This window comes from Kitasatospora sp. NPDC048545 (genome assembly GCF_040651155.1).
In the GTDB taxonomy this organism is placed as follows: domain Bacteria; phylum Actinomycetota; class Actinomycetes; order Streptomycetales; family Streptomycetaceae; genus Kitasatospora.
Genome location: NZ_JBEZIQ010000046.1, coordinates 19,506 through 74,709, shown reverse-complemented (window position 1 = coordinate 74,709; position 55,204 = coordinate 19,506). Strand labels below are relative to the sequence as shown.

Genomic DNA, 55,204 nt, shown 5'->3' with positions numbered 1-55,204 from the left:
ATGGACTGCCAGGTCTGCTCGATGTTGAGCTCCCGCAGGTTCTTCTTCGTCAGCGGCTGGCGCTTGGCCCGTTCCAGGTTGTACGCGTTGGAAGGCATTCCCCGTCCTCGGCTGATCTGGTCGAACCGCGCTCGGTGAAATGAAAACAGGCATCTGCGCGCGTTCCGACAATCGAAGTTATGACGGGCTCCATTGCCCGGGAAGGCGTTTCCGTGGACCCCTCGTGCGTCACACGGGGAGCAGCTGCCACTGCCGACCTTGGCGGTCGCCCTCCGCCCCGTCCTGCTTGATCGCCGCACAGGCGTTGGTGTCGACTCGCAGGAGCAGACCGCTGTTCCGGTTCGCGATCTCGTACACCCGCGGGGTGTCGGTCACGGAGCCCACCGGGATCAGCCGCCACTGCTGGTGGCGTGCGTCACCGCCCTCGTAGGTGCGCTGCGCGACCACCGCCCCGGCCGCCTCCTGTGCTCCGACGACCTCCAGGGCTTTGCCGCTGCGCACGTTCTCGATCCTGTACAGGACGTCGCCGTTGTCCTGGCCCGCCGCGACCAGCCGCCACCGCTGGTGATCCCTGGGGACGGCGAGGGACTGGTGAACCTCGGCCCCGTCCTTGGTGGACTCACGCACGACCCCCATCCGCAACCTGCTGCGGACGTTGGCCCAGGAGACCACCGTGCCCGACTCGGGCCTCCCGGCCATCCTCACCGACGCGATCTTACGAACCCGGTTGTTGGCGTGGTCGGCGATGTAGAGGGTGTCGACGCAGTCCACAGCGAGCCCGATCGGGTAGTTCAGCTGGGCCGAAGCGGCCGGGCCGCCGTCGCCGCCGAAGCCCGCGGCGCCCGTGCCGGCGACCGTGCCGATCTTCCCGTCGGCCGTGACCTTCCGGACCCGGTGGTTGCCGTAATCGGCGATGTAGAGGGTGCCGGTGCTGTCCACCACCATTCCCACGGGGAGGTTCAGCTTTGCCGAGGACGCCGGGCCGCCGTCGCCGCCGAAGCCCGCGGTGCCCGTGCCGGCGACCGTGCCGATCTTCCCGTCGGCCGTGATCTTCCGGATCCGGTGGTTGTCGGCATCGGCAATGTAGAGGACGCCTGCGCTGTCCACCACCACTGCGTGCGGGTGGTTCAGCTGGGCCGCAACCGCTGGACCGCCGTCTCCCCCGAATCCCGCGGTCCCGGTTCCCGCGACCGTGCTGATCTTCCCGTCAGTCGTGACCTTCCGGACCCGGTTGTTGTGGTACTCGGGGATATAGAGGACGCCGGCGCCGTCCACCGCCACCCCCAACGGGAGGTTCAAGGGGGCGGCGGTGGCGGGGCCGCCGTCGCCGCCGAAGCCCGCGGTGCCCGTGCCGGCGACCGTGCCGATCTTCCCGTCGGCCGTGATCTTCCGGATCCGGTGGTTGTTGGTATCGGTGATGTAGACGGCACCTGCGCTGTCCACCGCCACCCCACGCGGGTAGTTCAGCTGGGCCGAGACGGCAGGGCCGTTGTCCCCGCTGAATCCCGCGGTCCCGGTTCCCGCCACCGTGCTGATCTTCCCGTCAGTCGTGACCTTCCGGACCCGGTGGTTGTTGTAGTCGGAGAAGTAGAGGGTGCCGGCGCTGTCCACCGCGATCCCGTACGGGCGGTTCAACTGAGCCGAAACGGCAGGCTCGTTGTCTCCTTTGAACCCCGCTACCCCGGTCCCCGCGACCGTGCTGATCGGAGGGGCGGAGTTCTCGCCACCTGTGGCTGCCGCGAGGGCAGTGCTCATCGTCATCCCTTCACCGTTCACCGAACGCCGACTACAAGCGGTTGTCTCTTGAATCCAGAAAGTCACAGGAGCATCAGGGTTGGCAAGGTCACTTCCGAGCCATTGTTGTGGACACGCCGACGAGACACCGAACCGGATCGGTAGTCGACCCCCGCCAACGCCCGGACGTGAAACTGCTCGGCCGCGGCGGCGCCTTGGATCAGATCGACGTGCTCTGGGAGTTGGTGGCAGCCAACGGCTCGCCACGGCACGTCATCATTGAGCGTCGCCGGTAAGGCAAGCCGCTCGAGAACCGCCGACGCCGAAGCCTCCGGTGACGTTGATGACGGTGCCGGTGGTGGTGCCGCCGACGATGCCCGAGCCCGCTCCGAGGTCGTAAGTCCCGGGGGCGGCGCCGCCGGTGCCGTTGTAGCCGCCGGTGCCGCCCTGGATCGTCCAGGTGCCGGCCGCCCCGTGCTCACCGGGACGGCGGGTACAGGGCGAACCGCCTCGGCGTCATCTCAGCCGAGGTGTCCGTCGCCGGCGCGAAGGTCATCACCGCAGGACCGCTGCGACAGCCTGCGGGCCGCGCCCGGGGAGAGGCTGAGGCCGTAACCGAGGGCAGCCACGGCAGGACCGAGGAGTTCCGCCGCGAGTTGGCGACAGTCCATCGCCTCCCTGCAAGACCCGTCCCCACCGGCCAGAGCGCCCATGAGCCTCTGGTAGTCCGGCGCCAGCACACCGACGTCGAGCCCTTCCCGCCACTGCGGCACCACGAAACCGGGCACCGCTGCCGCAACCCGCGCCGGCCGCTCACCGGCCACCACGACCGGCGGCACCGCCTTGCCCCCACAAGGTTCCGCCAAGACCTCGGCCACCGTCGCGCGGGCGATCACGAACCCCTCCCACACGGCCTCCGCCTCCGCTGGCTCGACCAGCAGGGCCTCCACCCGCTGCCGAGCGGCGCGCTCCCGCTCCTCCAACAACCCCATCACCGACGGCACCCGGCACCTCCAAACGAAGAGACGACACAACACGCCATCCCTGCCGCCGAAACACCAAACCTATTCCTGACCAGCGGAAACGCACCCATCACTCTCGGAAAGGACAACAGCTTCTCAGGAGGCCGGGTCAGGAGGCCGGGTCAGGAGGCCGGTCCGGAGGCCAGGCCAGGAGGCCGGGGGCCGGGCCGGGGGCCGGGCCGGGGGCCGGGCCGGGCCGGGCCGGGGTCAGACCACCCGGGTCTGCGCCCAGTCGTAGAGGCGGCGGGCGCTGTCCCCCAGGCGGGTGGCGTAGAGCGTGCCGGCCGGGCCTCCCACGAGTTCGTCGGTGGTGGTGGTGACGCCGACGACGGTGCCGATGCCGGTGCGGGGGTCGAACCGGGCGAGGTGGGGGCCGCCGCTCGCCCCGTGGCCCATGGTGCAGGGCTCGCCCCACAGCAGGGGGGCCTGGGGGCCGGGCCGGGCCGGTCCGGCGCAGTGGATCATGCGTGAGCCGGCGTAGAGGGCGGCGGCGTTGTTGAGCCGGTCCTTCGGGTACCCGAAGGTGTGGATGAACTCGCCCTCGGCGGGCTCGGTGAACGCGATCCGCTGGCTTCCCGTGACGTCCGCGATCCGCCGCCCCTCGGCGGAGGGGTTGGCCACGAGCACGGCCGCGTCGTGGCCGGCGACGGCGACGGCGTCGGAGGTGGTCGTGCCCGGGGCGGCGTCCCAGCGGGAGGAAGTGGCCATGGTCCTGATGCTGAAGCCGCCGAGCGGTTTCGTGCCGTTGCGGTAGCCGGGCACGAAGTACAGGTTGTGGCGCCACGTGTCGTCGGCGGCGGGGGCGCCGACGCCCCTGAGGCAGTGCGCGGCCGTGACGAGGGTGCTGCGGTTCGCGCTGGTGACGACCGTCGCGGTGCAGCTGCCGTCGTAGCCGTCGGAGAAGGTGAAGAAGAGCCGGCCGATGTTCCGGTCCGCCGCTCCGCCGTGCGTCCAGACGGCTCCGGGGTCCGGGGTGTTCGCAGGGAGCGGGCGCGGGTCGTCGGGCGTGTCGTCGTCCGCGGGCACGGGGGTGATCTCGGGGACCACGGCGCCGGCCAGCTTCATCCGGGTGGGGGTCCAGTAGGTGTCGATCCGGCTGCGTTCCGGTGCGGTGGTGGCGCCGGAGTGGGTGGTGACGGAGTCCTGCTCCGCGGCGAGGGCCGTGGCCGGCGCCAGCGCGGCGACGGTGGCCGCGGTCAGCAGGAGGGCTCCCGCGGCGGCGAGCTTGCGGGGGAGGGTGCGGTGTGTGGCGGGCATGGTCACCGTTCTCGGTCGGGTGCGGTGTGCTTGACGGTTCGTCGGCAGGATCGGTGGGCGGGGCCGGTGCTTCAGGCGTGTTCGGCGGCCCGGTACAGCGGCTTGGTGATCGCGGAGGTGAACTGCGGGCCGACCAGGTGCCGGGTGCAGGCGGTGTCGCCGCGGGGGCAGGCCCGGCCGGAGGCGTCGAGGAAGGCGCCCTGGGTGTCGTCGCCGACCACGGTGCCGATCCCGGAGGACGGGTCGAGGTCGGCGATGCGGGGGCCTCCGCTGGAGCCGCCGCCCATCACGCAGGGGGCGCCCCACTGGCCGCGGGGCTCCGGGTGCTCCGTGGTGCCGGGGTTCTCACGGGCGGTCCCCGTGCAGTGGGCGAGCCTGGCCCCGGTGTATTCGGGCAGGCCCGCGCGGGCGGGATCGCCGGAGGCCTCGCGCGGGTAGCCGAACTCGTGGACCACCGCGCCGCCCGGGCGGTCGAAGCCGATGCGCTGGGCGGCGCCGACGGCGTCCTGGACGCGCCGGCCCGCGGCGTCGGTGTTCAGGACCAGGAAAGCCTGGTCGTACGCGTCGTACGCCAGGGCGTTCTGCTCGTCGTTGAGGAGCCAGGTGGCGTCGGCGACCCCGGCGCGGGCGACGAACGCGCCGTAGGGCGCGAGGCCGTCGTGGTAGCCCGGCACGAACATCTCGTTCGACAGCCACTCGTTGTTGTCGCCCAGGAGGTCGGGGCTGTTGACGCAGTGCGCCGCCGTGACGACGGTGCTGCGGTTGGCGCTGTTCACGACGGTCGCGGTGCAGCTCTCGTCCTCACCGTGGTTGGTGAAGAAGAGTCTGCCCACCGTCCTGCTCAGGGTGTCGGCGCCGGTCCACGGGGCGCCGTCGGGGCCGCTCCTGGGCGCGGCGCCGGAGGACGGCGTGGTCAGGGCGGCGATCCGCGCGGGGGTCCAGTAGTCCAGGACGGCCTGCTGCTGCGCGGCCGTGACCGCTTCCGGATGGACGATCACCCGGCTCGCGGCCGCCGTGGCCGTGTCCGGTGCGGCGGCCCCGGCCGACGCGGCCGACGCCGGGCCGGCCGCCGCCGCGACGACCGTCAGGGCCCCTGTCAGAGCTCCCGTCAGAACCGCCGTCAGGGCGGCTCGGGTGCGGGCTCGGGTGCGGGTGCGGGTCAGACCGTGTGTGGGTGGCATGTGTCGCACCGTAGGAGCCTCACGTCAGGGTCACGTCAGGAGTGGGTTTCGTCCTCCCCTCGAACACGTCAGGGTCCGGTAAAGAGCGTTTCATCCGTGTCTCGGTGCCGGCCGCGGGCGGGCCGCCCGGCGGCGGCCCCGGATCCCGCCGGAGCGTTCACTCTTCACCATTGCAATGAACGAAGTCGGAGTCGTTGCGTTATCCGCACGCCAGTTGCAACACTTTTCGGCGCTTTACCTGCAGAGATAGGGATTTGACGCAACGTCCACGTTGTCAGCTTCAGAAAGGCAACGTAGCGTTTCCGTCATCAGAAAGAACGACCGAGCACCGGAGAACACCATGCAGACCTTCGCCACCGCCGCGCCGATCACCGCCGTCCTCGACATCCCCGCCGGGCGCGTCCGGCTGATCGCCGCCGACCGCACCGACACCGTCGTCGAGATCCGCCCCGCCGACCCCGCCAAGAACCGCGACGTGCGCAGCGCCGAGCAGACCACCGTCACCCACGCCGACGGCGTCCTGCGGATCCAGGCCCCCGAGAACGGCAAGGCCCTGCTCGGCGCCGGCTCCGTCGAGGTCACCGTCCGACTGCCCGCCGGCTCCCGCGTCGAGGGCCGCGCCGCCGCCTGCGAACTGCGCGTCGTCGGCCGCCTCGGCGACCTCGCCTTCGACGGCGCCTACCGCCACACCAAGATCGACGAAGCCGCGAACGTGCACCTCACCGCCACCGACGGCGACATCGGGATCGGCCGCCTCACCGGCACCGCCGACCTCACCACCGCCCGCGGCGACATCCACGTCACCGAAGCCCACCACGGCACCCTCACCCTCACCACCCGGGCCGGGAACATCACCGTCGGCGCCGCCACCGGCGTCTCGGCCACCCTCGACGCCGGCACCGCCCACGGCCGCACCCACAACTCCCTGCGCAACGACGGCACCCCCACCCTCGACATCCGCGCCACCACCTCCCACGGCGACATCACCGCCCGCAGCCTCTGACCCACGGACCCGGACACCCCCACTCCCCCACTCCCCCGCACGCAGGAAGGCACCCCATGAGCACCGACGTCCAGCCGTCCGCCTGGAGCGGCATGGTCCCCGTCGACGACACCGCCCTCGCCGTCACCGACACCGGCGGCCCCGGCACCCCGGTGGTCTACCTCAACGGCCAGTTCGCCACCCAGGGCCACTGGCGGCGCGTCACCGCCGAACTCGGCCACGGCTACCGGCACATCACCTACGACGAGCGCGCCCGCGGCCGCAAGTCCCACCGCTCGGCCGACTACTCCTTCGAGGCCGCCGTCCGCGACGTCGACGCCGTCCTCGCCGCCCGGGGCGTGGAGCGGGCCCTGGTGGTCGGCTGGTCCTACGGGGCGTTCGTCGCCGCCCACTGGGCCTCCCGCAACCCCCGGCGCGCCCTGGGCGCCGTCCTGGTCGACGGCGCCCAGCCCCACGACTGGCTCGACGACGCCATGGAGCAGCGCATCCGCAAGCAGTTCCGCCAGTGGGGCTGGTTCCTGCCGCTGCTGCGCCCCACCGGCCTGGCCCCGCGGATGAACGCCGACGAGCTGGCGCGGTGCAACATCGAGCTGGGCCGGGTCGCCCGCGAACGCGAACTGGCGCCCGTGCTGGACGCCATCAGCGTCCCGACCCGGTACGTGGTCGCCTCCGGGGCGTCCCTGGGCAGCCGCGGCGACGAGCAGGAACGCATCCGGGCGAGCCTGACGGCGGTGGCCGCCCGCAACCCGGCCATCGAGATCAGCGCGAAGGTGGCGAGCAACCACGGCACGATCCTGAAGAAGGACTTCCGCGCCGTCGCCGACGCCGTGCGCGAGGTCACCGCCGCCACCGCGGGGAACTGACGGCGCGCGCACCGCAGGGCCCCGCACCACAGGGCCCCCGCGGCACAGCCCCCCGCACCGCGGGGCCGGCGGCATGCGGCCCGGCCGCTACTGGGGGTTGCCGTTGGCGGCCAGGCGGGTGCCCATCTCGGCGTGGGCGCGCCGCGAGTGCGGGTTGGCCGGGTCGTGGACGAGCCGCAGGTAGTCGTAGAGGACCTGCACGCACCGGTCCCGGGTGGGGTAGGAGGCGTCGGCGGCCAGGCCGAGGCGGTCGGTGACCTCCATCAGTTTCCCGTCGGGGGCCGCGTACACCGGGTGCCAGACCAGGCGCACCGCCGGGTCGAGCGCCATGACCACGCGCAGCTGCGGGACCTCCTGCGCGATGAGGACGCTGTCGGGGTCGTAGGCCCGCAGGAAGATGTGGACGGGGCCGCGGGCGCGGCTCACGAAGGCCTTGGACAGGACGTTCCACATCGGCGTCTTGAGCAGCCAGTCCGGGGTGAGGACGAGTTTGTCGACCACGCCGCCGAAGGGGGTGGCCTCCAGCGGGGTGTGGCCCTTGCCGCGGGCGTAGTCGCTGACCTCCCGGCCGCCGGACCACAGGGCCAGTGTGGGGGTGTCGATCTCCAGGTAGTCGCCGACGACCTTCACCAGTTCCTGGTACCAGCTGTTCGAGGCGCGGTGGTCGCGCTGGTCCTGGCGTGCGGTGAAGGTCGCCATGGCCTCGTCGTTGAGCCGGCCCTGTTCGGCGATGCCGCCGAGGACGAGCTGCCAGGCGACGTCGGTGACGGCGTCGGGGAAGCCCGCCCGGGCCATCGCCTGGCGGAACGCGTCCCACTCGCCGTGCCCGGTCGGATCGGCGGCGTCGCGCCGCGCCTCCTGCCGGACGGCCGGGTCGCTCTGGCGCTGCAGCCGGCGGGTCACCGCCGCGTTGCCCACCGCCCGTTGCAGGGAGGCGAGTTCGGCGGGCCGCGCCCTCCCGCCGGCGGGCCGCTCGGCCGCCGGCTGGGCGCGCCGGGGCGACGCCGCCCCGGGCGCCGGCGCCCGGTCTGCCACGGTCCTGCGCACGCTCCCCCACCCCTCCCGCACCACCGCCCGCCCGGCCCCGTCGCGGGCCCCGTCGCCCCGAGCCTAGAGGGGCGCTCCCGTGTCCCGCGAGGTCCGAAAGGGCAGCCCGGGGGCAGCGCCCGGTGCAGGTGCGGCGGACGGGGCCGGGCACAATCACCCCCATGGGAACCGACATCCGGGGATTCGTGGAGTGCCGTACCTGGGACGCGACCGGGGCGAAGGCCTGGACCTGCGCCGTCGAGCTGTCCCTGCTCGGCGTCACCCGCGACTACCCGGCCTTCGCCTGCCTCTTCGGCGTGCGGGACGTCAGCGGGCACTGGCGGCCGGTCGGCGCCGGGCGGGGACTGCCCGCCGACGTGTCGGCGCGCGCCCGTGCCGCACACGCCTCCTGGGGCGCGGCCGCGTTCGGCGCCACCTGGCTCGACTGGACCGAGGTCCTGGCCGTCGACTGGGACGAACCGGCGCTGCCCCGCGCGACCACCATCGCCCGCTACCGCCGCCACCCGGACGGCACCCTGACCCTGCGCCACCGGGACGACTGGAGCCGGGGGTTCGCCCGGGCCAGCGGTGTCGACACCCGCGGCGTCGGCCCGGACCGCATCGGCGACCTGTGGGCCGAGGGCACCGAGTGGGACGTCGGCACCACCGTGTTCCGGGCCGAACGCGCACGGCGCCGCGACGCCGTGCCCGCCGATGGCTCCTGGCGGCCGGTGTGGACCGTCATGGGCGCCCTCGCCGAGGTCCACGGCACCGGCGACGTCCGCCTGGTCGTGTGGTTCGAGGAGTGACACCCCCTCACCCCGGACCGGCGGCCCCCGCCCCGACCGGGCCGCGGGCCCGGTCCGCCCCCGAACGGGTGGACTCTGCGCCCCGCGCCCGCGACCCGGGCGTGCCCGGGGGCCGCGCCGGTGATGCTGCCGTGCGTCCGACCTCCCACCACCCGAGAGGCCCCCGCACGTGCGACGCACCCACCACCGCAGACTCCTCGCCGCCACCCTGGCCGCGGCCGCCGTCCTGGCCCCGATCACCGCGGCCCCCGCCGGCGCCGCCGGCCACCCCGCCGGCAACCACCGCTTCGACACCCACGACAACGGGGACGACTGCCCGCCCGACGGCCTCGACCCCCGACTGACCGCCCGCCTGGACACCGCCATCGCGGACGTCCGCCGCCAGGCCGCCATCCCCGGCGTCATCGTCGGCCTCTGGATGCCCGGCCGGGGCTGCTACGTCCGCGCCACCGGCGTCGCCGACACCGCCACCGGCGCCCCGATGCGCACCGACGACTTCGTGCGCATCGGCAGCGAGACCAAGACCTTCACCGTCACCGCCCTGCTCCAGCTCGTCGACGAGCACCGCATCGGCCTGGACGACCCCATCTCCGCCTACGTCGACGGCGTGCCCGACGGCGACTGCATCACCCTGCGCCAGCTCGCCGAGATGCGCAGCGGCCTGTTCCCGTACACCGCCGACCCCGGCTTCGTCCACGACCTGCTCAGCGACCCCCAACGCTCCTTCACCCCCCGGCAGGACCTCGCCTACGCCTTCCGGCACGACAACACGTCCGAGCCGGGCACGACGTTCCAGTACTCCAACACCAACCTCGTGCTGCTGGGCCTGGTGGTCGAGAAGGTCACCGGCCGCCCGCTCGCCGAGGTGCTGGACGAGCGGGTGCTGCGCCCCTCGCGCCTGCAGCACACCCTGCTCCCCCACGGCCCCGAGTTCCCCGCGCCGCACCCGCGCGGCTACACCGACCAGACGCTCAGCGGCGCCACCGCGGACGCCACCGACTGGAACCCCAGCTGGGCCTGGGCGGCCGGGGCGATGATCTCCGACCTGCAGGACCTGCGCCACTGGGCGGAGAGCGTCGCCACCGGGCGGCTGCTCAGCCCCCACACCCAGGCGCAGCGGCTGACCACGCTGCCGACCGGGTTCCCGGACACGACGTACGGGCTGGGCATCCTGGAGACGGGCGGGTGGATCGGGCACAACGGCTCGATCCCGGGCTACGAGACGGTGACGGTCTACCTGCCGGCGCAGCGGGCCACGCTGGTCGTCGAGATCAACACCGACTCCACGGTCCAGGGCCAGGAGCCGTCGACGCTGCTGGCCCGGGCGATCACGCAGATCGTCACCCCGGACAACGTCTACGCCGGGGCGATCGCCACCCGGTAGCCGGGGGCCGGTAGGGGGGCCGGGCGGGGCCGGTAGGGGGGCCGGGGGCAGGCGGCGGCGTTCCCGGAACGGCACCGCCCCGGGGTGAGCAGGGGTCGGCATGCCGGCGGGAAACCCCGGTGCGCCGGGGGTGGCACACCGGCACACTGGCCCGATGCTCATCGACCACTGGCCCCTGTTCGGGCTGCGCGTGACCTCGCCCCGCCTGGAGCTGCGGCTGCCCACCGGGGACGAACCGGCCCAGGTGGCCGACCTCGCCGCCCGCGGCATCCACCCGCCGCACACGCGCCCCTTCCTGTCCCCCTGGGGCGAGTTGCCGCCCGCCGAACGCGCCCGGCACGTGCTGCGGATGCACTGGCGGCGGCTGGGCCGCTGGACACCGCGGGACTGGGCGCTGAACCTGGTCGCCTTCCACGAGGGACGCCCGGTGGGCGTCCAGGACGTGCGGGCCGAGGAGTTCGGCGTGCGCCGCGAGGTCGTCTCGGGCTCCTGGGTCGGCCTGGAGCACCAGGGCGCGGGCTTCGGCACCGAGATGCGCGCGGCGATGCTGCACCTGCTGTTCGCCGAACTGGGCGGGCAGTGGGCCACGTCGCTGTCCTTCACCGACAACGCGCCCTCCCTCGCGGTGTCCCGCAGGCTCGGCTACCGCGACGACGGCATCGAGCGCGACGTCCTGGACGGCCGGGTCGTGGAGTCCGTGCGGCTGCGCCTGTCCCGGGAGGACTGGGCGCGGCACGCGACGGTCCCGGTCACCGTGACCGGTCTGACGGACGGCTGCCGCGAGATGCTCGGCGCCACCCCGACGCCCACGCCTACCGTCTGACACCCGGCTCGGCGTCCGGCTCGGCGCCCGGTCTCAGGCCCCGTCCGTGGCGGCTTCCAGGGCGGCGGGCAGGTCCGTGAGGGAGTGCAGGACGCCGATGCCCTCGCCGGCCGGGGCGCCGGTGCCGGAGCGGTCGAGCCAGAAGGCGCGCAGGCCCGCGTCGCGGGCGCCGAGCGCGTCGACGTCGTACTTGTCCCCGACGTAGGCGACTTCGTGCGGGGCCAGGGCCAGGCGTGCGCAGCCGGCCAGGAAGATGCCCGGGGCGGGTTTGGCCTCGCCGTGTTCGTCGGAGCAGACCAGCACCGCGTCGGTGAAGTGGCCCAGCAGGCCGACGGCTTCGAGTTTGCGGCGCTGGTGGGCGGTGGAGGAGTTGGAGACGATCCCGAGCCGGTGGGAGGGCGCGAGGGTGGCCAGGACGGGCGCGGCGTCGGGGAAGGCGGCCCGGGCCGTGTCGCGGTGGGCGGTGTACCCGGCGAACCAGGCGGCGGCCCGCTCGTCCGGCAGGTGCCGGGCGCCGTCGTCGCCGAGGCGGGTGAGGAACCGGCGGGTGCGTTCGTGCTGCTGGCCGGCGAAGGTCAGCTCACCGGCCAGGAAGCGCGCGTACTGCTCCTCCATGACGGCCCGCCACAGTGCCACCGCCGCGGCGGGCGCGGGGAAGCGGTCCAGCAGGCGCAGGTCCCGCAGGTGGGCGAGGATGCCGGCTTCCTCCGAGCCCGAGTAGTCGAACAAGGTGTCGTCGACGTCGAAGAGCACGCCTCTGATCGGCACGGTCCGTTCCCTCCCGTTCGTGCTGCGGCGCCGGTGTGCCGGCGGCCGTAGGGACCCTACGCGACCGGCGGGCGGGTGCCGGTACGGCCGCGGGGGTGCGGGCGCGGGTGCCGGTACGGCCGCGGGGGTGCGGCCGTACCGGCGGGCGGGTTCAGCCGCCGAGGACCTCGTTGACCAGGGCGCGGGCCTCGTCCTGGACGCGGGTGAGGTGGTCGGGGCCGTGGAAGGACTCGGCGTAGATCTTGTAGACGTCCTCGGTGCCGGAGGGGCGGGCGGCGAACCAGGCGTTGTCGGTGCAGACCTTGATGCCGCCGATCGGGGCGCCGTTGCCGGGGGCGTCGGCGAGGACGGCGGTGATCTTCTCGCCGGCGAGTTCGCCGGCGCCGACCCGCTCGGGGGACAGGCGGGCCAGGCGGGCCTTCTGCTCGCGGTCGGCGGGGGCGTCGACGCGGGCGTAGGCGGGGGCGCCGTGGCGCTCGGTCAGTTCGCGGTAGCGGGCGCTGGGGGTGGCGCCGGTGACGGCGGTGATCTCGGAGGCGAGCAGGGCCAGCAGGATGCCGTCCTTGTCGGTGGTCCACACCCCGCCGTCGCGGCGCAGGAAGGAGGCGCCGGCGCTCTCCTCGCCGCCGAAACCGATCGAGCCCTCCAGCAGGCCGTCGACGAACCACTTGAAGCCGACCGGGACCTCGACCAGGGTGCGGCCCAGGTCGGCGGCGACGCGGTCGAGCATCGAGGAGGAGACCAGGGTCTTGCCGACGCCGGCGTCGGCGGGCCAGTCGGCGCGGTGGCGGTAGAGGTAGTCGACGGCCACCGCGAGGTAGTGGTTGGGGTTCATCAGCCCGCCGTCGGGGGTGACGATGCCGTGCCGGTCGGCGTCGGCGTCGTTGCCGGTGGCGATGGCGTAGTCGGCGCGGCGGGTGATGAGGGAGGCCATCGCGAACGGCGAGGAGCAGTCCATGCGGATCCTGCCGTCCCAGTCCAGGGTCATGAACCGCCAGGTCGGGTCGGTCAGCGGGTTGACGACCGTCAGGTCCAGGCGGTGGGTGTCGGCGATGCGCGCCCAGTAGTCCACCGACGCGCCGCCCAGCGGGTCCGCGCCGATGCGCAGGCCCGCCGCGCGCACCGCGTCCAGGTCCAGGACGGAGGGCAGGTCCTCGACGTAGGCGGTGAGGTAGTCGTGGCGGGCGGTGGTGGCCGCGGCCAGCGCCCGCGCGTACGGGACCCTCCTGATGCCGCGCAGGCCCTCGCGGATCAGCTCGTTGGCGCGGTCCTGGATCCACCCGGTGGCCTGTGAGCCGGCCGGGCCGCCGCTGGGCGGGTTGTACTTGAAGCCGCCGTCGCGCGGCGGGTTGTGCGAGGGGGTGACGACGATGCCGTCGGCCAGCGCGCGGGGGCTGCGCCGGTTGTGGGCGAGGATCGCGTGCGAGACCGCCGGGGTGGGGGTGTAGCCGTCGGCGGCGTCGATCAGCACGTGCACGCCGTTGGCGGCCAGCACCTCCAGGGCGGTGACCTTCGCCGGTTCGGACAGGGCGTGGGTGTCCGCGCCCAGGAACAGCGGCCCGGCGACGCCCTGTTCGGCGCGGTACTCGCAGATCGCCTGCGTGGTCGCGGCGATGTGGTCCTCGTTGAACGCCGCGTCCAGCGACGAGCCCCGGTGCCCCGAGGTCCCGAACGCCACCCGCTGCCCGGGCTCCTGCGGGTCCGGGTGCAGCGCGTAGTAGGCCGTCACCAGCCGCGCCACGTCCACCAGGTCACCGGCCTGCGCCGGCTGCCCTGCCCGTGCGTGTGCCATCCGTCTTCTCCCGCCACTTCCGACTTGTGTCCGGTCCGCTTCCGTGCCCGTGCTCACCGATCGTAGCCAGAACGCGACGGTGCCCCGAACCGCACACGGCGCTGCGGGGCGCGGCGGCACGACGTCTCCCGGCGCAGGCCCCCCGGGTTCAGCCTGGCAGCCGCTGGCGGTAGGCGTCCAGGACGGGCGCGGTGGTGGTCGCCAGGAACTCGGTGACCCGGTACGCGCACAGTCCGGCGACCACGAACGGGTCGGTGGCCACCAGTGCCTCGATCGCGGCCCGGTCCTCCCCGGCCGCCAGGATCACCCCGCCCTCGCGCGGCACCTTGCGCCCGGAGGCGAGGAAGGTGCCCGCCGCGTAGTGCGTCTCCAGCCATGCGATGTGCTGCGCCAGCGCGGCGTCGATCTGCTCCAGCGGGGCGGTGTAGCTCAGCTCAAGTACGAACATGCGTCCAGGCTAGGCCCGTTCGGGCAGGGGCCTGCGGCGGGGGGTGGGCGGGCGCGGATGCGAACCGCCGCAGCCGAAGCGGGGCCCGTGGCTGCGTGACCCCGCCGAGGGGTGTCAGCGGCGTGTCAGGGATGAGTCAGGACGCTTTGGCAGGCTTCGGGGTGGCAGAACCTCAGGGCTCTGCCGGAACTGAATCCCACGCCCGTAGGCAGAGACGAGGTGATCCGCATGAAGATCCGTAAGGTTGCCGTCGCCAAGGCCGGCTCCTCGCCGCGCTGAATCCGGCAGGGGTTGTGAAGAACACCCTGCCGGGGGCCCATCCGCGCGAATCGGATGGGCCCCTTCGCACCGGCGACGGATGCCGTCCGGCGCCGGCAGTCGTACTCGACGATACCGAGGACTTCACCATGAGCGACTCCGCGCTGCCCGCGCTGCCGAAGGTCCGGCCGATCTATGACGTGATGTACCTGGAGGGCCGGATCCGGATGGGTTCCGGTCCTGCGTACGCCAGCGAGATCGAGGACCCGGACGGCCGCTGGGCCACGCTGGTCAGGTTGCTCGACGGCAGCAGGAGCATCGCCCGGCTGCAAGGCGAACTCGACGGCAGGCTCAGCGCGGACGAGGTGCTCGAGGGAGTCGGGACCCTCCATGAGGCGGGCTTCCTGGAGGACGGGGGTACCAACCCGCCGCAGGAGCTCACGGCCGACGACCTGCGCCGGTACGCACCGAACCTGAACTTCTTCCGTACCCGCGCGTCCGCGAGCGAGGACTTCCACGCCCCGCAGGTCGTGCTGAAGAACACCCGGGTGCTGGTGCTGGGCATGGGCGGTATCGGCACCAATGTCTGCATGGCGCTGGCCGAGCTCGGCATCGGCAGCATCACCGGCCTGGACTTCGACCGGGTCGAGCTGAGCAACCTCAACCGGCAGGTCCTGTACTCCACCCCGGCGGTGGGCAGGCCGAAGGTGGACGTGGCCGCGGAGCGGATGGCGCGGTTCAACCCCGACATCGAGTTCGACACGATCGAACGGCGACTCACCTCGCTGTCCGATGTGGAGGCCGTCATCGACGCCGCGGCCCCGGACTTCGTCTTCTGCCTGGCCGACAAGCCGAACGGGTGGATCGACTTCTGGGTCAACGAAGCCTGCGTGAAGCGTCGGATCCCTTACACCGCCGGCAGCATCAGCGCCCACCTCGGCACGGCCTACAGCGTGGTGCCGGGTCAGGGCCCCTGCTACCAGTGCATCGTCGACGGGGAAACCGCCGAGCACGCCGAGTTCGCCGAGATCCTGGAGTACGTGCGGATCCACGACCTCGACTCCAGCAACGGCGCACTCGGGCCGGCCTGCATGTTCCTCGGCTACTTCCTCTCCTACGAGCTGCTGCGCGAGCGCCTCGGGTTCGGGCCGGTGCTCGCCTCGGGGAAGCTCCTCGAGATCGACTTCGTGACGTTCCAGCAGCAGTGGCACACCACCGTGCGCCGCCCGGACTGCCCGGTGTGCAGAACCGCGGTCCCGGCGACCCCCGCCTCGCCGGAGCCGCTGGACGAGCCCCGTGGCTGAGTCGGCCCCCGGCCCGCGGTCGGCGGACCCCCTCCTGCGCAACCGGCCCTACCAGGCGATGTTCTGGTCGCAGACCTGCACCGACCTCGCCGAGCAGTTCCTGATCGTGTCGATCGCCTGGGCCGCCCTGCACACCTTCGGCGGCGGCCGCCTGGGTCTGGTCCTGGCCGCCTGGGCGATCCCGCGCGGACTGCTCCTGCTCTTCGGCGGTGTCCTGGCCGATCGCAAGGACCGCCGCGCGGTCGGGATTTCGGTCGGGGCACTGCTGTGCCTGCTGAACCTGGCCGCCTCCGCCATCACCCACCGGAGCGAGCTGTGGGCCTGGCTCGCCCTGGCCGTCTGCCTGGGGGTCCTGGACGCGGTCCGGCTTCCCATCGGGGCCTCGATGCTGCCGCTGCTCGTCGACAGGGAGCGCCTGGTGCAGGCGAACCGCTGGGTCAGCCTGCGCGAGTGGGGCGCGATGACGGGTGGACCCGCGCTGGGCGGTGCCCTGGTCGCCCTGCTGGGGAGCGGCGGCACGCTGTTGACCGCGGCGGGCATGTACGCCCTGAGCAGTGTGCTGCTGACGTTGCTGCCGCCGCTGGGCCGGGGCCGGGAGGAGGCCCGCAAACCGGTCCTCGTGGAACTGTCCGGCGGTCTCGCCTTCGTGCTGCGCCACCGTCGGCTGCGGGTCCTGCTCCCGACGTTCGCGATGGCCAACCTGTTCGTCCTGGGGCTGATCGGGGTGGGCATCCCGCTCTTCGCCAAGGAGGTCGTGAAGGCGGGCCCGCAGGGCCTGGGCATCCTCTCCGGTGCGTTCGGCGCCGGCCTGGTGCTCGGCACTCTGCTCTGCCACCGGCTGCCCACGCGGTGGCAGCAGTCCCAGCGGGTCATCTTCGGCCTGTTCATGGTGAGCGACGGCCTGCTGGCCGTGGTGGGGTTCGCTCCGAACCTGCCGCTCGCCGCAGTGGCGTACGCCGCCGGCGGACTGGCCGCAGGACCCGCTGCCACGTACTACCGCACGCTGCTCCAGGCCCTCCCGCCCGAGGAGTACCTGGGACGGGTCAACAGCATCGCCCGCGCGACCTCCTTCGGGCTCGAACCGGCTTCGACCGCGGGTGTCGGTGCGCTCTCCGCCCGGCTCTCCGCGGCAACCCTGCTCATCGTCGGCGGCTGCGCCGCGGCCGTGGTGGACCTGACCGGGCTGGTGCTCAGCAGCCGCAGGACACCGACCGAGGCCGACGCCGGGAGCGAACCCCTGGTCTGCGCAGGTGCCCAGGATGGATGAGAACGAGGCCCTGGCCGAGGAGGCGGCGCGCTGGGAGGCGTACGCCGAGCCGCTGGGCCGTCTGTGCGAGCTGCTGTGCGAGGAGTTCGCCCAGCAGACCCCGAACGCGACTCCGCTCCCGCTGGCGATCCACCGGTGCACGACAGGCACGTTCGCGCTCGTCCTGACGCCGGGGCAGTCGCAGCCCCGGCTCCTGGAGTGCGTCGAGGGCGCCCCGGCCCCGGGCCGCTGCATCGTCGACTTCGCCCAGGAGGCCGAGTCCGCAGCCGCAGGCGGCACGGCGGAGTTCATCCTCGGCGACGTGGTCCTCGACCCTCAGGGCCGGTATCTCGCGTACACCGTCGACACCAGCGGCGCCGACACCTTCGAGGTGCGCCTGCGGACCCTGCCGGCAGGAGAGTCGGTGACCGTGGCCGAGGCGGCGGCGCCGTCGCTCGCCTGGGACAGCGGGCTGGACCGCGTCGTACACCTTCGGGTCGACGGGCAGCTGCGCCCGGTCGAACTGCGCGCCACCGATCCGCGCAGCGGCGACACGGTCCGCCTCGCCGCGCTGGCACCCGGCGGTGACTACGTCGAGCTGGCCACGAGTTCGGACGGCACCGAGGTGCTGGCCGCGATCGAGCAGCATTCCCGGCGCAGCATGTGGGTGCTGGACCGCGCGGCAGGAGGACTGTCCCCGCTGCGCGAGCCCCGCCCGGGAGAGCGGGTGTACGCCGATGTCCGCCAGGGCCGCTGCGTGATGGCGGTGTCCGGTGCCGCGGACGGGGATGCCGTACTGCTCGCCGAATCGCTCGATGACCTGCCGGTGCCGGACGAATCGTGGGCGGTGGTGTGCCGGGCGTTCGACGGTGCGCACTTCGAGGACGTCGCCCTCGATGCGGACCATGTCCTCGTGCTGGAGCGGCGCGCAGGCCGGCGGCTGCTGCGCTGCCCGCTGCCCGGGGTGCGGGGACGGCAGGAGTCCGTCGGCTTCACGGCGGACCGCGGGCCCCGGGACGGCGGTTCCCCGGCATCGGGCATCCGGTTCGTGGCCGGGCTGCGCCCGGCCGGGGCACCGCTGGAGCTGGTGCGTTCCTGCTGGGACCAGGAGGCACGGTGGTACCGGCTGGCCACGGGCAGGACGGTCGCCCACCCCTTTCCGGGCGCCGGCCCGGCGGCTGCCGCCCCCGCCACGACCGGCGGACCGGGCATCACCGTGCTCGAAACGGCCGTGGCCTCGGCGGACGGCGTGCTCGTACCGCTCACCGTCCTGCGACCTGCCGGAGCCGTGGGCCCGCTGCCCACCGTGCTGTACGCCTACGGGTCGTACGGCATCCCGGTCGACCCCGACTACTCGCTGTTCCGGCCCTCGCTGTTCCGGCGGGGTGTCAGTTTCGCCATCGCCCATGTGCGCGGCGGCGGCGAGCTGGGCCCCGCATGGCACGAAGCCGGGCGCGGCGCGGGCAAGCTGAGCGCTGTGCAGGACTACCTCGGGTGCGCTCGGCACCTGTTCGCGCAGGGCCTGACGGCACCGAGGTCGCTTGCGGCACGCGCCCGCAGCGCCGGCGCCGCGCTGGTCGGCGCCGCGGTCAACCAGGAGCCCGGCCTGTTCGCCGCCGCCGTCCTGGAGGTCCCCTTCGTCGACTGCCTGCAGACCCTGCTGCGCGCCGACGATCCGCTGACGGAGCTGGAGTGGGACGAGTGGGGGAACCCTCTCGCCGACCCGCGGGCCAGGGCCGTTCTGGCCGCGCTCGCACCGGTGGACAACGTCCGGCCGGCCGCGTATCCGGCCATGCTGCTGACCGGCGGCCTCTCGGACACCCGGGTCGCGGTCGCCGAACCGCTGCGTCTGGCCTCGGCCGTGCGTACGGCGAGCACGGCCGGGCGTCCGGTGCTGGTGCGTGTCAACGGTGTCGGCCACCTGGGGCATTCCGAGGTGGCCGAGGACTGGCAGGACGAAGCGGCCGTCCTGGCCTTCGTCCTGACCGAACTCGGGAAGGACGACGCGTGATCCGCATCCTGTCGGTCGGTGATGTCTTCGTGGACCGGCCTGAGCCCGCGGCGGGATTCGCCCCGCTGGCCGGGCTGCTGGCCACCGGGGACATCGTCTTCGGGAACTGCGAAGGCGCCCACTCGCGGTCGGCGGACCGGGCCCCGCAGGCCAAGGGGCCTCAGGTGTCCGCGCCGGAGAACGCCGAAGCCCTGCGCACGCTCGGGTTCGACGTGATGTCCCTGGCGAACAACCACAGCGTCGACGGCGGACACGAAGGCCTGCGGCAGACCGTCGCCGCACTGCGCCGGCACGAGATCGAGGCGGTGGGAGCGGGAGAGAACCTCGGGGAGGCGTTCGAGGCCCGCCTGCTCACCCGGAATTCGCTCACCGTCGCCTTCGTCGCGCTCTCCACGGTCTTCCCGGCGGGGTACGAGGCGCGCGCGGGAGTACCGGGCATCGCCGCCCTGCGAGCCCACACCTTCTACGTCAACCCGGACCCCTCGTGCTGGAACCCCGGCGCCGCCCCGCAGATCGTCACCGCCGTCGACGAGGACGACTGCGGCACGGTCGAGGAAGCGGTGCGCAGCGCCGCCGCCAGGGCGGACGTGACCGTGGTGGGCGTGCACTGGGGCGATCCGTTCCGCCCCTTCGCGCTCACCGACTGCGAGCCCCAGGTCGCCCGGCTGCTCGTGGACGCCGGAGCGGACGTCGTCCTGGGACACCATCAGCACCTGCTGCGCGGCGCCGCATTCCTCGACGGCGCTCCCGTCTTCTACGGGCTCGGAAACATCGCCTGCGATCTGCCCGCCCTCGCCGCGGACCTGCTCCGGGAGACCCCCGACGCCCCGTACGACGACGAGGACGCGTGCCTGCGGACCTACGGCGAGTACGGGATCTACCCTCGCGCGGGCTACCCGTTGCTGCCCTTCCACTCCGACGCCAGGCGGACGGTGGTGGCACGCGTCGACGTCGACGGGACGGGGGTGCTCGACTGCGGGCTGTACCCGTGCCGCATAGAGCCGGACGGGGCCGTGCGGCCGCTGCGCGTCGCGGACCCCCGGCACGGGGAGGACCTCGCCTACCTGCGTACCTGTCTGGCCCATGTGCCCGGGCCCGCGGAGCTGGAACCGACCGAGTCCGACGGCTACGCCTACTGGCGGCTGGTCCCCGGGGGCTGACTCCGGGGCGCGGTGCGGGCCTTGCACGGAACCTGACGCAGCGGCGTCGATGTCCTGGCCTGTCTGTCGTCGCCCGAACCGGTCGCCAGAGCGGGGCGTCGCTCCGGGAGGGGCGGTGCGGGCCATCCGGGCCTCTGCAGGGCGGGAGCGTGGTCCAGGATGGCCTGTTCGAGGGCGCACAGCCGCGGGGACGGGTCGAGCCCGAGCTCGTCCGCGAGCCGGGACCGGAGGCTGCGGAACGCGTCGAGCGCCTCCACCTGGGACCCGCTGCGGTAGAGCGCGAGCATGTAGTGCTCGCAGAAGTCCTCGCGCAGGGTGTACTGGCTGTGGACCGCCTGGATGTCCGCCAGCACCGCGGCATGGCGGCCCCGTTCGAGTTCGATGTCGAACAGGGTCGCCAGTCCGCGCAGCCGGTAGGCCTCGTAGCGTTCTCCGGCGGCCCGCAGCAGGTCGCGGCCGGTGCTGTCGGCGATGGGTCCCTGCCACAGTGCCAGACTCGCCCGGACCTGCCGGAGCGCGGCGTCCGGATTGTCGAAACGCAGCCGCGCCGCCCGGTCTATCCCGTTGGCGAAGACGGCGGTGTCCAGTTCGATCCCGTCTAGGTCGAAGCGGTAGCCCTGCGGATGTCCCTGCACACGGCCCGCTCCCCGGCCCGGCTCGATCGTGGCGAGGTGTCGGCGGATCCGGCTGATATGGGCCTGGAGGGCGTTTTCGGCATTGCCGGGAGCCTTCCCGCCCCAGAGCTCCTCGATGAGGACGTCGTGCAGGACCGGCCGCCCCTCGCTCACCAGCAGGATCTGGAACAGCAGCCGCCGGTATTCGCCCGTGATGTCGACAAAGCCGCCGGCGGTCTCGACCCCGACCCGGCCGAGCGCGCAGTACCTCACCGGACCGTCCCCATGGGGCAGGAGGCCGGGAGAGCCCGGGTCGGGCGGTAACGCACCGAGAACTCGCAACCCACCACGTATGCGCACACGTTGTCCCTTCTCCGAAGGCCAGAGACGATGAAGGAGCATGCCGCGAACGGTAGTTGCCGAATGATCTATACCCCGAAAGCCATGTCCTCGCGGTTTCCGGTGCGGTATGGAATGTCAACGCCCGTGCGCGGCGCCCGGGTTGCCCACAGGAAGAAGAGGCACTGCGCTGCGCGTCCGGGACCGGAGGGCGGCCGCGCGACGGGCGCACGGGGGGCGGCGACAACCGCGGCCACGGGCTGCTGTGGCGGTCATAGCGCACTCCCCCATCACTGCGCGGTGCTGTCCGGCGTCGTCCGCCACCACTGTGCCGCAGCGTGCGCCGGGGGCCGCGAGAGTTTCTCCGCCCCGACCCCCGGAAGGGTGCCGACCCCAATCCTGCCAGCTCGGGCAAGGATTTCGGTAGGACACAGCACACCCTTTTTCCGTCTTGCCGCGAGGTGGGCGCGGGCCGCAGACTCGTGCGACATCCCACCCCCTTGCACGGCCTGACGTGCCGGTGCCCCCGTTGCGGGCGGCCGGCGCGTGGAGCCGTCGTGCCCGGGGGCGGGTGAGTGGACGGAACCGGCGATGGGGGAACACACGATGAGCGGGACGGGCGTGCACGGGGACCTGGTGCTGCGGGCGCGGGTTCGGCTGCTGAGCCACAACGAGCGGGTGCTGCACGGCGAGGAGGGCCTGTGGGTGTACCGGACGCTGTTCGCGGTGAGCCCGCAGGTGTACGCGTTCAAGCTCGCGCTGGTGCTGCGGGAGGCGGCCGAGGGCCCGCGGGTGGCGCACCTGCCCGAGGCGCGGGAGGCGTTGCTGGCGCAGGCGCGGGCGGTGTCGGCGCGGATCCCGGCGCACGCGCCGGTGCGTCAGGTGCGGATGTGGGAGTACTCGGTGACGGAGCTGCGGCTGGCGGAGCAGCAGGTGGGGCGCCCCTGACGGACCCGCCGGCGGGCCGGCACCGACCGTACGGGGCGGGGCCGGGCGGGGCGGTCGTGCGCGGTGGTAGGCGGTCGCGGGATGGTTGCGGTACAACAATCCCTATTTGACGACTGATCGGAGAAATTCTGATATGAGCAGGTCAGGACTGTCGCGCCGCGCCCTCCTCGCCGGTGCCGCGGCCGGTGCCGGCGCCGCCGTCGTCGGCTGGGACACCTCCGCCCGGGCGTGGGCCGCCGAGCCGGGCGCCGACATCGCGCAACTGCCGTCCCTGGAAGGGACGGTGACGCTGCAGGGAGCCGGGGTGGAGCGGTTCGCCTCCGACTTCGGGCACCTGGTCAGCGCGGCGCCGCGGGCGGTGCTGCGGCCCGCCTCGGTGCGGGACGTGCAGAAGGTGGTGGCGTTCGCGAGCAGGCACCGCATTGCGGTGGCGGTCAACGGGCAGAGCGGGGACGTGTCGCAGGTCGGCGAGGCCGGGCTGGAGTCGCACTCCAGCTACGGCCAGGCCAACCCGCGCGGAGGGATCGCGATCGACGCCCGCGGCCTGTCGCAGGTCGTCTCGGTGCGGCCGGGGCGTGCCGTGGTGGAGGCGGGGGCGACGTGGGCACAGGTGGTCGAGGCGGGGCTGGCGGTGGGCTGGGTGCCGCCGTGCCTGACGGACTACCTGCACCTGTCGGTGGGCGGGACGCTGAGCGTGGGCGGGATCGGCGGCGCGGTGCAGCGCTTCGGCCTGCAGGCGGACCGGGTGCTGGAGCTGGAGGTGGTGACCGGGACCGGTGAGCTGGTGACGGCCTCCCCCGCCCGCAACCGGGAGCTGTTCGAGGCCGTGCTGGGCGGCGGCGGGCAGGTGGGGATCATCGTGCGGGCCACCCTGGCACTGGTGCCGGTACGCGAGCGCGCCCACGTGTTCTCGCTGTACTACGACGACCTGGACACCTACCTCGCCGACCAGGAGAAGGTGATGGCCGAGGGCCGCTTCGACCTGCAGGTCGGTGACGTGGAGCGCAGCGCGGACGGGTCGCGGTGGCGGTACAAGGCGGAGCTGGTGGCGTTCGCGGACGCGGGGCACGCGGTGGACCGCGGGGCGCTGCTGGCGGGGCTGCGGCCGGCGGCGGACGGGGTGTCGGTGGTGGAGCAGAGCTGGCGCGAGTACGCGTTCCGGGTGGACGCGTTCGCCGGGTACCTGCGGGCGGCCGGGTTCTGGGGGCTGCCGAAGCCGTGGCTGAGCGTGTTCCTGCCCGCGTCGACGGCACGGGTGTTCATGGCGGAGGCGGCCGAGGTGCTCACGCCGGCGGACCTGGGGGCGGGGCTGCTGCTGTTCTACCCGTACCTGCGCGAGCGGGTGAAGGCGCCGCTGGCGGTGCTGCCGCAGGGCGAGGTGGGCTGGCACTTCGACCTGCTGGCGTTCCCGGGGCCGGGGGCGGACGCGGCGGCGATGCTGGAGCGCAACCGGCGGCTGTACGACCGGGCGGTCCAGCTGGGCGGCAAGCGGTACCTGATCGGGGCGGTGCCGGGGATGACGGGGGCTGACTGGCGCCGGCACTACGGGGGGCTGTGGGAGCGGGTGGCGCGGGCCAAGCGCCGCTTCGACCCGGCGGGGATCCTGACGCCGGGCCAGGGCATCCACGCGTCCTGACCCGCGGGCGGCGGCGGGGCCGGCCCGCCCGGCGGGCGTCCCGGGGGGCGGGGCCGGCCGCGTGCGGGGGTGCGCGGCCGGCCCCGGGGGTGTGTCAGGCGATCTCCATCTGCGCCATCATCCCCATCGCCGAGTGGTCCAGCAGGTGGCAGTGGTACGGGTAGCGGCCGCGGTAGGAGTCGAAGGTGGCCTGCAGGCGCACGCTCTCCCCCGGCAGCAGGCGCACCGTGTCCTTGAGGCCGGACTCCTCGGGGCCGGGCGCCTTGCCGTTGCGCTCCAGCACCCGGAACTGCACCAGGTGCAGGTGGAAGTTGTGCGGGACGTCGGTGTTGGCGTTGACGACCGTCCAGATCTCCGAGGTGCCGAAGGCGATCTGCGCGTCCACCCGCGCCGGGTCGTACACCTTGCCGTCGATCAGGCCGCGCGGCGCGGCCCCGCCCGTACCCTCCTCGACCTTCAGCACCACGGTGCGCTCGCGCGCCGCCGCGCCCAGCGCGGGCAGGGTGCGCAGCAGGTCGGGGACGCTGCTGGGGTCGGCGGCCGAGCGCACCACGTCGAAGCGCATCACCTGGCCGACGTGTTCGGCGGGGCCCGGCGGCAGGGAGTTGGTGAGGACGACGCTGGAGCCGACGGGGTAGCGGGAGAAGTCGATGACGACGTCGGCGCGCTCGCCGGGCGACAGGTCGATCGTGTCGGTGGTGTGGGGGCGTTCCAGCAGGCCGCCGTCGGAACCGATCTGGGTGATGGGGCCGCCGTCGGCCAGGCGCAGGGAGAAGAAGCGCAGGTTGGAGGAGTTGAGCAGGCGCAGCCGGTAGCGGCGGGCGGCGACCTCGGCCTTGGGCCAGGGGCGGCCGTTGGCGAGGATGGTGGTGCGGTTGAAGGGGTCGTCCATGCGGTAGACGAGGCTGCCGGAGGCGTCGAAGCGGGCGTCGCGCAGGGCGATGGGCAGGTCGTAGCGGCCCGAGGGCAGGGGCAGGGCGGCTTCGGTGGCGTCGGTGAGCAGGTAGGTGCCGGCCAGGCCCCGGTAGACGTGTTCGGACTCCATGTGGTGGGCGTGGTCGTGGAACCACAGGCTCGCGTGGGGCTGGTCGTTGGGGTAGGTGTAGGTGCGGGTGGCGCCCGCGTTCAGCAGGTTCATCGGGCCGCCGTCGCTGTCGACGGGCACCTTGGAGCCGTGCAGGTGGACCGAGACGGCGTCGTCCAGCAGGTTGGTCTGGCGCACGATCACCGGCCGTCCGGAGCGGGCGCGGATGACGGGGCCGGGGAAGGCGCCGTTGTAGGTGAGGACCTCGGTGCGGTGCCCGGGCAGGACGCGGGCGAAGGAGCGGAGCATGGTGACGGCGTAGGTGTCGGCGCCGCCGGCGGTGGAGACGGGGCTGAGCAGCGGGGGCACCGGCAGCGTGGTGGTGAACTTCTCCACCAGGGCGGGTCCGGCGTCGGGGCCCGGGTCGGGGGCGTCGGTGGCCGGGTGGGTGTGGCCGGCGGCGGCGTCCTGCACGGAGGCGGCGGAGGCGGCCGGGCGCACGGTGGTGCGCAGGAGCAGCACCCCTCCCCCGGTCGCCAGGGCGGCGCCGATCATCCTGCGTCTGGTCACCATCGCGCGTTCCTCCCGTGCTGCTCCCCCGCCTGCCCGGCGGGTGCGGGGCGGCCTTGTCCGGGGGTGATTGCAGCAGCGTGCGCTTGCGCGCCGCTGGGGTCCGGCTGGGGCCGGCCGGTGGTGCGGGAGGCGGCCCGCCGGCGGTGCGGATGCCCGTGCCCGGGGGGTGGCGGCGGGTGCGGCGGCGGTGAGCTGGGCGTGTTGCGGGCGGCTTGCGCGGCGCCTGGACGGTGACTCGGGACGCACTAGAGGAACGCTCGTGATCCGAGACGGCCCGCAGCCCGGTGGGCTCGCAGAGCACTCGAAGGGAAGGGCCCAAGCGTGGACCTGGGGTACTGGCTGCCGAAGGCGGCCGAGGTGGCCGAGCGGTGGGGAGAGCGGTTCGGGACCTTCGCCGCGCACCCCTCGCACCTGGTGGACGAGGCGGACTTCGCCGCCGCGTTCGAGCGCTTCGCCAAGCGCCTGGAGCACAACTACCCGTTCTTCCACCCGCGTTACGCCGGGCAGATGGTCAAGCCGCCGCACCCGGCGGCGCTGGTGGGCTACCTGACGGCGATGCGTTTCAACCCCAACAACCACGCCTACGAGGGCGGTCCGGCGACCAACGACATGGAACGCGAGTGCGTGGCCGCGCTCGCCGGCATGTTCGGCCTGCCCTCGCACGTGGGCCACCTGACCAGCAGCGGCACCATCGCCAACCTGGAGGCGCTGTACGTGGCGCGCCAGAGCCACCCGGGCAAGGGCGTGGCGTACAGCGCGCAGGCGCACTACACCCACAGCCGGATGTGCCACGTGCTGGGCGTCGAGGGCCACGCGGTGGCCGCCGACGGCGGGGGCCGGATGGACCCGGAGGCGCTGGAGGAGGTGCTGCGCACCGGACGGGTGGGCACGGTCGTCGTCACCTGCGGCACCACCGGGCCCGGCGCCGTCGACCCGGTGCACGAGGTGCTGGCGCTGGCGCGCCGCTACGGGGCGCGGGTGCACGTGGACGCCGCCTACGGCGGGTTCTTCGCGCTGCTGGCCGGCGACGACGCCACCGCGGCGCAGCTGGACATCGACCCGGCGCCGTGGCGGGCGATCGCCGGGTGCGACTCGGTGACCGTCGACCCGCACAAGCACGGCCTGCAGCCCTACGGGTGCGGGGCGGTGCTGTTCGCCGACCCCGCGATCGGCCGGCACTTCGCCCACGACTCCCCGTACACCTACTTCACCGACGCCGAACTGCACCTGGGCGAGATCAGCCTGGAGTGCTCGCGTGCCGGCGCCTCGGCCGCCGCGCTGTGGCTGACCCTGCAGCTGCTGCCGCTGACCGCAAACGGGCTGGGCGCGGGCCTGGCCACCGGCCGGCGCACCGCGCTGGCCTGGGCCGACCTGATCGAGGCGAGTGACGAGCTGACGCTGCACCAGCGGCCGCAGCTCGACATCGTCACCTACTTCCCCACCCCCGACGGCCCGCCCGCGCTGTCCGCGATCGACGCCGCCTCCGACCGCGTGCTGCACCGGGGCATGGCCGACGAGCAGGACCCGGTGTACCTGAGCGTGCTGCGCGTGGACGCCGCCGACTTCGCGCGCCGCCACCCGGGCGTGGTGGCCGACGCCGACGGGGCGCGGGTGCTGCGCAGCGTGCTGATCAAGCCGGAGGCCCAGGCGTGGCTGCCGCGCCTGCACGCGCGGGTCGCGGCGCTGGCCGCGGAGGCGGTCTCACCGCCCGCGCCGCCCTACGCCGCACCGACCGAACCGACCGCACCGACGCCTGCACCGCCGTACGACGCACCGCCGTACGCCCCCTCGTCCGTCCCCTCGCCCGAGGAGAGTGCCCGTTGACCACCGCCACCGCCCTGCCCGCCGACGCGGGCACCGTCCCGCGGCCCGCCGCGGGCGCCGCCGTCCGCCGGGCCCGCCCCGACGAGGCGCCCGCCCTGGCCCGTCTGCTCGCCGACGCCTTCGCCGACGACGCGCTGATGCTCTGGGCCTTCCCCGACCCCGACCACCGCGCCCGGGTCATGCCCGCCTTCTTCCTCGTCCACCTCGAACAGTGCCTGGCCCATCAGGGCGTCATGGTCGCCACCGACGACGACACCGGCCTGCTGGGCGCGCTGCTGTTCCTGCCCCCGGGCGTGTGGGAGGACCCGGGCCGCGCCGACGGCGCCGCCACCCGCGCCCTGACCGAGGCCATCGACGCCGACCGGTACGGCGAGTCCGCGCGCCGTCTGGCCGCCATCACCCGCCTCCAGCAGCGCCGCCACCCGCGCCACCGCCGCCACCACTACCTGGCGTTCATCGGCGTGCACCCCGACGCCCGCGCCGCCGGCACCGCCGAGGCGCTGCTGGGCGCCGTCCTCGCCGAGGTCGACGCCGCCGGCCAGGCCGCCTACGCCGAGACCAGCTCCGCCGGCGGCGCCCGCCTGTGCGGGAACCACGGCTTCACCCGTTTCGGCGAGGCCATCGCCCTGCCCGGCGGCGGACCCCGCCTGGCCCCGGTCTGGCGGGGGCCCCGGTGACCGCGCCCGCGCCCGCCGCCGGCGCCCTGCGCCTGTTCAGCGCCGAGGACATCGACGCCGGCCACGCCGCCGCCCACCCGGAGGCCGTCGAGGTCCTCGCGTGGGCCCGCCACTTCCTCACCGCCGCCCACCCCGACCTGGGGCGCAGCGGTCCGGTCTGTCCCTACACCCAGCCCTCGCTGCGCCGGGGCCTGTTCCACCTGGCCGTCGCGGACGGTGACGGCAACGGCGACCTGCCCGCCCTGGTCGGTGAACTGCGCGCCCGTTACGACGAGTTGCTCGCCGGGCTGAGTGAGGAGTCGGACCGTGAGCTGCTGACCGTGCTGCTGGTGCTGCCGCACCTGGACCGCGCGGACTCCACGGCGCTGGACGAGGCGCAGCGCAAGGCCAAGGACGAGTTCGTCGAGCAGGGCCTGATGATCGGCCAGTTCCACCCGGTGTGCGAGGAGCCGGGGCTGTGGAACCGGACGTTCCGTCCGCTGCGGGCGCCGGTGCCGCTGCTGGCGGTGCGCAAGCTGCTGGTCTTCGACCTGCCGTTCCTCACCGGGGACGAGACGCACCTGAACCACTACCTGGCGCGGTTCGCGCCCGAGGTGCCGGCCCGTATCCGCGACCAGCTGGTGAACAGTGTGCGCGCCCACCAGCGGTCCGCCGCCTGACCCACCCTCCCCTGCGCGCGCGGGGCCGGCCGGCGCCCGGCTCCGCGCGCGCACCCCTTTTGCGGGGGTGTCATTGACCTCGGCTCGCCGGGGTGGACCTCGGCGAGTTCCCGATGGGCCCGGCGCGGTGGGCCGGAGGCCCTCGTCCGCACCTGTGCCCGGATGCTGGTCGGGTTGTGGGGAGCCGGGCACCGCGGACGACGTGCGCGTGCCGGCGTACGCGGACACGGTGATGACACCGGTGATGGTGCCGGTGGAGACCGCGGTGCGGGCGAGTCCCCGGGGCGGTGCCCCTCGGCCGGGTCGATGCCGGGGCCTCGGGCAGCGCGGCGGCCGTGGACGCGGGTCGGCCGCCCGCCGGCCGAGCCGATGGTGACGCGTCGGCTCCGGGTGTCAGGCGGCCGTCAGGAGGAGGGCGCCGAGAGCGACGGTGGCGAGGCCGGTCAGCAGGGGCCCGGGCGCGGAACGCGTTCCTGGCCTTGTCGTCGTCGAACGTGCCGAAGAAGCCCGCCATCACGAAGAAGGAGGCGGCCCCGGCCGTGATCGTCAGGGTGAGGTCGGACCGGGCGAGCCGGAACAGGCCCAGCCAGGCTGCCGAGAGCGCCGCGGCGGCCACGGCGAACGGCCACCCGGCCGGGCCGGGCGGTCGTCACCCGAGGGTCTCTCGGCGCCGCGGCGGGCGGGGCCTTTGCACGGACCAGAGGACGAGGCCGTCGATCACCGCGTTGAGGCCGAGGAACGCCAGGAGCATGGCGGGTGAGTCGGCCTCGCCGGGGAGTTCGGGTGCGACGCGGCCGGCCGGGTCCATCCGCACGGTGTCGTCCGGGGCCTCGTTCCGGGGCGGGTAGAAGGAGATCCCGTTGATCGCGGTGCCGACCAGGGTCAGCCACCCCTCCCAGTGGTCGAGGTGTTCGGTGGTGAAGACGGCCGCGAGCACATGGGGGCTCCACGGGTGCGCGAGCAGCACTTCGAGCTGACGCACGGTGGTGACGCCCGACCCCGGCAGGCCGTACGCCGCTCCCGGCACCGGGACAGCCAGGTCACGGACGGTCACGACGGCCCGGCCGAGCGGGAAGTCGATGACCGCGACGTCGGCGTCCGGCCAGGCCCGGGCGAGCTGTTCGGCCGCGCGCTGCGGGTAGGTGCCCGGAGGATCGAGCGCCTCGGAGCGGACGAAGAAGGTCAGCATGCCCTGGACGACGGAGCCGTCCTCCGCCTGCACCAGGCAGCTGGACACGTGGACCGCGCCCTCGCGCAGTTGCGCCTGGAGGGCGGTCTCGGCCGCGACGGCGATGCCGAGCTTCTGCTCCGGGTCGGCGGAGGTCAGCACGTCGAGCCCGTCCAGGACCCGGCCCATGCGTTCGCCCGGGTCCTCGGCCAGGTCGATGCCGGTGAACCCCTCCGGCAGGGAGAGCCAGAACGACGGGACGGTCGCGTCAGAGGACACTGCCCACCCCCCATGCCCCGGTCGTCAGGACGCCGGCGCCGCCGAGCAGTTTGGCGACGATCCGGGTCTTGCCGCTGCCTCCGGCCCCCACACCGTAGGCGTTGACCGCGTTCCCGGCGCCGGTGGTGTAGTTGATGCCGGCGGTCAGCCCCGGCCCCGGGTCGTCCTCGAAGAGCCCGACGGCGGTGGGCGCGGTCAGGGCCAGGCCGGTGGTGGCCTGCACGCCGTCGGAGACGTTCTGGGCTGCTGCCGGGGACAGCTTGAGCTTCGCGGCATTGCCCTCGATGACCTTGGTGAACAAGGGGTTGGACGGGTCGATCGCCTCGGCTGCCGTACGCACCTCGGTGACGCCGCTTCCCGCGGCGAGCTTGACGCCTGCGCCCGCGGCACGGGACGCCCGGTAGGCGCTGACCCCTCCCTTGACGACGGCGCCGCCGGGAAGGGCACCGACGGGATCGCCCAACAGGGTCAGATCGTTGCCGAGATTGGTCATGCTGGTCGGAACCAGCCCGCTCACCCCGTACTTCACCGCGTGCGCGGTCGCCGCGGCGAGGCTCAGGGCGATGGCGGCCAGGGCGAGGGGCGGGAAGAAGATCGCCGCGACGCCGGCGACGCTCGCGGCCACGGTCAGCAGGTCGGCGCCGTGTTTGCCGAACCAGTCGCCGACCTTGTCCAGCCAGCCCGGTTCCGGCGGGGCCTTGCTGTCGGCGGCCTTGCGGATGGCGTCGGCGGTCTTGTGGGCGTCGTCGGTGTGGGTGGTGTGCAGGGTGGCGCCCTGGCTCTGGAGGTGGCCCAGTTCGTCGCCCGCGCTGCAAACGGTGGCGGCGGCCTCGTCGAGGTGCTTCCTGGCCGTGTTGTAGCGGGCCGTGGCGTCGGGGCACGCCCTGACCCCGGTCCCGCGGCAGCAGACACCGCCGGAGCCGTCGCCCGCCGCCGGCGCGCAATCGGCCCGGGACACGGTCTGCGACCGGAGTATCAGCGGGCCAGGCGGCCCATCAGGGCGGAGGCGGCGGCGATGCCCGCCAGGGCGGCGAAGGCGAGGACGGCGAAGTCCAGCGGCAGGTGGGCGGGGGTGCCGATGAGCAGGCCGCGCAGGGCGTCGACCTGGTAGCTGAGCGGGTTGGCCTTGCTGACGGCCTGCAGCCAGCCCGGCATCAGGGCCACCGGGTAGAGGGCGTTGGAGGCGAAGAACAGCGGCATGGTGATGGCCTGGCCGATGCCCATCAGGCGGTCGCGGGTCAGCACGATCCCGGCGATCGCCATCGACAGGCAGGAGAAGAACGCCGAGCCGAGGACCACCGCCACCACCACGCCCAGCAGGCGTAGCGGGTTCCAGGTCATGGCGACGCCGAGCAGGGCGGCGATCACCACGACGACCGCCGCCTGCAGGACGGCCTTCACGCCGGCGGCGAAGGCCTTGCCGGTCACCAGTGCCGCCCTGGGGGTGGGGGTGACCAGCAGTTTGGTGAGGACGCCGGAGTCCCGCTCCCAGATGATCATGATGCCGTAGAAGATCGCGATGAACATCGCGGACTGGGCGATGATGCCGGGCGCGAGGTAGTCCAGGTAGGGGATGCCGCCGGTGGGGATGGCCTTGATGCGGGTGAAGGTCTGGCCGAAGATCAGCAGCCACAGGGCGGGCTGGATCGCCCGGGTGTACAGCTCGGTGCGGTCGTGGCGCAGCTTCTGCAGTTCGACCGCGCACATCGCCGCCACCCGGGCCGGCACCACGCGCCAGCCGGTGCGGCCGCGCGGGGGCACCAGCAGCAGGGACAGGTCCGGGCCGGGGCCCTGTCCGGGGCCGCCGGCGGGGGGTTCAGCCGACGCGGCCTGCGGTACGGCGGGTACGGCGGACATCACCGAAGTCTCCTTCCGTGGCGTCGGCCAGGTCGCGGCCGGCGTAGTGGCGGAACACGTCGTCCAGCGTGGGCTCGTCGAGGCCGCCGTCCGCCTCGCGGAGCCGGTCCTTGAGCTCGGCGGGGGTGCCGAGCGCGCGGATGCGGCCGCGGTCCATCAGGGCGATGCGGTCGCAGTGGCGGTCGGCCTCGTCCATGTAGTGGGTGGTGACCAGCACGGTCATGCCGGTGGCCCGGCGCACGGCGTCCACGCGTTCCCACACGCCGGTGCGGGCGATCGGGTCCAGGCCGATGGTGGGTTCGTCCATGACCAGCAGGCGCGGGGCGCTGACCAGGGCCTGGGCGAGTTCGAGGCGGCGCACCATGCCGCCGGAGTAGGTGGCGGCCATCCGGTCGGCGGCGTCGGTGAGGTCGACGGCGGCCAGCGCCTGGGAGACGCGTTCGGCGCGTTCGGCGCGGGAGACGTCGAAGACGCGGGCGAACAGGGCGACGTTCTCTCGCCCGGTCAGCCCGGAGTCGGCGGACAGCTGCTGCGGCACGTAGCCGAGCAGGCGGCGCACCTCCATGGGGCGGCGGGTCGCGTCGTGGCCGAAGACGCTCACCATGCCGGTGCCGACCGGCAGCAGGGTGGTGATCGCGCGGATCGTGGTGGTCTTGCCGGCGCCGTTGGGGCCGAGCAGGCCGAACACCTCACCGGTGCGCACGGTCAGGTCGATGCCGTCCACGGCCCGCGTCTCGTGGCCCTTGCCGCGCCCGTGGCGGAAGGTGTACTCCAGGCCCCTGCACACCACGGCCTCGGGCTGCGCCTCGCTCATCGCCCCTCCCCGGGCAGGTCGGCCAGGTCGGGGCGGTCGGGCAGGTCTGGGAGGTCGGGGAGGTCCGGCAGGTCGCGCAGGCCGAGGTCCGGCAGGTCGCGCAGGCCCTGGGCGACGGAGCGCAGCGCGGGCAGGGCCCGGGCGAGGGCGTCGCGCTGGTCGGCGGGCAGGCCGTCGACGATCTCCTCCATCAGCACGCGGCGGCGCCGGCGCCAGGCCTCGATCCGCTCCACGGCCGCGTCCGTGACGTACAGCAGCGCGGCGCGGCGGTCGGCGGGGTCGACCTCGCGGCGCAGCAGGTTCTGGGCGACGAGCTGGTTGACCAGGGTGGACACCGAGTTCCCGGCCAGGCACAGCTCCTCGGCGGCCTCGGAGACCCGCAGGCCGGGGCTGTCCATGGCCAGGCGCAGCAGTTCGACCTGCGCGCCGCGCAGCCGGGGTTCGGCCGTCGCCCGGCGCAGGCGGCGGCGGACCAGGCGCTGGATCCCGACGAGCAGGGCGGAGAACTCGTCGGCCGGCGCGGCATCGAGCGGTGGTGCGGGCTCCGTCGCGGTCACACCCCCATTTTAGCTCTCAGTGAGAGGTATCCGTCGAGGGTGCGGAGGTTCAGGCCGCGCGCTGGCCGTGCAGGAGGACGGGCAGGGCGCAGCCGGCCAACGCCTCGGTGATGCGGGCGAACTGGGCGGGGGCCGTGCGGTGCGGGAGGTCGTGCACGGGGACGAAGCGGGCGCCGAGCAGGCCGCTGCGGTGCTGCGGCGGGACGCTCAGGCGGGCGTCGTCGCGCACGGTGCCGCCGTCGAAGACGAGGTTGAGGCGTTCCAGGTAGCGGTCGGCGGGGGTGAAGTCGACCGCGACGACGCCGCTCAGGCGCAGGTGCAGGCCGGTCTCGGCGTGCAGGTGCCTCGCCGCCGCGACGTGCGGCGGCTCGTTGGGCTTCGCGGCGCCACCGGGAAGGATCATGCCGTCCATGTAGTCGGGGTCGACCAGCAGGACGTCCCCGCGCCGGTTGCGCACGAGGACGAGACAGCCCAGCCGGCACACCGGCGGCTTGGCGAGGAGGCGGGGGTCGCGCATCGGGGCAGTTCACTTCCTGATCACGGGGAGGAGCACGAGAGAACAGCCCGCCCACCACAGCAGACGGGCCAGGAGTTCAGTCGTCGTGCGTCAGGCGCTCGTACCGCAGCCCCTTGCGCAACAGGTCCAGGAGACGCAGCAGTTCGAGCGGCCGGGCCGAGCCCAGGTCGACCAGGTAGTTGCCCGTGCCCCGGCCGTACTCCCAATCGACGGCGATGGAGGGCAACTTCACCCCACCCAGGGCCAGCACGGACAGCAGGTCCTCCACGACGGAGGCGGCCTGCCGGCGCTGCTCGGCCGTGGCACGGGAGAGGATGGAGGACACGCTCACTCCCCCGGCCGCTTGTGGACCTCGAACTGGCGCCACGCGTTGTAGGCGTCGTCGAAGAAGGTGAACGAGGCGATCTCACCGCCGGGTTCGCGCAGCCACTCCCCCGTCATCTCGTTACGGACCCGGAAGCGACGGGTCTCCGGATCGAGGCGCACCCCGTACCCGTGCGAGCGAGGAACCTGGTCAGGAGTCATGGGAGAACCCTCCGCGATCGATGTTTCACGTTCCGTGCACATCGTGGCCCAGCGTCACCTAGCATCGGAAGCGTCAAACGACTTGACCCAGCGGGCACGTTGTTTTGGAGCGGCCATGGTGAACATCAAGGAAATCGACCCGGCATCCGGCCCCTGGGCCCCCTTCGCGGTCCAACTCCGCAACTCACGCAGGGCGAAGGGTCTCCTGCAGCACCAGCTCGCCCGCAAGTGCGGGGTCAGCGCGTCCTACGTCTCGTTCGTCGAACTTGCGCGCCGTCCCCCGAGTGAAAAGTTTGCTACCAAGGCCGACGAAGTCCTGGAAACGGGCGGGACTTTGATGCTGATGTGGTGGCAACACAAGCACACGGCGCTGGTGCCAGGCTTCCCCGAGTACGCCAACTACGAGAACAGCGCGGAGAAGATCAAGCTCTTCGAGATCAACGTCATTCACGGTCTTCTGCAAACCAAGGCCTACGCAACGGCCTGGGAGCAGGGGAACATCAAACGCGGCACTGCCACACCAGAACAAGCCGAGGAGCGCATCAGCTACCTCCTCACACGACAGCAGACCCTCCACCGCACGCCTTCACCCGTCGTCCATGCAGTGTTGGACGAATGCTGCCTCAGGAGGACCATCGGCGACCGAAAGGTGATGGTCGAGCAACTGCTCCACCTCGAACGGCTGGCCGACCAGCCAGGCTTCTTCATTCAGGTTGCCCCGTACTCGCTCGGCGCGAGCCGACCGTTCACGCGCGCAGTGACCATGTTGGAGATGCCAGGACGCAAGGTGCTCGCTTACTGCGAGACCGAGCAACGCGGCTACCTGGACCGTGATACCGAGTCGATCTCGTCCCTGGCCAGGGACTACGATCAGCTGCTGGTCGAGGCCATGAATCAGGCCGACTCAGTAGCTATGATCCGCTCGGTACGGAGGGACCTCGAATGGATGTCAACCTGACCCACGCTTCCTGGCGCAAGAGCACGTACAGCGGTAGCGGTGGCCAGTGCGTCGAGGTGGCAGACGGCTTCACCGGCATCGTCCCGGTCCGTGACTCCAAGGACCCGAGCGGCCCGGCGCTTGTCTTCCCCTCCTCCGCCTGGCAGTCCTTCGTCACCGCCATCCGCACCGGCGAATTCGGCACCGCCTGAGGTTGTTTGGGCGCCGCCGACCCGGCCCGGGGCGGCGGCGCCCTCTCGGCACACCCCTCCTACGAGCCCGGCCTCCCGCCGCCCGCGCAGCGCACTCAGGGGTAGTAACTCTGGCCCCGGGGAAGCGTCGTGGGAAGTCGGCCCTGCCGGCTTCCCGCTCCACCCGGCCGATCAGGAGGAACCGCCGATGACCGGCAACGCCTCCGTCGACCCGGTGGGGCTTGAGCGGTGATTCGTTCACGCCGTATCGGCCTGGGGCCCGCCGGCGGCCCACGCTCCGTACCAGTCCCCGAAGGCCGGGCCAGGGGTCAACCTGTCGTCCACCCCGAGGGTGTCGAACCAGACCTGGCCGCCGGCGGCTCCGGTGACCACCAGCCGTACGAACGCGCCGCAGCCCATGTCCGAGATGATCATTGAACCGGGTACGAGCCCGTCCTCGTCGTAGTCGTCGCCGAGGTCATCCGGGCCCACCGCCCGCGTGAACGGGAACGGCGTGGCGAGGTACCCGGGCCACCAGGTCTCGTCCCTGGGTCCGTACGACCTGCTCAGCCGCCAAATACCGTGGTAGGGACCCGGGCCGCCGTCGCCGACGCTCGTCAGGAACGTTCGGTAGTCCTCGGGGAGGGTCACGCCGTACCGGCTCTCGAAGGACCGCACCTGGGCCTCCGAAAGCACCTTCCTCGGCCGACCACCGGACTCCCGGTCCATCCCGCCCCGCTTCTCCCCGGTTCTGCCATCTCCGCGAGCACAAGACCCCCCTCCCGTGCCTGGCAGTCCTTCGTCACCGCCGTGCGGACCGGCGGGTTCGGCGCCATCTGAGGCCGCCTGTGCGCCGCCGCCCCTTCCCCGGGCGGCGGCGCTCGGGGCTGCCGGGCTCCGGGCGGTGTGTCCGGTCACTGGGTACCTGTTTCCGGTTCCCGTGCCCACTGCTCGCGCGGCCGGAGCCCGGCGAGGATCCCTCGGGCTTCCTCGCGGACTCCCTCGTCCTCGTCCACCGCCAGCGCGTGCAGCCGCGCGATGAGCCCGTCGGCGCCTTCGGTCGTCATCCAGTCGGGGTTGCAGTCCAGGGCCGCCCAGATCTCGTCCGCCGTCCACGTCTCGGCCGCACGGCTGACGGCCAGCAGGACGCAGCGCAGGCCGGCGGTGTCCCGGCGTTCGAGGAGGGCCTCGGCGGTCTCCTGGGTGACGGCGGTGTCCTGGGTGTCCAGGAGGAGGCGGTGCAGGACGTCCGCCGCCTCGCCGATCCGCTCCGAGGCCGCGAGCCGGCGCCCGGCCGCGGCGCGCACGGCCCAGGACGGGGAGTCGGCGTCCCGCAGGGCCGCGTTGAGTTGTTGGTCGTCGGAGGTGGCCATGCCCCCACACTGCCAGGAAGGCGCGCCGGCCGCCGACCGGATTTCCGGTCCCGGCGCCGCCCGCCCGCAGGGCCGCAGGACGTCAGGGTCTCAGCTCTTGACGTACCAGTCGGTGACGAAGCCCTTGTGGGTGCGGTCGCGGGACCACGTCGTCACGCCGTCGGAACCGAGGGCGTTGATGGTGAAGTTGAGGTCGTTGAGCTTCTTGGTGAACGTCACCTTGCCGGTGAAGTAACCGCCCAGCGAGTTCCAGCCGCTCTTGGTGGTGCGGAACCAGACGGCGTGGTCGAGGCCGATCACGAAGTCCACCCAGTCGCCGCTGTTCAGCGGCCAGAGGCTCTCGCCGTCGCCGTAGGCGCCGCCGCAGTAGAAGCTGCCGTTGTCGAAGCCGTGCTTGCTGGTGCAGACCAGGGGGAGGTCGCCGGCCTGCGCGGGGGTGGCGGTCAGGACGGCGGTGGCGGCCAGGGCGAGGGTGGCGAGCGCGGTCGTGGTCTTCTTCACGGATACCTCCGGGGGCGGGGCGGGCGGGGGGGACGGCCGGGCCGTGACGGACGGCCGGCGCTCGTTCGCGCCGGGCTTCGGCCCCCATCCTTGCGCAGCGGATGACACTTGATCAACTTCTGGCCCCGCGATCGGTCCGCATGCGGACCGATCGCGCCGTGAAAGGCATCTCTCCTTGCTCGCAAGGGAGTTGTCCGACTTCCGGGTGAACCTTTTGCCCGCGCCGGCCGTTTCCCGGCGGCGGGGAGGGTCAGGGCGCCGGGGGGTATCCGCGGGTGCGGACGAGGTGGTGGGTGAGGTCGGTGAAGGCGCGGGCGGCGGCGCTGCGGTAGGCGTCGGTGCGGCGCAGGAGGGTGACGGTGCGGGTGGGCGGGGGCGGGTCGAGGGGGACGGTGGCGAGGCCGGGGCGGTCGTGGGTGACGGCGTCGGGCAGGACGGTGGCGAGCGGGGTGCGCCGGACGATCTCGGTGAGGGCCTGGACGGAGGTGGCCTCGACGGCGATGCGCGGGCTGACGCGGTGCCGGGCGAGGTAGGCGTCGATGTGGCCCCGGGTGGCGAAGTCGCCGCCGAGCAGGGCGAGCGGGCGCTCGGCGAGGTCCCGTACGGGGAGCGGGCCGGCGGCGGCCGGGTGGGGGGTGGCGGTGACCAGGGTGAGGGTCTCGGTGAACAGGGCGGTGGCGTCGATGCCCGGCGGGTGGGGGCCGCGGAAGGCGATGCCGAGGTCGAACTCGTCGGTGAGCAGGCCGGTTTCGATGCGGTCCTGGGTGGTCTCGCGCACGGTCAGGGTGATGCCGGGGTGGCGGGTGTGGAGTTCGGCGGCGAGCGGGCCGACGAGGTAGGCGGTGAAGGTGGGGGTGACCGCCAGGCGCAGCCGGCCGCGGGTGAGGTCCTGGACGTCGTGGACGGCGCGTTCGGCGGCGGCGAGGTCGCGCAGGGCGCGCCGGGCGTGGTCGGTGTAGACGGCGCCGGCGTCGGTGAGGCGGACGGTGCGCCCGGTGCGGTCGAGGAGCTGGACGTCCAGGGTCTTCTCCAGCTGTTTGATCTGCTGGGAGAGCGTGGGCTGGGAGATGTGCAGTTCCTCGGCTGCGCGGGTGAAGTTGCCGTGGTCGGCGACGGCGAGCAGGTAGCGCAGGTGACGCAGTTCGGGGGCGGCCATGAACCCGACTATAGATGGTATCGATCGGTTCCATGGTTGACGGCTCTTGGACACTATAGGAGCAGGTCATGCATGGTGGATCTCACCAGCCCGCAGGGGCCGGCCACCACCGAAGGAAGTGACCCGTGCAGGACTTCACCGACCTCACCCGGGGCGTCACCCGGTTCCGGCAGGATGTCTTCCCCGCCCGGGCGGAGCTGTTCTCCCGCCTGGCCGGCCACCACGCGCCGCGCACGCTGTTCATCGGCTGCTCCGACGCCCGGGTCGTCCCGGAGCTGATCACCGGCGCCGAGCCGGGCGAGCTGTTCGTCATCCGTACCGCCGGCAACCTCGTGCCGGCCCACACCCCCGGGGCCGACGGGGTGGCGGCGAGCATCGAGTACGCCGTCGCCGCGCTGGGCGTGCGGGACATCGTGGTCTGCGGGCACTCCGCGTGCGGGGCGATGACCGCGCTGGCCCGGGGCCACGACCTCACCGGCACCCCGGCGGTCGCGGCCTGGCTGCGGCACGCGGACGCCTCCTCGGCCCGCAGCGCCACCGGCGGCGACGACGTCGGCAGCGCCGAGGTCGCGGACCTGGTGCGGCACAACGTGCTCGCGCAGCTGGCGAACCTGGCCACCCACCCCCCGGTCGCCCGCGCCCTGGCGCGCGGCGAGGTCGCCCTGCACGGCTGGGTCTTCGACATCGCCACCGGCGCCGTCGAGGAGCTGACCGCGGCCGGCCCCGCGCTCGCCGCCTGACCGTCCCCGCTCCCCCGCACCCCTGCCCCCTTCACCGAGAGACAAGGACGTACCGCCATGGTGCACGCCCAGTTCGACCCCGCCGCCCGCCAGGCCCTCGCCGTCGCCGCCGTCGACGCCAAGACGCGCAAGGACCTGTCCTGGCAGCAGATCGCCGACGCCTCCGGCCTGTCGGTGGCCTTCACCACCGCCGCCGTCCTCGGCCAGCACCCGCTGCCGAAGCCGGCCGCCGAGGCCGTCGCCGCCCTGCTGGGCCTGGACGAGGACGCGGCGCTGCTGCTGCAGACCATCCCCACCCGCGGCTCGATTCCCGGCGCCGTCCCCACCGACCCGACCATCTACCGCTTCTACGAGATGCTCCAGGTCTACGGCACCACCCTCAAGGCGCTGGTCCACGAGGAGTTCGGCGACGGCATCATCTCCGCGATCAACTTCCGGCTCGACGTGAAGAAGGTCGCCGACCCCGAGGGCGGCGAGCGCGCCGTCATCACCCTGGACGGCAAGTACCTGCCGACCAAGCCCTTCTGACACACCGCCGGCGGGGCGGACCGCCGCCGGCCCGCCCCGCCGGCGCCCACCCCCTGCCGCAGCCCGACCCCCACCCCCGAAGGACCCGGCCTCACCGTGAGGCCGGGTCCGGCGTCACGGGGCGATCTCGAACTCGGGCGGCTGCAGGCCCGCGAGGCAGCCCGTGTCCGGGGCGGTCGGGGTGTCGAAGAACGAGCGGGTGATCGACTGCGCGCACGGGGAGTCGGCGAAGACCACGTGGGCGACGTAGGGGACCGTGACCTCGGTGGAGCGGCTCAGGGTGCGGGCGGCGTAGGGGCCGTTGCTCGGGGCGGTCTGGGCGTCGAACCCGCCGGACAGGACGAGGGAGGGGATGTCGCTGCGGGTCACGTCCCGGACCGAGGACGGTGCGGCGGGCACGTCCCAGGCGCGGCAGTCCGCGTGGAGCCAGGCGAGCCCGGGGGCGTTGGCCAGCACCGAGTCGGGGAACGACGGGAACGCGCGCCGCCCGGCCTCGGTCACCTCCTCCTCGCTCTCGAACGGTGTCCACTCGCGGCAGAAGACGCCGTAGGCGAGGCCGTGGGAGAGCCGGCCGATGGCCTGCGGGCTGAGTTTGCCGCCCGCCCACTGCTCGGCGATGCGCTGCGGGTTGCCGTGGGCCAGTTCGTCGATGGAGCGGGGCACGCCGGCCGCCAGGTGGCTGGCGAAGGTCAGCCAGTTCACCAGCACGCCGCCGTCCAGCACCACCTCCACCGGGTCCGGGTGGCCCGGGACGGTGACGGTGGTGGTGACCGGCCGGGCTTCGAGTTCGCCGACGAGGCGTTCGAAGACGGCCTTCAGGTCCGGGTAGCGGTCGTTGCAGGCGCTCTGCTGCGCGCAGGCCCGGAAGATGCCGTCGAAGCCCTCCCGTGCGGCCGTCCAGGTCACGGCGCCGCTCGCCAGCGACGGCGGCAGGACGCCGTCGATGCCGACCGACCGGATGCCCTGCGGGTGCTCGCGCAGGTAGAGCAGGGCCAGGTCGGTGCCGTAGGAGATGCCGAACACGTTCCACTGCTCGATGCACAGCGCTTCGCGCAGGTCGGCGTAGTCGGCGGCGCTCTCCGTGGTGTCGTAGGCGGCGAGGTCGGCCCCGCGGCCCGCCAGCGCGTCCCGGCAGGCGCGGGTCTGGCGCACGTGCAGGCGCCCGGTGGACGGTGCGCCGTAGACGAGGTCGAGGGCGTCGGCGTTGAACTGGTCGATGTCGGGGCAGGTCAGTGCCGGGTCGGCCGAGTAGGTGCCCCGCTGGGACATGAAGATGACGTCCCGGTCGCGGTTGAGGCCGCCGCCCAGCGCCAGCTGGATCTCGGAGACGGCGTCGTCGCCGGGGCCGCCGGCGAACCACACGATCGGGTCGGGCGCGGGCCGGGGGGTGGCGGCCGGCACGATCTCGACTCCGAGGGTGATCGTGCGCCCGTCGTGCCGGGCGCGGTTCTCGGGCACGGTGAGCGTTCCGCAGCGGGCGCCCTCGATCGGGGGCGCGGGGTCGGCCGTGCGCGGGCAGGGGCCCGGCTCGAAGTGGGCGCGGCCCGTGGTGTGGGCGCGCGTGCCCAGCGGCGTGCGGGCGCCCGGGGTCGCCGGGGTGCCGGCCCCGGCCCGGGCGGGCAGCGCGGCGAGGCCGACGACGAGGAGCCCGGCCGCGGCCCCGGCCAACGCGGTGCGCAGCCGTCGCACGGTGCGCAGCCGTGGTGCGGTGCGCAGCCGTGGCGTGGTGCGGTGGTGGGGCGGGTGCATGGACATCACGCGGTTTCCGTTTCGGGGGTGATGGTGAACGGGGCGGGCACGAGGTCGGCCGCGCAGGCGGTGTCGGGTGCGGTCGGGTGGGCGAGGAAGGAGGCCAGGATGCTCTGTGCGCAGGACGACTGGGGGACCACCCAGTGGCCGATTCCCGGGATCAGTACGGCGGTCGAGCGGGACAGTGTGCGGGCGGCGTACCGGCCCCAGCCGGCGCCGGTCTTGGAGTCGAAGGTTCCGGACAGGACGAGGGCCGGCACGTCGCTGACGGTGGTCACGCGCTGGACGGCGGTGCGGTCGGGGACGTTCCAGATGTGGCACACGTCGTACTGGAAGGGCAGTTGTGGTGCCTGGGCCAGGACGGTGTCGGGCCAGCCGGGGAAGTTGCGGCGCCCCGCCGCCAGCAGGTCGGCGCGGGAGTAGCCGGGCACCCACTCGCTGCAGGCCACGGACTCCTTGAGGCCGTAGGCGAATTCGCCTACGGCCTGGGTCGCGCCGGCGGCGCGGGCCTGGGCGAAGCGCTGCGGGTTCCCGTGGGCGAGTTCGTCGAGTGCCGCGGGGAGGTCGGCGAACGGGACGGCCTTGGCGACCACCAGGTCCACCAGTGCGCCGCCGTCGAGGACGACCGTGACCGGGGTCGTGCCGCCCGGCGGCCGGGCGGTCAGGGTCAGGGGGTGTTCCTCCAGACGCCGGACCTGTCGGGTGAGTGTCTGCGGGAGGTCGGGGTAGCGGTCCCTGCAGGCGGGCTGGGCCTCGCACGCCGCGAAGACCGCGTCGATGCCCTCCCGGAAGCTGTCCCAGGTCCACGGCAGGTTCACGACGGGCGGGGGTACGACCGAGTCGATCGCCACCGAGCGGATTCCCCGGGGGTGCAGGCGCAGGTGGGTGAGGGCCAGGTCGGTGCCGTAGGAGTAGCCGTAGACGTTCCAGTGGTCGATGTGCAGGGCCGTGCGCAGGTCGGCGAAGTCGGCGGCGTTCTCGGTGGTGTTGTAGGCGCTCAGGTCGGTTCCGCCGGCTCTGAGCCGGTCGCGGCACTGCGTGGTCGCGCGTACCAGGAGTTCTCCGGTCGAGGGCGCGTCGAGGGGCAGTCCCACGGCCTGGGCGTAGAAGCGGTCGATCTCCGGGCAGGCGAGGTTCGGCTCGGAGTGGAGGGTTCCGCGCTGGGCCATGACGATCAGGTCGTGGTCGCGGTTCACGCCGGCGGCGGTCAGGAACGGGATGTTGCCGAAGGCGTCGCCGCCGGGGCCGCCTTCCATGAACACCACCGGGTCCGCGGCGGGCGTCGCGGAGGCGGCCGGGACGATCGCGACGGCCAGGCGGACGGTCCGTCCGTGCGGGTGGGCGCGGTTCTCGGGTACCTCCAGCGTGCCGCAGTGTCCGGGGACCGGCTCGGGGGTCTGCGGGCAGGGGCCCGGCGCGAAGTGCGGCCGGGTTCCCGACCCGTTCTCACCGGCCGGTGCGGCCGTGGCGCGGACCGGCGCGGGGGCGAGGGCGCCGAGGAGGGCCACGGCGGCCGCGGCCAGCGCGGTCGCGGTGCGGGCGCAGCGGGAGCGCCGGCGGGCGCAGCGGGTGCGCGGGTGTCTTCGGGGCGGGGCGCCGCCGTGGGAGGGCTGCGGGCAGCCGGGGCCGGTGTCCTGTTCCATCGTGTGATCCCGTCTCCTCACGCCCCCGGCCGGCCCGGTCGGGACGGCCCCGCGCGGCGCCGTTCGCCGTCGCAGGGTCGGAACGGGCACCACCGGGGCCCAGCCTGTGGTGGCGCGCGGTCGCCCACCAGCGGTGGGATCCACTCGGCGCACACCTCCCCCACCCCGGGAGGGGAAGGCGCGGCGGGGGCGGGGCCGCGGGCGAGGGCGCCGGCGGCGGCATGGGCGGCGGGTGCCCTGGCGGCACGGGGCGGGTGACGGTGCAGCGGGGCGGGCCGGGGCCGCGGGCGAGGGCGCCGGCGGCGGCATGGGCGGCTGGTGCCCTGGCGGCGCGCCGGCGGGTGACGGTGCAGCGGGGCGTGGACGGGCCGGGAGGCACGCGGGTCGGGGCCGGGCCGGGGGCTGCGGGCGGCGGCGCGAGGGGGTGACGGTGCGGCGCCGACCGGACGGAACGGGGCGCAGGGGGCGGGTCGGGGCCGGGGCTGTGCGGGGCTGTGCGGCGGGTGGAACGGGGTTCTGTCCGCCCGTCCGCCCGTCGCCGTCGCCGTCGCCCCGCCCCCGCGCCGCCCTCGGTCCGGCGTCGGCTCGCCGCCGGGCGGGCCGGTGCCGCGCGCGGGGGCGGGTCCGCGGGGCGGGAGTCCGTACGGCGAGGGGGCCCCGCCGTCCCTGCCCCGGGGGCGGCGGGGGCTGTGGCGTCCTGTGCCGGGTGGCGTGTGCGGTGTGGCGGGTGTTCCGGTCAGCGGGCGGCGGCCAGTGCGGGCTGCGCGGTGGCGGTGGCCACGGTGGTGGGGCGGGTGCGGCAGTCGTCGGTGAAGGCGAGGGCGCGCAGGTGGTAGGGGCGGGCGGCGTGGCCGAGGGAGAGGTTGTGGCCGGCGCCGTGGGCGGTGACCAGGTGGGCCAGGCCGGGGGCGAAGGCGGCGGTGAGCGCGGTGCGGTGGGCGGTGTCCAGGCGCCACCAGTGTTCGTGCTCGGCGAGGGTCAGGCGCACCGGGACGCGGACGCGGGCGGCGAGGGCGGCGTAGCGGGCGGGCCAGGTGGCGAGTTCGCGGGCTTCGAGGGCGGGGACGGGGGTGAGCAGGGCGCGGGCGGCGTGGAAGGTGCCGGGTGGGTAGAGGCCGAGGGGGCCCCAGTTGAGGCGGCCGCCGCCGGCGAGGTCGTCGGGGCGGTCCCAGGCTCCGGGGGCGTAGTGCTGGGCGAGGCCGTTGATGTCGGCGCCGAGCAGGGGCAGGCGGGGGTCGTGGGGCCAGTGGGCGGCGAGGTGGAGGGCGATCTTGCCGCCGAAGGAGTGGGCGAGGAGCTGGACGCCGGCGCCGACGGGGTGGGCGCGGGCGTAGTCGGTGAGGGCGGCGTGCAGGGTGGTGGCCTGGTCGGCGATGAGGTGGCCGTGGGGCAGGCGGTGGGCGGAGGCGCCGTGGCCGGGGCGGTCGACGGCCAGCACGGTGTAGCCGAGGTCGGCGGCGAGGGTGAGCAGGCTGGTGTCGGGGTGGGCGGGGCCGTCGAAGTAGGCGGCGCGCATGCCGCGGCCGTGGATGGCGAGGATGACGGCTTTGGGGTCGCCGTGTTCGGGTTCGGCGACGAGGGCGGAGATGGGGATGCCGTCGGCGTCCAGGACGAGGGAGCGGGTGCGGGTGCGCAGCGGGGTGGTGGTCATGCGGCGGCTCCGGTGCGGGTGGTGGTCATGCGGCGACGCCGGTGCGGGCGGTGTCGAGGGTGGTGAGCCAGGTGTCGATGTCGGTGGTGCGCATGAGGGCGGTGCCGACGAGGAGTCCTGCGTAGCCGGCGTCCAGGAGGCGGGCGGCGGTGTGGGGGTCGGTGATGGCGGAGGCGGAGACGGGGGCGCGGCAGCCGGCGGCGCGGACGGCGGGCAGCAGGCGCAGGCTGCGTCGGAGGTCGCCGGGGTCGCGTTCGCGGGTGCGGATGTCCTTGTTGTTGACGGCGATGACGCAGTCCTGGGGGCGGGGCAGGGCGTCGAGTTCGCGTTCGTCGGTGATTTCGACGAAGGGGGTGAGGCCGAGGCCGAGGGCGTGGGTGATCAGGCGGGTGAGGGAGGTGGCGGGCAGGAGGGCGGCGGTGAGCAGGACGGCGGAGGCGCCCATGGCGTGGGCGGCTTCGAGTTGGGCGGGGCGGGTGAGGAAGTCCTTCTGGAGGACGGGCAGGGTGGTGGCGGCGGTGACGTCGCGCAGGAGGCGGGTGGTGCCGCCGAACCAGCGGCCGGTGACGACGGACAGGCAGGGGGCGCCGGCCTGTTCGTAGCGGGTGACGAGGTCGGTGACGGTGCGTTCGCCGAGGAGGTCGTTGCCGTGGGGGTCGCGGAGTTTGACTTCCATGACGAGGGGGCGGCGGGCGGCGAGGAGGGCGTCGGCGAAGCTCGTGCCGGCCCGGTTGCGGGCGGGCGTTGCGGTGGTGGTCTCGCTTCGCTCGTTCATACGGCGGCCTCCTGGAGGCGCGGGTGCCAGGCGCGGGTGAGGGCGGTGACGGCGTCGTGGGTGAAGCGGCCGGTGCGGTCGCGGGCGGCGGTGTCGATGTCGGCGCCGGCGTAGAGGGGGTGGTCGGTGACGGTGCGGTAGGTGGCGCGGTTGGCGGTGTTGAGGCCGCCGGCGAGGAGGAAGGGGATGGTGAGGCGGGGCAGCAGGGCGTGGACGTGGTCGGGGTCCAGGGCCTGGCCGGTGGAGCCGACGCGGCCGTCGTCGGTGACGGTGTCGAGGAGGAACAGGTCGCATCCGGCGCGTTCGAAGGCGCGGGTGAAGGCGCGTTCGAGGCAGCGTCCGCGGGAGATGTGGAGGACTTTGACGAGGACGGCGTAGGGCAGTCGTTCGCGCAGGTCGGCGACGAGGGCGGGGCTCTGGTAGGCGTGGAGCTGGATCCAGCGGATGCCGGTGGCGCGGGCGAGGCGGGCGAGGTGGTCGGCGTCGTCGAGGAAGGTGACGAGGACGGGTTCGAGGCCCAGGCGGATGGCGGTGGCGGCGAGGTCGGCGAGGTGGTCGGGGTCGAGGTCGGCGGGGCCGCCGGGGACGCCGTGCCACAGGCCGACGAGGGTGGGGCCGGTGTCGGCGAGCAGGGTGAGGTCGGCGCGGGTGCGGGCGCCGCAGACCTTGAGGTGGCCGGGGCGCACGGGGGCCGGGGCGAGGGCGGGGGCGGTCATTTGCCCAGTCCGAGCATGGCGGCGATGCGGTTGTACTGGATCTCGTTGCTGCCGGAGTAGATGGTGCCGGCGACGGCGTTGCGCACGTCCTTCTCCAGTCCGTATTCGGACATGTAGCCGTTGCCGCCGAAGACCTGGACGGCGGCGAGGGAGGTGGCGAGGTTGGATTCGCTGGTGAGGAGTTTGGCGATGGCCATGTCGACGGTGACGTTGTCGCCGGCTTCGAGGCGCTGGGCGGTGTCGTAGAGCCACTTGCGGGCGGTCTCTAGGCGGATCTTGGTGTCGACGATCTTGTTGGCGACGGACTGGTAGGAGCCGATGGGTTTGCCGAAGGAGACGCGGGTCTTGGCGTAGTCCAGGCAGCGGGCCAGTCGGTGCTGCATCTCGCCGGTGTTGACGATGAAGGAGTAGAGGATCTCGCGTTTCATGACGTGGTCGAGGACCATGAAGCCGCCGCCGACGCGGCCCAGGACGCGGTTCTTGGGCACGCGCACGCCGTCGAGGAAGAGTTCGGACAGCGGGGAGGTGCGCAGTCCCATCTTCTTGATGGGGTTGCCGGTGGTCAGGCCGGGCATGTCGGCGTCGAGGAGGAAGGCGGTGACGCCCAGTGCGCCGCCCTGGGGGTGGGTGCGGGCGTAGACGACGATGACGTCGGCGACGGGGCCGTTGGAGACGAAGGTCTTGGCGCCGGTGAGGATGAAGTCGTCGCCGTCGCGCACCGCGCGGGTGCGCATCTGCATGGCGTCGGAGCCGCCTTCGGACTCGGTGATGGCGTGGGCGCCGATGGCGTCGCCGGAGGCGATGCGGGGCAGGTAGGTCTCTTTGAGGGCGGGTGAGCCGAAGGCCTGCAGGGGGACGCCGGTGGAGGCGATGGAGGTGGTGACGGAGAAGTTGAGGCCGCCGTCGCGGCAGGTCTGTCCGAGGCCTTCGAGGACGTACATGGTGGTGAGCAGGGACTGGCCGAGGCCGCCGTAGCGTTCGTCGAAGGGCAGGGAGAGGATGCCGGTCTTCTGGATCAGGCGCCACTTGTCGTGGGAGAAGGCGGCCTGTTCGTCGCCTTCGATGTGGCCGGCGCTCAGGTCGTCGCCGAAGCGGGCCAGGCCTTCGCGCAGGGCCGTCTGGTCGGCGTTCCAGCGGATCACGGTGTTGCCGCCTTCCTCCCGGGCCCGCCGGTGTGGGGCCCGGGGTGGCAGGCCGGCGTTGGGTCGCCGGCGCTCGTCTGAACAGAAGGTCTCGCCCGGGCCCGTCGTCGGCCCCCGGTCTCGCCCCGTGGGGCGGCGGCAGGGGGTCGGGGGGACGGGCCCCGGGGGCCGCGGGGGCCTTTAGTAGGCGGAGGAGGAGTGCGCGTCGAGCTGGTGGACCTCGTCGCCGCGCAGGGCCGGGGAGAAGACGCAGACCAGGCGCAGGTCCTCGTCGGGGCCGGCGACGAGGTAGTGGGCGTCGTGCTGGTCGAGGGCGTAGAGGCGCCCGGGGGTGATGGGGTGGGAGGTGCCGTCCATGTCGATGACCTCGCCGGAGCCGGCGATGCAGTAGCAGGCCTCGAGGTGGTTGCGGTACTCCAGGCGGGACTTGGTGCCGGCGTTGACGATGGTGTCGGTGAGGCTGTAGCCGAGGCCGTCGCCGGCCACCAGGAAGCGGCGGGACAGGCCGTTGCCCCACTCGACGGTCTTCACGTCGGCGATGTCGCGGATCAGCATGCGGTGTGGTCCTCTCGGGTGGTGGTGCTGGCGGGGGTGAGGGTGGCAGCACTGGCAGTGCCGGCAGTGCTGGCGGTGCGGGTGGTGCCGGCGGTGCCGGCGGTGGTGCGTCCGCCGGGTGCGTCCGGGTGTGGGGGACGGGTGGGGCGGAGGTCGGTGAGGTAGGCGCGCAGTTCCTCGACGGGGTCGAGGCCTTCGGTGCGGGCGTGTTCGAGGCGGGCGACGGCGGCGGAGCCGATGATCGCCGCGTCGGCGCCGCTGTCGGCGACGGCGGCCAGGTCGGCGGCGGTCCGGACGCCGAAGCCGACGGCGACGGGGGTCGTGGGGGCGGCGGTGCGCAGCGCGGTGACGGTGTCGGCGAGTGCGCGGTGGCCGCCTGTGGGGGTGGTGCCGGAGCGGCCGTAGTGGGCGACGAGGTAGACGTAGGCGCCTGCTGCGCCGTGGGCGGCGGCGGTGAGGACCTCGGGGGTGGAGGTGGGGTAGCAGGTGGTGACCTGGGGGAGGCCTTCGTCGCGCAGGGCGTGCTGCCAGGCGGGGCGTGCGCGGGGGGGCAGGGCGTGGACGAGCAGGGCGCGGGCTCCGGCGTCGGCGACGGCGCGTGCGGTGGCGGCGGGGTCGCGGTGGCGCAGGCTGTGGCTCCAGTCGGCGAGCAGGACGACCTTGAGGTGGGTCAGTTTCGGTGTGAGGTCGGCGAGTTCGGCGAGGACGGTGTCCAGGGTGGTGCCGGCGTCGAGGGCGCGGGCGGCGGAGCGGCGGATGACGGGGCCGTCGGTGGGTGAGTCGGGGAAGGGGACGGCGAGTTCGAGGACGTCCACGTGCTGGGTGTCGAGGAGGTGGGCGAGGTCGGCCAGGCGGCCGGCGGGGTCGCCGGCGTTGAGGAAGACCGCGAGTCCGGGGGCGCCCGGGGGGAAGAGGGGGTCAGACACCTGCTGCCTCCCGGGGGCGGGCGCCGAGGCGTTCGGCGAGGGAGCGGGGGGCGCCGTCGGTGAGGGCGTCCAGGGCGGTGGTGTAGGCGGTGTGCCAGCGGGTGTGGCGGCCGGAGGCGAGGGCGAGGGCGGCGGCGTTGAGCGCGATGGTGTGGGTGGCGGTGTCGCCGGCCTGTCCGGCCAGGGCGCGCAGGAAGTGGCCGGTGAGGTCGTCGGGGTGGGGTGCGAGGTCGGCGAGGGTGCCGGTGGCGGGGGCGACGGAGCCGGCGGGCAGGTGGATGGCGCCGTCGGGGGTGTGGAGGGTGTTGTCGGTGAAGGGCAGGAGTTCGTCGGCGCCGGCGTCGTTGTGGGCCAGCCACACGGTGCGTCCGTGCACGCGGGGGGCGAGGTGGCGCAGGGCGTCCAGGGGGGCGGCGGCGGAGGCGCCGGTGAGCTGGGCGGTGACGGGGACGGTGGCGAGCAGGGGGCCGAGGGTGTTGAGGAAGGCGCCGAAGGGTTTGAGGGTGAGGGGGTAGAGGACGCGGGCCAGGCGGGTGAGGGCCGGGGGGTAGACGTGGGGGCCGGCGAAGGCGATGCCGTGGCGGGCGAGGTGGTCGGCGGTGGCGGTGTGGCCGGAGGTGAGGGTGATGCCGAGGCGTTCGAGGAGGTCGACGGAGCCGGCGGCGCTGGTGTAGGCGCGGGAGCCGGTCTTGACGACGGGGATGCCGATGGCGGCGGCGGTGAGGGCGGCGGCGGTGGAGAGGTTGAAGGTGGCGGGTCCGCCGCCGGTGCCGACGATGTTGACGCTGGCCGGGTGGGCGGGGCCGGGGTCGGGGGCGCGTTCGGTGAGGGAGGTGGTGAGGGCGGCGAGGGTGGCGGGGTCGGGCAGGCGGGTGGTGAGGCTGGCCAGCAGGGCCGCCGCCTGGGCCCGGTCGCTGTCGCGGGCCGGGCCCAGGGTGCGTTGCTCCAGCTGGTCCCACCACGAGCGCCAGGCGTCCAGGGGGACCGGGCGGCCGGCGAGGAGTGCGGTGAGGGCCGGGTGCATGGGTCAGCCGCCGACCGTGGCGGTGGCCGCGGTGCGGCGCTCGGTGATGAAGGCGTCGATGGCGGTGACGGAGCGGAAGTTGTTGGGGTCCAGGTCGGTGTCGTCGACGGGCAGGTTGAAGTGGTCCTCGACCCAGGCGATGAGTTTGAGGACGCCGAGGCTGTCGATGACGCCGTCGGAGAGGAGGTCGTGGTCGTCGGCGAGCTGGTCGGGGGTGACGTCGGGCAGGAATTCCTCGATGAGGAAGCGCTTGATCTGGGTGATGTTGCTCATGGCGGCAACTCCCTTGTGTCGGTAGTGGGTTCGGATTCGGTTGGGAAAGGGGGGGTGGTGGTCAGGGGGTGGGGAGGACGGCCTTGCGGTCGACCTTGCCGGTGGCGGTCTTGGCGAGGGGCTCGTCGTGGATGGCGAGTTTCTCGGGGACGGCGGCGCGCGGCAGGTTGCGGGCGAGGTGTTCGCGCAGGGTGAGGGTGTTGAGGGCGGAGCCGGGGGTGCGCCGGACGGCGGCGTGCAGGCGTTTGCCGGTGAGCGGGTCGCTCGCGGCGGCGACGGCGGCTTCGAGGACCTCGGGGTGGGCGAGCAGGACGCGTTCGACTTCGGCGGTGTTGACGGCGACGCCGCGGACCTTGACCTGGAAGTCGGAGCGGCCGGTGAGGTGGACGCGGCCGGTGTCGTCGCGGGTGACGAGGTCGCCGGTGCGGAACCAGCGCCGTCCGGGGCCGGCGCCTTCGGGCTGGGTGGTGAAGCGGCCGGTGTCGCGGGAGCGGTCGAGGTAGCCGGCGGCCTGGAAGGGGGTGGAGACGTAGAGTTCGCCGCTGCCGGGGCCTTCGACGGGGGTGCCGTCGGGGGTGGCGATGAGGGTGCGCACGCCGGGCAGGGGCGCGCCGATGGGCACGGGCAGGGCGGCGGCGGCGTCCAGGCGGTCCAGGCGGTGCAGGAAGCTGTCGTTGGTCTCGGTGCAGCCGTAGATGTTGTAGAGGCGGGCTGCGGGCAGCAGGGCGGGCAGGGCGGCCAGGGTGCGGGCGTCGATGGCGTCGCCGGTGAACGCGGCGTGTTCGACGCTGTCCAGGACGGTGGTGCCGGCGGCCTGGACGAGCAGGGCGTAGGCGAGGGGGACGGCCTGCAGGACGTGCGGGCGGTGGCGGGTGAGCTGGGTGAGCAGGTGGCGGGCGTTGAGGGCGTGGGCGGGGTCGATGAGCAGGCAGGTGCCGCCGGCGGCGAGGGTGGCCCACACGTCGAGCAGGGCGAGGTCGAAGTTGAGCGGCGCGTAGTTGGCGACGACGCGGCCGGGGCCGAGGTCGAAGGTGTCGTGGGCCCAGGCGGTGAAGCGGTCGACGGCGCTCTGTGCGAGGGGGACGATCTTGGGCAGGTCGGTGGAGCCGGAGGTGGTGAGCATGAACGAGGTGCCGGCCGCCAGGGTGGGCACCGGGGCGGGGCGGGCGAGGGCGGGCAGGGCGGGGGCGTCCTGGCCGAGGGGGGCGAGCAGGCGGCGGGCGCCGGCCTGGGCGAACAGGGCGGCCAGCAGGGCCGGGGCGAGCTGCGGGGAGGGCAGCAGGAAGGGGCGGCGTTCGGTGAGGCAGGCCAGGACCAGGGCGATCGCCTCGGGTGACTTGACGGCGAGCAGGCCCACCGGTTCGCCCGGGGCGAGGTCCAGGGCGCTCAGGCGCGCGCGTTCGGCGTCGGCGAGGGCGGCGAGCTCGCCGTAGGTGACGGTGCGTTCGTGCCACAGCAGGGCGGGGGCGTGCGGGTGGGTGCGGGCGTGGGCGGTGAACGCGTCGGGCAGCGGCAGCGGCGCCGGGGCCGCCGCGGCGCCCGCACCGGTCCCGGCGGCGGGGGCGGGGGTCGCGGCGGGGGTGGTGGTGGGGGTGGTGGTCATCGGGTTCACTCCCCCGCCGGGGCGATCCGCGCCCAGCCGGCCTTGACGGCGGTGCCCGCGTCGGTGGCGACGGTGAAGCGCACCACCGTGCCCGCGTCGTGGGGCTGCAGGGTCAGGCGCAGCTCGGTGCCGGGGCGGGTGGGGGCGGCGAAGCGGGCGCCGAGGGCGGCGATGCGGGCGGGGTCGCCGGCGGCGTGGCGGTCGGTGATCTCCTCGGCGGCCAGGGCGAGCAGGTGCATGCCGTGGGCGATGGTGGCGGGGAAGCCGGCTGCGCGGGCGGCGTCGTCGTCGAGGTGGATCGGGTTGAGGTCGCCGGAGGCGTGGGCGTAGGCGGTGGTGTCGGCGGTGCTCAGGGTGTGGGTGAGGGTGAGCGGTGGGCCGTCGGGGGTGGTGCCGGGGTGGGCGGCGGGGGCCAGGGTGCCGTGGGGTTCGGTGCCGGTGGCGCCGACCAGGAGGGCGGAGGTGTGCAGGTCGGCGACCGGGCGGGCGGTGGTGGTGTCGGTGAGGCGGGTGGTGAGGGCCAGGCGGGTGCCGCGGGCCTCGCGGCGGGCGGCGGTGACCTCGACGGTGACGTCGAGGTCGCCCGGGGTCGGGGGGGTGTGGGTGTGGATCTCCTGGGCGAGGTGGACCACGCCGGTGAAGCCGTCGTCGCCGGCGGTCAGGGCGGTGACGGTGTGCTGGGCCAGGGCGTGGGCGGCGACGAAGGGGTGCGCGGGGCTGGCGCCCGCGGTGGCGGCGGCGGGCAGGCCGGTGCGGGCGGCGGCGCGGTAGGCGGCCAGGTCGCGGTCGGTGACGGTCAGCCGGGTGCGCCGGAGGTAGGGGGAGGTCGTGGTCATAGCGGGGTCACCACCAGGGTCGAGTTGTGGCCGCCGAAGCCGAACGAGTTGGACAGCGCGGCGCCGCTTGGGATGGGGCGGGCGGCGGTGTGGACGACGTCGAGGTCCAGGCCCTCTTCGGTCTTCTCGTGGTTGGCGGTGGGAGGGACGGTGCGGGTGTTCATGGCCTCGATGGCGGCGATCAGCTCGACGGCGCCGGCGGCGCCGATCAGGTGGCCGATGGCGCCCTTGGTGGAGGTGACCGGCACGCCGTGGGGGCCGAACACGGTGGCCAGGGCGGCGGCTTCGGCGCGGTCGTTGTGCACGGTGGAGGTGCCGTGGGCGTTGACGTGGGCGATGTCGGCGGGGCTCAGGCCGGCGTCGGCCAGGGCGGCGCGCATCGCGGCGACGGCGCCGGCGCCGTCGGGGCGCGGGTTGGACAGGTGGTAGGCGTCCGAGCTGGAGCCGTACCCGGCGAGCAGCGCGTAGGGGGTGCGGGCGCGGGCGCGGGCGTCGTCCAGGCGTTCCAGGACGAGGAAGCCGGCGCCCTCGCCCATGACGAAGCCGTCGCGGTCGGTGTCGAAGGGACGCGAGGCGCGGGCGGGGTCGTCGTTGCGCAGGGAGTGCGCGCCGAGGTTGCCGAACGCGGCGAGGGTGACCGGGGTGAGGGTGGCCTCGCAGCCGCCGGCGACGACGACGTCCGCGCGTCCGCTCTCCAGCAGCAGGGCGGCGTGGCCGATGGCGTCGGCGCTGGAGGCGCAGGTGGTGGCGATGGTCAGGGCCGGTCCGCTCCACTGCAGGCGCATGGCGATCTGTGCGGCGGCGGCGTTGGGCATGGTGACCAGGGGCATCAGCGGGGAGACCCGCAGCGGCCCGTGCTCGGTGTACAGGGCCGATTCGCGGTCGCTGGTGGTGCGTCCGCCGACGGCGTTGCCGACGACGATCGCGCTGCGCCCGGGGCCGGGTTCGGGGCTGCCGGCGTCGTGGTGGGCGGCGAGGGCGGCCAGGGTGGCGTAGTGGGCGAACGGGTCGAGGCGGCGGGCGTCCTTGGCGGGGACCGGTCCGTCGGCGGGCAGCGGGGCCACGGGGCAGCCCAGGCGGACCCGGTGGCGGGCCAGGGCCGGGTCGCTCAGGGTGGTGGCGGTGGAGCGCCCGGAGGCGACGGTGTGCCAGAACTCCTGGACGGTGTGGCCGGCGGGGCTGACCACGCCGAGGCCGGTGACGGCGATCGGCGGGCGGGTGTGCGGGGCCATGGCTTCCTCTCCTCTCCGGGCCGGGGGCGGGCCGGGTCTCAGATCAGGCCGGTCTGGGCGGCGGCGGTCAGGAACGCGTCGGCGGCGAAGTCGATGTCGGCCGCGGTGTGGCGGGCGGTGACCGCGATGCGCAGGCGGGCCAGGTCGTTGGGCACGGCGGGGGTGACGACGGGCAGGCCGATCACGCCGGCCTTGCGGCAGGCGGTGGCGTAGTCGTAGGCGGCGTCGTCGCTGCCGGCGATGACGGGCAGCACGGCGGTGGTGGAGTCCATGGTGGAGATGCCGGCGTCGTTGAGGCGGGTGCGCAGGCGCTGGGCCTGGACCTGGGTGTGGGTGACGCGTTCGGGTTCGCGGCGCAGGATCCGCAGGGACTCCAGTGCGGCGCCGGTCTGGGCGGGGCCCAGGGCGGCGGAGAACAGGAACGGGCGGGCGGCGTAGCGCAGGTGGCCGATGAGGTCGTGGCTGCCGGCGATCCAGCCGCCCATGGAGGGGATGGCCTTGGAGAGGGTGCCGAGCTTGACGTCGACGCGGACCTTGTGGTCGAAGTGCTCCTCGATGCCGCCGCCGGTGGCGCCGATGACGCCCAGGGCGTGGGCCTCGTCGACCATGAGCAGGGCGTCGTAGCGGTCGCAGACCTCGCGCAGTTCGGGCAGCGGGGCGATGTCGCCGTCCATGGAGTAGACGCTGTCGACGATGACCAGGCGCACGCCGGTGGGGGAGGCGGCCTTGAGGCGGCGCTCCAGGTGGTCGACGTCGTTGTGGCGGAAGCGGGTGACGGTGGCGCCGGACAGGCGGCAGCCGTCGACGATGGAGGCGTGGTCGTACTTGTCGATCAGGACGGTGTCGCCCTGGCCGACCAGGGCGCCGACGGTGCCGACGTTGGCGGCGTAGCCGGAGCCGAAGACCAGGGCGCGCTCGCGCTGGGCGAAGCGGGCGACCTCGGCTTCCAGTTCCTCGTGCAGCGGGATGGTGCCGGCCAGGGCGCGCACGCCGTGGTTGCCGGTGCCGTAGACGTCGACGGCGGCCTTGGCGGCGGCGACCACGCGCTCGTCGCCGGCCAGGCCGAGGTAGCTGTAGCCGGACATCATGAGCAGGCGTTCGCCGTCGAGGTCGCAGTAGGCGCTGTCGCGTTCCATGGTGTAGGCGACGAAGCTGTTGCGCCGGGAGGGGTCGGACTCCAGTGCGGCCACCCGGGCGTTCGTTGCGGCGAGCTTCGGCTCCAGGCGGTCCCATGCTCCGGTGGCGTTCACGGGCGTTTCTCCTTCACGGCTTCACGGTTTCCAGGGCTTCGCGGCTTTTCCGCGGCGTGCGCGGGGTGCCGCGGCCTTTCGCGGGGTGGGCGGGTGACGCGGTGTTCTGCGGGCGGCGCGGTGTTTTCGGGTGGCGCGGTGTTCTGCGGGCGGCGCAGCGTTTTCGGGTGGCGCGGTGTTCTGCGGGCGGCGCGGCGTTTTCGGGCGGCGCGGTGTTCTGCGGGCGGCGCGGTGTTTTCGGGTGGCGCGGTGTTCTGCGGGCGGCGCAGCGTTTTCGGGTGGCGCGGTGTTCTGCGGGCGGCG

55 protein-coding genes and 1 pseudogene (1 of these 56 running past the window's edge) are annotated in these 55,204 nt (G+C 73.9%); 18 read left to right on the top strand and 38 right to left on the bottom strand.

The annotated features are described in order from the left end of the window. From AB0D10_RS33675 to AB0D10_RS33655, 5 genes are all read right to left on the bottom strand, one after another. Positions 1-98, bottom strand: the 5' end (the start) of a protein-coding gene (locus AB0D10_RS33675; RefSeq protein WP_360262774.1) for a hypothetical protein. It extends 1,000 nt beyond the left edge of the window; the window shows 98 of its 1,098 coding nt (coding positions 1-98); it begins with the start codon at positions 96-98; its stop codon lies off the left edge, out of view. 130 nt (positions 99-228) lie between these two features. Further along, positions 229-1,755, bottom strand: coding sequence for an RICIN domain-containing protein (locus AB0D10_RS33670; RefSeq protein WP_360262785.1), 1,527 nt, complete (start codon positions 1,753-1,755; stop codon positions 229-231). Between the two features lie 500 nt (positions 1,756-2,255). Continuing rightward, a complete protein-coding gene (locus AB0D10_RS33665) occupies positions 2,256-2,738 on the bottom strand; it encodes a hypothetical protein (protein WP_360262772.1) in 483 nt (160 codons plus the stop codon). A 225-nt stretch (positions 2,739-2,963) separates the two neighbouring features. Then, positions 2,964-4,013 carry a hypothetical protein gene (locus tag AB0D10_RS33660; RefSeq protein WP_360262771.1) on the bottom strand — a complete coding sequence of 350 codons (1,050 nt, stop codon included), beginning with the start codon at positions 4,011-4,013 and terminating at the stop codon, positions 2,964-2,966. Between the two features lie 71 nt (positions 4,014-4,084). After that, on the bottom strand, positions 4,085-5,194 hold the full coding sequence (locus AB0D10_RS33655; RefSeq protein ID WP_360262770.1) for a hypothetical protein: 1,110 nt from the start codon (positions 5,192-5,194) through the stop codon (positions 4,085-4,087). A 340-nt stretch (positions 5,195-5,534) separates the two neighbouring features. Between AB0D10_RS33655 and AB0D10_RS33650 the strand changes: the two genes are divergently transcribed. Beyond that, a complete protein-coding gene (locus AB0D10_RS33650; protein ID WP_360262769.1) occupies positions 5,535-6,197 on the top strand; it encodes a DUF4097 family beta strand repeat-containing protein in 663 nt (220 codons plus the stop codon). A 56-nt stretch (positions 6,198-6,253) separates the two neighbouring features. After that, positions 6,254-7,060, top strand: a complete 807-nt coding sequence (locus AB0D10_RS33645; protein ID WP_360262768.1) for an alpha/beta hydrolase — start codon at positions 6,254-6,256, stop codon at positions 7,058-7,060. An 87-nt stretch (positions 7,061-7,147) separates the two neighbouring features. Here the strand turns inward: AB0D10_RS33645 and AB0D10_RS33640 are convergent, their stop codons facing one another. Then, positions 7,148-8,107, bottom strand: coding sequence for a hypothetical protein (locus AB0D10_RS33640; protein WP_360262767.1), 960 nt, complete (start codon positions 8,105-8,107; stop codon positions 7,148-7,150). 161 nt (positions 8,108-8,268) lie between these two features. Between AB0D10_RS33640 and AB0D10_RS33635 the strand changes: the two genes are divergently transcribed. From AB0D10_RS33635 to AB0D10_RS33625, 3 genes are all read left to right on the top strand, one after another. After that, on the top strand, positions 8,269-8,895 hold the full coding sequence (locus AB0D10_RS33635; protein ID WP_360262766.1) for a hypothetical protein: 627 nt from the start codon (positions 8,269-8,271) through the stop codon (positions 8,893-8,895). 169 nt (positions 8,896-9,064) lie between these two features. Then, on the top strand, positions 9,065-10,279 hold the full coding sequence (locus tag AB0D10_RS33630; RefSeq protein ID WP_360262765.1) for a serine hydrolase domain-containing protein: 1,215 nt from the start codon (positions 9,065-9,067) through the stop codon (positions 10,277-10,279). 154 nt (positions 10,280-10,433) lie between these two features. Next, the gene (locus tag AB0D10_RS33625; protein WP_360262764.1) at positions 10,434-11,102 is read left to right on the top strand and encodes a GNAT family protein; all 669 of its coding nucleotides are present in this window, start codon (positions 10,434-10,436) and stop codon (positions 11,100-11,102) included. A 33-nt stretch (positions 11,103-11,135) separates the two neighbouring features. Here AB0D10_RS33625 and AB0D10_RS33620 read toward each other — a convergent pair whose 3' ends face one another. From AB0D10_RS33620 to AB0D10_RS33610, 3 genes are all read right to left on the bottom strand, one after another. Beyond that, positions 11,136-11,870: an HAD family hydrolase gene (locus AB0D10_RS33620; RefSeq protein WP_360262763.1), complete on the bottom strand. Its 735-nt coding sequence runs from the start codon at positions 11,868-11,870 to the stop codon at positions 11,136-11,138. 151 nt (positions 11,871-12,021) lie between these two features. Then, positions 12,022-13,662, bottom strand: coding sequence for a phosphoglucomutase (alpha-D-glucose-1,6-bisphosphate-dependent) (pgm, locus tag AB0D10_RS33615; protein WP_360262762.1), 1,641 nt, complete (start codon positions 13,660-13,662; stop codon positions 12,022-12,024). Between the two features lie 148 nt (positions 13,663-13,810). After that, on the bottom strand, positions 13,811-14,110 hold the full coding sequence (locus tag AB0D10_RS33610; protein ID WP_360262761.1) for a YciI family protein: 300 nt from the start codon (positions 14,108-14,110) through the stop codon (positions 13,811-13,813). Positions 14,111-14,517: 407 nt separating this feature from the next. Between AB0D10_RS33610 and AB0D10_RS33605 the strand changes: the two genes are divergently transcribed. From AB0D10_RS33605 to AB0D10_RS33590, 4 genes are read left to right on the top strand one after another with little or no spacing between them, the layout of a single operon-like run. Beyond that, positions 14,518-15,672: a ThiF family adenylyltransferase gene (locus tag AB0D10_RS33605; RefSeq protein ID WP_360262760.1), complete on the top strand. Its 1,155-nt coding sequence runs from the start codon at positions 14,518-14,520 to the stop codon at positions 15,670-15,672. Then, a complete protein-coding gene (locus AB0D10_RS33600) occupies positions 15,665-16,939 on the top strand; it encodes an MFS transporter (RefSeq protein WP_360262759.1) in 1,275 nt (424 codons plus the stop codon). Before AB0D10_RS33605 ends, AB0D10_RS33600 begins: the two co-directional genes overlap by 8 nt. Continuing rightward, positions 16,932-18,929, top strand: coding sequence for a prolyl oligopeptidase family serine peptidase (locus AB0D10_RS33595; protein WP_360262758.1), 1,998 nt, complete (start codon positions 16,932-16,934; stop codon positions 18,927-18,929). Before AB0D10_RS33600 ends, AB0D10_RS33595 begins: the two co-directional genes overlap by 8 nt. Continuing rightward, on the top strand, positions 18,926-20,089 hold the full coding sequence (locus AB0D10_RS33590; RefSeq protein ID WP_360262757.1) for a CapA family protein: 1,164 nt from the start codon (positions 18,926-18,928) through the stop codon (positions 20,087-20,089). The genes AB0D10_RS33595 and AB0D10_RS33590 overlap by 4 nt, the downstream gene beginning before the upstream one ends. Here the strand turns inward: AB0D10_RS33590 and AB0D10_RS33585 are convergent. Beyond that, positions 20,062-20,976 carry an AfsR/SARP family transcriptional regulator gene (locus AB0D10_RS33585; protein WP_360262756.1) on the bottom strand — a complete coding sequence of 305 codons (915 nt, stop codon included), beginning with the start codon at positions 20,974-20,976 and terminating at the stop codon, positions 20,062-20,064. The genes AB0D10_RS33590 and AB0D10_RS33585 overlap by 28 nt on opposite strands. A gap of 657 nt (positions 20,977-21,633) precedes the next feature. On the opposite strand from AB0D10_RS33585, the gene AB0D10_RS33580 reads away from it, so the two are divergent. Then, a complete protein-coding gene (locus AB0D10_RS33580) occupies positions 21,634-21,990 on the top strand; it encodes a hypothetical protein (protein ID WP_360262755.1) in 357 nt (118 codons plus the stop codon). 133 nt (positions 21,991-22,123) lie between these two features. Further along, a complete protein-coding gene (locus AB0D10_RS33575) occupies positions 22,124-23,626 on the top strand; it encodes an FAD-binding protein (RefSeq protein ID WP_360262754.1) in 1,503 nt (500 codons plus the stop codon). A gap of 94 nt (positions 23,627-23,720) precedes the next feature. Here AB0D10_RS33575 and AB0D10_RS33570 read toward each other — a convergent pair whose 3' ends face one another. Next, positions 23,721-25,223: a multicopper oxidase domain-containing protein gene (locus AB0D10_RS33570; protein ID WP_360262753.1), complete on the bottom strand. Its 1,503-nt coding sequence runs from the start codon at positions 25,221-25,223 to the stop codon at positions 23,721-23,723. A 321-nt stretch (positions 25,224-25,544) separates the two neighbouring features. Between AB0D10_RS33570 and AB0D10_RS33565 the strand changes: the two genes are divergently transcribed. The 3 genes from AB0D10_RS33565 to AB0D10_RS33555 are packed head-to-tail and all read left to right on the top strand — an operon-like array spanning position 25,545 to position 28,383. After that, a complete protein-coding gene (locus AB0D10_RS33565) occupies positions 25,545-27,047 on the top strand; it encodes an aminotransferase class I/II-fold pyridoxal phosphate-dependent enzyme (protein WP_360262752.1) in 1,503 nt (500 codons plus the stop codon). Beyond that, complete coding sequence (locus AB0D10_RS33560; RefSeq protein WP_360262751.1) at positions 27,044-27,724, top strand: hypothetical protein; 681 nt, start codon at positions 27,044-27,046, stop codon at positions 27,722-27,724. The genes AB0D10_RS33565 and AB0D10_RS33560 overlap by 4 nt, the downstream gene beginning before the upstream one ends. Beyond that, positions 27,721-28,383 (top strand): DUF6875 domain-containing protein, encoded by a 663-nt coding sequence (locus tag AB0D10_RS33555; protein ID WP_360262750.1) that lies wholly within the window; start codon positions 27,721-27,723, stop codon positions 28,381-28,383. The genes AB0D10_RS33560 and AB0D10_RS33555 overlap by 4 nt, the downstream gene beginning before the upstream one ends. Before the next feature lie 649 nt (positions 28,384-29,032). Here the strand turns inward: AB0D10_RS33555 and AB0D10_RS33550 are convergent. The 8 genes from AB0D10_RS33550 to AB0D10_RS33515 all read right to left on the bottom strand — a co-directional run bounded on the left by AB0D10_RS33550 (position 29,033) and on the right by AB0D10_RS33515 (position 34,100). Beyond that, positions 29,033-29,830 carry a hypothetical protein gene (locus AB0D10_RS33550; RefSeq protein ID WP_360262749.1) on the bottom strand — a complete coding sequence of 266 codons (798 nt, stop codon included), beginning with the start codon at positions 29,828-29,830 and terminating at the stop codon, positions 29,033-29,035. Beyond that, positions 29,820-30,788, bottom strand: coding sequence for a hypothetical protein (locus tag AB0D10_RS33545; RefSeq protein WP_360262748.1), 969 nt, complete (start codon positions 30,786-30,788; stop codon positions 29,820-29,822). Before AB0D10_RS33545 ends, AB0D10_RS33550 begins: the two co-directional genes overlap by 11 nt. Before the next feature lie 17 nt (positions 30,789-30,805). Next, complete coding sequence (locus tag AB0D10_RS33540; protein WP_360262747.1) at positions 30,806-31,687, bottom strand: ABC transporter permease; 882 nt, start codon at positions 31,685-31,687, stop codon at positions 30,806-30,808. After that, on the bottom strand, positions 31,647-32,501 hold the full coding sequence (locus tag AB0D10_RS33535) for an ATP-binding cassette domain-containing protein (protein WP_360262746.1): 855 nt from the start codon (positions 32,499-32,501) through the stop codon (positions 31,647-31,649). The genes AB0D10_RS33540 and AB0D10_RS33535 overlap by 41 nt, the downstream gene beginning before the upstream one ends. Then, positions 32,498-33,058 (bottom strand): MarR family transcriptional regulator, encoded by a 561-nt coding sequence (locus tag AB0D10_RS33530; protein ID WP_360262745.1) that lies wholly within the window; start codon positions 33,056-33,058, stop codon positions 32,498-32,500. The genes AB0D10_RS33535 and AB0D10_RS33530 overlap by 4 nt, the downstream gene beginning before the upstream one ends. Before the next feature lie 49 nt (positions 33,059-33,107). Next, positions 33,108-33,575 (bottom strand): NUDIX domain-containing protein, encoded by a 468-nt coding sequence (locus AB0D10_RS33525; RefSeq protein ID WP_360262744.1) that lies wholly within the window; start codon positions 33,573-33,575, stop codon positions 33,108-33,110. Between the two features lie 76 nt (positions 33,576-33,651). After that, positions 33,652-33,900 carry a hypothetical protein gene (locus tag AB0D10_RS33520; protein WP_360262743.1) on the bottom strand — a complete coding sequence of 83 codons (249 nt, stop codon included), beginning with the start codon at positions 33,898-33,900 and terminating at the stop codon, positions 33,652-33,654. Between the two features lie 2 nt (positions 33,901-33,902). After that, the gene (locus AB0D10_RS33515; RefSeq protein ID WP_360262742.1) at positions 33,903-34,100 is read right to left on the bottom strand and encodes a hypothetical protein; all 198 of its coding nucleotides are present in this window, start codon (positions 34,098-34,100) and stop codon (positions 33,903-33,905) included. Between the two features lie 115 nt (positions 34,101-34,215). Here AB0D10_RS33515 and AB0D10_RS33510 point away from each other — a divergent pair, with 115 nt between their 5' ends. Both AB0D10_RS33510 and AB0D10_RS33505 read left to right on the top strand, forming a co-directional pair. Beyond that, entirely contained in the window at positions 34,216-35,058 is an 843-nt protein-coding gene (locus AB0D10_RS33510) for a helix-turn-helix transcriptional regulator (RefSeq protein ID WP_360262741.1), read from the top strand. Then, the gene (locus AB0D10_RS33505) at positions 35,043-35,249 is read left to right on the top strand and encodes a DUF397 domain-containing protein (protein WP_360262740.1); all 207 of its coding nucleotides are present in this window, start codon (positions 35,043-35,045) and stop codon (positions 35,247-35,249) included. The genes AB0D10_RS33510 and AB0D10_RS33505 overlap by 16 nt, the downstream gene beginning before the upstream one ends. A gap of 237 nt (positions 35,250-35,486) precedes the next feature. Here AB0D10_RS33505 and AB0D10_RS33500 read toward each other — a convergent pair whose 3' ends face one another. The 4 genes from AB0D10_RS33500 to cynR all read right to left on the bottom strand — a co-directional run bounded on the left by AB0D10_RS33500 (position 35,487) and on the right by cynR (position 38,258). Continuing rightward, positions 35,487-35,957 carry an SMI1/KNR4 family protein gene (locus tag AB0D10_RS33500; RefSeq protein WP_360262739.1) on the bottom strand — a complete coding sequence of 157 codons (471 nt, stop codon included), beginning with the start codon at positions 35,955-35,957 and terminating at the stop codon, positions 35,487-35,489. A 185-nt stretch (positions 35,958-36,142) separates the two neighbouring features. Next, complete coding sequence (locus tag AB0D10_RS33495; RefSeq protein ID WP_360262738.1) at positions 36,143-36,601, bottom strand: hypothetical protein; 459 nt, start codon at positions 36,599-36,601, stop codon at positions 36,143-36,145. A gap of 90 nt (positions 36,602-36,691) precedes the next feature. After that, complete coding sequence (locus AB0D10_RS33490; protein ID WP_360262737.1) at positions 36,692-37,102, bottom strand: hypothetical protein; 411 nt, start codon at positions 37,100-37,102, stop codon at positions 36,692-36,694. 250 nt (positions 37,103-37,352) lie between these two features. Next, entirely contained in the window at positions 37,353-38,258 is a 906-nt protein-coding gene (cynR, locus tag AB0D10_RS33485) for a transcriptional regulator CynR (protein WP_360262736.1), read from the bottom strand. Positions 38,259-38,383: 125 nt separating this feature from the next. On the opposite strand from cynR, the gene AB0D10_RS33480 reads away from it, so the two are divergent. Continuing rightward, positions 38,384-38,998 carry a carbonic anhydrase gene (locus AB0D10_RS33480; protein ID WP_360262735.1) on the top strand — a complete coding sequence of 205 codons (615 nt, stop codon included), beginning with the start codon at positions 38,384-38,386 and terminating at the stop codon, positions 38,996-38,998. Positions 38,999-39,055: 57 nt separating this feature from the next. Further along, entirely contained in the window at positions 39,056-39,526 is a 471-nt protein-coding gene (gene cynS, locus AB0D10_RS33475; RefSeq protein ID WP_360262734.1) for a cyanase, read from the top strand. A gap of 114 nt (positions 39,527-39,640) precedes the next feature. On the opposite strand, the gene AB0D10_RS33470 is transcribed toward cynS, so the two are convergent. The 15 genes and pseudogenes from AB0D10_RS33470 to AB0D10_RS33400 form a co-directional block, all read right to left on the bottom strand. Then, positions 39,641-41,275, bottom strand: coding sequence for an alpha/beta fold hydrolase (locus AB0D10_RS33470; RefSeq protein ID WP_360262783.1), 1,635 nt, complete (start codon positions 41,273-41,275; stop codon positions 39,641-39,643). 5 nt (positions 41,276-41,280) lie between these two features. Continuing rightward, positions 41,281-42,918 (bottom strand): alpha/beta hydrolase, encoded by a 1,638-nt coding sequence (locus AB0D10_RS33465; RefSeq protein WP_360262733.1) that lies wholly within the window; start codon positions 42,916-42,918, stop codon positions 41,281-41,283. Positions 42,919-43,654: 736 nt separating this feature from the next. After that, entirely contained in the window at positions 43,655-44,569 is a 915-nt protein-coding gene (locus AB0D10_RS33460; protein WP_360262732.1) for an alpha/beta fold hydrolase, read from the bottom strand. A gap of 25 nt (positions 44,570-44,594) precedes the next feature. After that, positions 44,595-45,344: an indole-3-glycerol-phosphate synthase gene (locus AB0D10_RS33455; RefSeq protein WP_360262731.1), complete on the bottom strand. Its 750-nt coding sequence runs from the start codon at positions 45,342-45,344 to the stop codon at positions 44,595-44,597. Then, positions 45,341-46,060 carry an N-(5'-phosphoribosyl)anthranilate isomerase gene (locus tag AB0D10_RS33450; RefSeq protein ID WP_360262730.1) on the bottom strand — a complete coding sequence of 240 codons (720 nt, stop codon included), beginning with the start codon at positions 46,058-46,060 and terminating at the stop codon, positions 45,341-45,343. The genes AB0D10_RS33455 and AB0D10_RS33450 overlap by 4 nt, the downstream gene beginning before the upstream one ends. Then, entirely contained in the window at positions 46,057-47,202 is a 1,146-nt protein-coding gene (locus AB0D10_RS33445) for an acyl-CoA dehydrogenase family protein (RefSeq protein WP_360262729.1), read from the bottom strand. The genes AB0D10_RS33450 and AB0D10_RS33445 overlap by 4 nt, the downstream gene beginning before the upstream one ends. A 180-nt stretch (positions 47,203-47,382) precedes the next feature. After that, positions 47,383-47,757: an ectoine synthase gene (locus tag AB0D10_RS33440; RefSeq protein ID WP_360262728.1), complete on the bottom strand. Its 375-nt coding sequence runs from the start codon at positions 47,755-47,757 to the stop codon at positions 47,383-47,385. After that, positions 47,751-48,683, bottom strand: a complete 933-nt coding sequence (gene trpA / locus AB0D10_RS33435; protein WP_360262727.1) for a tryptophan synthase subunit alpha — start codon at positions 48,681-48,683, stop codon at positions 47,751-47,753. The genes AB0D10_RS33440 and trpA overlap by 7 nt, the downstream gene beginning before the upstream one ends. Continuing rightward, entirely contained in the window at positions 48,676-49,707 is a 1,032-nt protein-coding gene (locus AB0D10_RS33430) for a hypothetical protein (RefSeq protein ID WP_360262726.1), read from the bottom strand. The genes trpA and AB0D10_RS33430 overlap by 8 nt, the downstream gene beginning before the upstream one ends. Positions 49,708-49,710: 3 nt before the next feature. Continuing rightward, positions 49,711-49,980: a phosphopantetheine-binding protein gene (locus AB0D10_RS33425; RefSeq protein ID WP_360262725.1), complete on the bottom strand. Its 270-nt coding sequence runs from the start codon at positions 49,978-49,980 to the stop codon at positions 49,711-49,713. Between the two features lie 61 nt (positions 49,981-50,041). Beyond that, the gene (locus tag AB0D10_RS33420) at positions 50,042-51,583 is read right to left on the bottom strand and encodes an AMP-binding protein (protein ID WP_360262724.1); all 1,542 of its coding nucleotides are present in this window, start codon (positions 51,581-51,583) and stop codon (positions 50,042-50,044) included. 5 nt (positions 51,584-51,588) lie between these two features. After that, the gene (locus tag AB0D10_RS33415) at positions 51,589-52,419 is read right to left on the bottom strand and encodes a MaoC family dehydratase (RefSeq protein ID WP_360262723.1); all 831 of its coding nucleotides are present in this window, start codon (positions 52,417-52,419) and stop codon (positions 51,589-51,591) included. Beyond that, complete coding sequence (locus AB0D10_RS33410) at positions 52,416-53,651, bottom strand: beta-ketoacyl-[acyl-carrier-protein] synthase family protein (RefSeq protein WP_360262722.1); 1,236 nt, start codon at positions 53,649-53,651, stop codon at positions 52,416-52,418. The genes AB0D10_RS33415 and AB0D10_RS33410 overlap by 4 nt, the downstream gene beginning before the upstream one ends. A gap of 38 nt (positions 53,652-53,689) precedes the next feature. After that, complete coding sequence (locus AB0D10_RS33405; protein ID WP_360262721.1) at positions 53,690-54,901, bottom strand: aminotransferase class I/II-fold pyridoxal phosphate-dependent enzyme; 1,212 nt, start codon at positions 54,899-54,901, stop codon at positions 53,690-53,692. Between the two features lie 13 nt (positions 54,902-54,914). Next, positions 54,915-55,204, bottom strand: a pseudogene (locus AB0D10_RS33400) (hypothetical protein); the annotation flags it as partial.

Coding starts and splice junctions, on each gene's coding strand:
- AB0D10_RS33670 (WP_360262785.1), bottom strand. CDS start 1,755: ATGAGCACTGCCCTCGCGGCAGCCACAGGTGGCGAGAACTCCGCCCCT.
- AB0D10_RS33660 (WP_360262771.1), bottom strand. CDS start 4,013: ATGCCCGCCACACACCGCACCCTCCCCCGCAAGCTCGCCGCCGCGGGA.
- AB0D10_RS33655 (WP_360262770.1), bottom strand. CDS start 5,194: ATGCCACCCACACACGGTCTGACCCGCACCCGCACCCGAGCCCGCACC.
- AB0D10_RS33650 (WP_360262769.1), top strand. CDS start 5,535: ATGCAGACCTTCGCCACCGCCGCGCCGATCACCGCCGTCCTCGACATC.
- AB0D10_RS33645 (WP_360262768.1), top strand. CDS start 6,254: ATGAGCACCGACGTCCAGCCGTCCGCCTGGAGCGGCATGGTCCCCGTC.
- AB0D10_RS33635 (WP_360262766.1), top strand. CDS start 8,269: ATGGGAACCGACATCCGGGGATTCGTGGAGTGCCGTACCTGGGACGCG.
- AB0D10_RS33625 (WP_360262764.1), top strand. CDS start 10,434: ATGCTCATCGACCACTGGCCCCTGTTCGGGCTGCGCGTGACCTCGCCC.
- pgm (WP_360262762.1), bottom strand. CDS start 13,662: ATGGCACACGCACGGGCAGGGCAGCCGGCGCAGGCCGGTGACCTGGTG.
- AB0D10_RS33610 (WP_360262761.1), bottom strand. CDS start 14,110: ATGTTCGTACTTGAGCTGAGCTACACCGCCCCGCTGGAGCAGATCGAC.
- AB0D10_RS33605 (WP_360262760.1), top strand. CDS start 14,518: ATGAGCGACTCCGCGCTGCCCGCGCTGCCGAAGGTCCGGCCGATCTAT.
- AB0D10_RS33595 (WP_360262758.1), top strand. CDS start 16,932: ATGGATGAGAACGAGGCCCTGGCCGAGGAGGCGGCGCGCTGGGAGGCG.
- AB0D10_RS33580 (WP_360262755.1), top strand. CDS start 21,634: ATGGGGGAACACACGATGAGCGGGACGGGCGTGCACGGGGACCTGGTG.
- AB0D10_RS33575 (WP_360262754.1), top strand. CDS start 22,124: ATGAGCAGGTCAGGACTGTCGCGCCGCGCCCTCCTCGCCGGTGCCGCG.
- AB0D10_RS33570 (WP_360262753.1), bottom strand. CDS start 25,223: ATGGTGACCAGACGCAGGATGATCGGCGCCGCCCTGGCGACCGGGGGA.
- AB0D10_RS33540 (WP_360262747.1), bottom strand. CDS start 31,687: ATGTCCGCCGTACCCGCCGTACCGCAGGCCGCGTCGGCTGAACCCCCC.
- AB0D10_RS33535 (WP_360262746.1), bottom strand. CDS start 32,501: ATGAGCGAGGCGCAGCCCGAGGCCGTGGTGTGCAGGGGCCTGGAGTAC.
- AB0D10_RS33525 (WP_360262744.1), bottom strand. CDS start 33,575: ATGCGCGACCCCCGCCTCCTCGCCAAGCCGCCGGTGTGCCGGCTGGGC.
- AB0D10_RS33515 (WP_360262742.1), bottom strand. CDS start 34,100: ATGACTCCTGACCAGGTTCCTCGCTCGCACGGGTACGGGGTGCGCCTC.
- AB0D10_RS33510 (WP_360262741.1), top strand. CDS start 34,216: ATGGTGAACATCAAGGAAATCGACCCGGCATCCGGCCCCTGGGCCCCC.
- AB0D10_RS33505 (WP_360262740.1), top strand. CDS start 35,043: ATGGATGTCAACCTGACCCACGCTTCCTGGCGCAAGAGCACGTACAGC.
- AB0D10_RS33500 (WP_360262739.1), bottom strand. CDS start 35,957: ATGGACCGGGAGTCCGGTGGTCGGCCGAGGAAGGTGCTTTCGGAGGCC.
- AB0D10_RS33495 (WP_360262738.1), bottom strand. CDS start 36,601: ATGGCCACCTCCGACGACCAACAACTCAACGCGGCCCTGCGGGACGCC.
- cynR (WP_360262736.1), bottom strand. CDS start 38,258: ATGGCCGCCCCCGAACTGCGTCACCTGCGCTACCTGCTCGCCGTCGCC.
- cynS (WP_360262734.1), top strand. CDS start 39,056: ATGGTGCACGCCCAGTTCGACCCCGCCGCCCGCCAGGCCCTCGCCGTC.
- AB0D10_RS33470 (WP_360262783.1), bottom strand. CDS start 41,275: ATGCACCCGCCCCACCACCGCACCACGCCACGGCTGCGCACCGCACCA.
- AB0D10_RS33465 (WP_360262733.1), bottom strand. CDS start 42,918: ATGGAACAGGACACCGGCCCCGGCTGCCCGCAGCCCTCCCACGGCGGC.
- AB0D10_RS33460 (WP_360262732.1), bottom strand. CDS start 44,569: ATGACCACCACCCCGCTGCGCACCCGCACCCGCTCCCTCGTCCTGGAC.
- AB0D10_RS33455 (WP_360262731.1), bottom strand. CDS start 45,344: ATGAACGAGCGAAGCGAGACCACCACCGCAACGCCCGCCCGCAACCGG.
- AB0D10_RS33450 (WP_360262730.1), bottom strand. CDS start 46,060: ATGACCGCCCCCGCCCTCGCCCCGGCCCCCGTGCGCCCCGGCCACCTC.
- AB0D10_RS33440 (WP_360262728.1), bottom strand. CDS start 47,757: ATGCTGATCCGCGACATCGCCGACGTGAAGACCGTCGAGTGGGGCAAC.
- AB0D10_RS33430 (WP_360262726.1), bottom strand. CDS start 49,707: ATGCACCCGGCCCTCACCGCACTCCTCGCCGGCCGCCCGGTCCCCCTG.
- AB0D10_RS33425 (WP_360262725.1), bottom strand. CDS start 49,980: ATGAGCAACATCACCCAGATCAAGCGCTTCCTCATCGAGGAATTCCTG.
- AB0D10_RS33420 (WP_360262724.1), bottom strand. CDS start 51,583: ATGACCACCACCCCCACCACCACCCCCGCCGCGACCCCCGCCCCCGCC.
- AB0D10_RS33415 (WP_360262723.1), bottom strand. CDS start 52,419: ATGACCACGACCTCCCCCTACCTCCGGCGCACCCGGCTGACCGTCACC.
- AB0D10_RS33410 (WP_360262722.1), bottom strand. CDS start 53,651: ATGGCCCCGCACACCCGCCCGCCGATCGCCGTCACCGGCCTCGGCGTG.